This window comes from Streptomyces sp. NBC_01498 (assembly GCF_036327775.1).
In the GTDB taxonomy this organism is placed as follows: Bacteria; Actinomycetota; Actinomycetes; order Streptomycetales; family Streptomycetaceae; genus Streptomyces.
The window spans coordinates 3,047,053-3,104,723 of the sequence record NZ_CP109598.1 but is presented as its reverse complement, the minus strand read 5'-3'; the positions used below and the strand labels follow the sequence as shown (position 1 = coordinate 3,104,723).

Annotated in this window: 49 protein-coding genes and 1 riboswitch (2 of these 50 only partly in view); of the genes, 27 read left to right on the top strand and 22 right to left on the bottom strand. The window is 72.2% G+C overall.

Features of this window, described 5'->3' with window-relative positions:
* Positions 1-2,347: the 5' portion of a polysaccharide lyase family 8 super-sandwich domain-containing protein gene (locus tag OG875_RS13105; protein ID WP_330174394.1), read on the bottom strand. It extends 239 nt beyond the left edge of the window; the window shows 2,347 of its 2,586 coding nt (coding positions 1-2,347); its start codon is at positions 2,345-2,347; the stop codon falls past the left edge of the window.
* 61 nt (positions 2,348-2,408) lie between these two features.
* Here OG875_RS13105 and OG875_RS13100 point away from each other — a divergent pair, with 61 nt between their 5' ends.
* Positions 2,409-3,050, top strand: a complete 642-nt coding sequence (locus OG875_RS13100; protein ID WP_330174393.1) for a GNAT family N-acetyltransferase — start codon at positions 2,409-2,411, stop codon at positions 3,048-3,050.
* 271 nt (positions 3,051-3,321) lie between these two features.
* Here the strand turns inward: OG875_RS13100 and metE are convergent, their stop codons facing one another.
* Positions 3,322-5,727 carry a 5-methyltetrahydropteroyltriglutamate--homocysteine S-methyltransferase gene (metE, locus tag OG875_RS13095; RefSeq protein WP_330174392.1) on the bottom strand — a complete coding sequence of 802 codons (2,406 nt, stop codon included), beginning with the start codon at positions 5,725-5,727 and terminating at the stop codon, positions 3,322-3,324.
* A 172-nt stretch (positions 5,728-5,899) separates the two neighbouring features.
* Positions 5,900-6,129: riboswitch (cobalamin riboswitch) on the bottom strand.
* Between the two features lie 40 nt (positions 6,130-6,169).
* Positions 6,170-6,631: a hypothetical protein gene (locus OG875_RS13090; RefSeq protein WP_330174391.1), complete on the bottom strand. Its 462-nt coding sequence runs from the start codon at positions 6,629-6,631 to the stop codon at positions 6,170-6,172.
* A 34-nt stretch (positions 6,632-6,665) separates the two neighbouring features.
* Between OG875_RS13090 and OG875_RS13085 the strand changes: the two genes are divergently transcribed.
* Positions 6,666-8,135 carry a glycoside hydrolase family 3 protein gene (locus OG875_RS13085; RefSeq protein ID WP_330174390.1) on the top strand — a complete coding sequence of 490 codons (1,470 nt, stop codon included), beginning with the start codon at positions 6,666-6,668 and terminating at the stop codon, positions 8,133-8,135.
* 149 nt (positions 8,136-8,284) lie between these two features.
* On the opposite strand, the gene OG875_RS13080 is transcribed toward OG875_RS13085, so the two are convergent.
* Both OG875_RS13080 and OG875_RS13075 read right to left on the bottom strand, forming a co-directional pair.
* Positions 8,285-8,668, bottom strand: a complete 384-nt coding sequence (locus tag OG875_RS13080) for a VOC family protein (protein WP_330174389.1) — start codon at positions 8,666-8,668, stop codon at positions 8,285-8,287.
* Between the two features lie 323 nt (positions 8,669-8,991).
* The gene (locus OG875_RS13075; RefSeq protein ID WP_330174388.1) at positions 8,992-10,722 is read right to left on the bottom strand and encodes a bifunctional 3'-5' exonuclease/DNA polymerase; all 1,731 of its coding nucleotides are present in this window, start codon (positions 10,720-10,722) and stop codon (positions 8,992-8,994) included.
* A 213-nt stretch (positions 10,723-10,935) separates the two neighbouring features.
* Here OG875_RS13075 and OG875_RS13070 point away from each other — a divergent pair, with 213 nt between their 5' ends.
* Positions 10,936-11,850, top strand: a complete 915-nt coding sequence (locus OG875_RS13070; RefSeq protein WP_330174387.1) for an NADP-dependent oxidoreductase — start codon at positions 10,936-10,938, stop codon at positions 11,848-11,850.
* Positions 11,851-12,174: 324 nt separating this feature from the next.
* Here the strand turns inward: OG875_RS13070 and OG875_RS13065 are convergent, their stop codons facing one another.
* Positions 12,175-12,774 carry a sugar O-acetyltransferase gene (locus tag OG875_RS13065; RefSeq protein ID WP_330174386.1) on the bottom strand — a complete coding sequence of 200 codons (600 nt, stop codon included), beginning with the start codon at positions 12,772-12,774 and terminating at the stop codon, positions 12,175-12,177.
* A gap of 154 nt (positions 12,775-12,928) precedes the next feature.
* Here OG875_RS13065 and OG875_RS13060 point away from each other — a divergent pair, with 154 nt between their 5' ends.
* A complete protein-coding gene (locus tag OG875_RS13060) occupies positions 12,929-14,356 on the top strand; it encodes a DUF2786 domain-containing protein (protein ID WP_330174385.1) in 1,428 nt (475 codons plus the stop codon).
* An 87-nt stretch (positions 14,357-14,443) separates the two neighbouring features.
* Here the strand turns inward: OG875_RS13060 and OG875_RS13055 are convergent, their stop codons facing one another.
* Positions 14,444-14,956 (bottom strand): hypothetical protein, encoded by a 513-nt coding sequence (locus tag OG875_RS13055; protein WP_330174384.1) that lies wholly within the window; start codon positions 14,954-14,956, stop codon positions 14,444-14,446.
* Positions 14,957-15,220: 264 nt separating this feature from the next.
* Between OG875_RS13055 and OG875_RS13050 the strand changes: the two genes are divergently transcribed.
* Positions 15,221-15,457 carry a DUF397 domain-containing protein gene (locus tag OG875_RS13050; protein WP_330174383.1) on the top strand — a complete coding sequence of 79 codons (237 nt, stop codon included), beginning with the start codon at positions 15,221-15,223 and terminating at the stop codon, positions 15,455-15,457.
* A 79-nt stretch (positions 15,458-15,536) separates the two neighbouring features.
* Here the strand turns inward: OG875_RS13050 and OG875_RS13045 are convergent, their stop codons facing one another.
* On the bottom strand, positions 15,537-16,031 hold the full coding sequence (locus tag OG875_RS13045; protein ID WP_330174382.1) for an ATP-binding protein: 495 nt from the start codon (positions 16,029-16,031) through the stop codon (positions 15,537-15,539).
* 337 nt (positions 16,032-16,368) lie between these two features.
* Here OG875_RS13045 and OG875_RS13040 point away from each other — a divergent pair, with 337 nt between their 5' ends.
* The 5 genes from OG875_RS13040 (at position 16,369) to OG875_RS13020 (ending at position 21,993) form a co-directional block, all read left to right on the top strand.
* Positions 16,369-17,250, top strand: a complete 882-nt coding sequence (locus OG875_RS13040) for a helix-turn-helix domain-containing protein (RefSeq protein ID WP_330174381.1) — start codon at positions 16,369-16,371, stop codon at positions 17,248-17,250.
* Positions 17,251-17,462: 212 nt separating this feature from the next.
* Positions 17,463-18,920 (top strand): aldehyde dehydrogenase family protein, encoded by a 1,458-nt coding sequence (locus OG875_RS13035; protein ID WP_330174380.1) that lies wholly within the window; start codon positions 17,463-17,465, stop codon positions 18,918-18,920.
* Between the two features lie 471 nt (positions 18,921-19,391).
* The gene (locus OG875_RS13030) at positions 19,392-20,033 is read left to right on the top strand and encodes a PadR family transcriptional regulator (RefSeq protein ID WP_330174379.1); all 642 of its coding nucleotides are present in this window, start codon (positions 19,392-19,394) and stop codon (positions 20,031-20,033) included.
* 197 nt (positions 20,034-20,230) lie between these two features.
* Positions 20,231-21,208 carry an ATP-binding cassette domain-containing protein gene (locus tag OG875_RS13025; RefSeq protein WP_330177733.1) on the top strand — a complete coding sequence of 326 codons (978 nt, stop codon included), beginning with the start codon at positions 20,231-20,233 and terminating at the stop codon, positions 21,206-21,208.
* Positions 21,205-21,993 (top strand): ABC transporter permease, encoded by a 789-nt coding sequence (locus OG875_RS13020; protein WP_330174378.1) that lies wholly within the window; start codon positions 21,205-21,207, stop codon positions 21,991-21,993. The genes OG875_RS13025 and OG875_RS13020 overlap by 4 nt, the downstream gene beginning before the upstream one ends.
* 64 nt (positions 21,994-22,057) lie before the next feature.
* Here the strand turns inward: OG875_RS13020 and OG875_RS13015 are convergent, their stop codons facing one another.
* From OG875_RS13015 to OG875_RS13005, 3 genes are all read right to left on the bottom strand, one after another.
* Positions 22,058-23,518, bottom strand: a complete 1,461-nt coding sequence (locus OG875_RS13015) for a glutamate decarboxylase (protein WP_330174377.1) — start codon at positions 23,516-23,518, stop codon at positions 22,058-22,060.
* Between the two features lie 131 nt (positions 23,519-23,649).
* Positions 23,650-24,267: an NAD(P)H:quinone oxidoreductase gene (gene wrbA / locus OG875_RS13010; RefSeq protein WP_330174376.1), complete on the bottom strand. Its 618-nt coding sequence runs from the start codon at positions 24,265-24,267 to the stop codon at positions 23,650-23,652.
* Between the two features lie 331 nt (positions 24,268-24,598).
* On the bottom strand, positions 24,599-25,873 hold the full coding sequence (locus OG875_RS13005; protein WP_330177732.1) for an ion channel protein: 1,275 nt from the start codon (positions 25,871-25,873) through the stop codon (positions 24,599-24,601).
* 296 nt (positions 25,874-26,169) lie between these two features.
* Between OG875_RS13005 and OG875_RS13000 the strand changes: the two genes are divergently transcribed.
* Positions 26,170-27,141 (top strand): DedA family protein, encoded by a 972-nt coding sequence (locus OG875_RS13000; RefSeq protein ID WP_330174375.1) that lies wholly within the window; start codon positions 26,170-26,172, stop codon positions 27,139-27,141.
* A gap of 87 nt (positions 27,142-27,228) precedes the next feature.
* Here OG875_RS13000 and OG875_RS12995 read toward each other — a convergent pair whose 3' ends face one another.
* Together OG875_RS12995 and OG875_RS12990 are read right to left on the bottom strand one after the other, a co-directional pair.
* Entirely contained in the window at positions 27,229-28,896 is a 1,668-nt protein-coding gene (locus OG875_RS12995; protein ID WP_330174374.1) for a threonine/serine ThrE exporter family protein, read from the bottom strand.
* Between the two features lie 223 nt (positions 28,897-29,119).
* Entirely contained in the window at positions 29,120-29,614 is a 495-nt protein-coding gene (locus OG875_RS12990) for an inorganic diphosphatase (RefSeq protein ID WP_003968257.1), read from the bottom strand.
* Positions 29,615-29,805: 191 nt separating this feature from the next.
* Between OG875_RS12990 and dacB the strand changes: the two genes are divergently transcribed.
* The 6 genes from dacB to folE all read left to right on the top strand — a co-directional run bounded on the left by dacB (position 29,806) and on the right by folE (position 37,598).
* Positions 29,806-31,377 carry a D-alanyl-D-alanine carboxypeptidase/D-alanyl-D-alanine endopeptidase gene (dacB, locus tag OG875_RS12985; RefSeq protein WP_330174373.1) on the top strand — a complete coding sequence of 524 codons (1,572 nt, stop codon included), beginning with the start codon at positions 29,806-29,808 and terminating at the stop codon, positions 31,375-31,377.
* Between the two features lie 119 nt (positions 31,378-31,496).
* Entirely contained in the window at positions 31,497-32,627 is a 1,131-nt protein-coding gene (locus tag OG875_RS12980) for a zinc-dependent metalloprotease (protein ID WP_330174372.1), read from the top strand.
* Between the two features lie 266 nt (positions 32,628-32,893).
* The gene (tilS, locus tag OG875_RS12975; RefSeq protein WP_330174371.1) at positions 32,894-34,033 is read left to right on the top strand and encodes a tRNA lysidine(34) synthetase TilS; all 1,140 of its coding nucleotides are present in this window, start codon (positions 32,894-32,896) and stop codon (positions 34,031-34,033) included.
* A gap of 68 nt (positions 34,034-34,101) precedes the next feature.
* Positions 34,102-34,662 carry a hypoxanthine phosphoribosyltransferase gene (gene hpt, locus OG875_RS12970; RefSeq protein WP_330174370.1) on the top strand — a complete coding sequence of 187 codons (561 nt, stop codon included), beginning with the start codon at positions 34,102-34,104 and terminating at the stop codon, positions 34,660-34,662.
* Positions 34,663-34,857: 195 nt separating this feature from the next.
* The gene (gene ftsH, locus OG875_RS12965) at positions 34,858-36,882 is read left to right on the top strand and encodes an ATP-dependent zinc metalloprotease FtsH (protein ID WP_330174369.1); all 2,025 of its coding nucleotides are present in this window, start codon (positions 34,858-34,860) and stop codon (positions 36,880-36,882) included.
* 110 nt (positions 36,883-36,992) lie between these two features.
* A complete protein-coding gene (folE, locus tag OG875_RS12960) occupies positions 36,993-37,598 on the top strand; it encodes a GTP cyclohydrolase I FolE (RefSeq protein WP_330174368.1) in 606 nt (201 codons plus the stop codon).
* 146 nt (positions 37,599-37,744) lie between these two features.
* On the opposite strand, the gene OG875_RS12955 is transcribed toward folE, so the two are convergent.
* The 6 genes from OG875_RS12955 to OG875_RS12930 form a co-directional block, all read right to left on the bottom strand.
* On the bottom strand, positions 37,745-38,230 hold the full coding sequence (locus OG875_RS12955; protein ID WP_330174367.1) for a DUF3180 domain-containing protein: 486 nt from the start codon (positions 38,228-38,230) through the stop codon (positions 37,745-37,747).
* Positions 38,231-38,420: 190 nt separating this feature from the next.
* Positions 38,421-39,017 (bottom strand): 2-amino-4-hydroxy-6-hydroxymethyldihydropteridine diphosphokinase, encoded by a 597-nt coding sequence (gene folK / locus OG875_RS12950; RefSeq protein ID WP_330174366.1) that lies wholly within the window; start codon positions 39,015-39,017, stop codon positions 38,421-38,423.
* Positions 39,014-39,373, bottom strand: a complete 360-nt coding sequence (folB, locus tag OG875_RS12945) for a dihydroneopterin aldolase (RefSeq protein ID WP_330174365.1) — start codon at positions 39,371-39,373, stop codon at positions 39,014-39,016. Before folB ends, folK begins: the two co-directional genes overlap by 4 nt.
* A 221-nt stretch (positions 39,374-39,594) precedes the next feature.
* Positions 39,595-40,062, bottom strand: coding sequence for a nuclear transport factor 2 family protein (locus tag OG875_RS12940; RefSeq protein WP_443079109.1), 468 nt, complete (start codon positions 40,060-40,062; stop codon positions 39,595-39,597).
* A complete protein-coding gene (gene folP / locus OG875_RS12935; protein WP_330174364.1) occupies positions 40,059-40,925 on the bottom strand; it encodes a dihydropteroate synthase in 867 nt (288 codons plus the stop codon). Before folP ends, OG875_RS12940 begins: the two co-directional genes overlap by 4 nt.
* 169 nt (positions 40,926-41,094) lie before the next feature.
* Positions 41,095-42,267, bottom strand: coding sequence for an ABC transporter ATP-binding protein (locus OG875_RS12930; RefSeq protein ID WP_330174363.1), 1,173 nt, complete (start codon positions 42,265-42,267; stop codon positions 41,095-41,097).
* Between the two features lie 143 nt (positions 42,268-42,410).
* On the opposite strand from OG875_RS12930, the gene OG875_RS12925 reads away from it, so the two are divergent.
* The 4 genes from OG875_RS12925 (at position 42,411) to OG875_RS12910 (ending at position 46,518) form a co-directional block, all read left to right on the top strand.
* Positions 42,411-43,148 (top strand): ABC transporter permease, encoded by a 738-nt coding sequence (locus OG875_RS12925; RefSeq protein WP_330174362.1) that lies wholly within the window; start codon positions 42,411-42,413, stop codon positions 43,146-43,148.
* A gap of 3 nt (positions 43,149-43,151) precedes the next feature.
* Positions 43,152-43,919 (top strand): ABC transporter permease, encoded by a 768-nt coding sequence (locus OG875_RS12920; protein WP_330174361.1) that lies wholly within the window; start codon positions 43,152-43,154, stop codon positions 43,917-43,919.
* Between the two features lie 191 nt (positions 43,920-44,110).
* Positions 44,111-45,085 carry an ABC transporter substrate-binding protein gene (locus OG875_RS12915; protein WP_330174360.1) on the top strand — a complete coding sequence of 325 codons (975 nt, stop codon included), beginning with the start codon at positions 44,111-44,113 and terminating at the stop codon, positions 45,083-45,085.
* A 209-nt stretch (positions 45,086-45,294) separates the two neighbouring features.
* Positions 45,295-46,518 carry a hypothetical protein gene (locus OG875_RS12910; RefSeq protein WP_330174359.1) on the top strand — a complete coding sequence of 408 codons (1,224 nt, stop codon included), beginning with the start codon at positions 45,295-45,297 and terminating at the stop codon, positions 46,516-46,518.
* Between the two features lie 909 nt (positions 46,519-47,427).
* Here the strand turns inward: OG875_RS12910 and OG875_RS12905 are convergent.
* Entirely contained in the window at positions 47,428-48,579 is a 1,152-nt protein-coding gene (locus tag OG875_RS12905; RefSeq protein WP_330174358.1) for an NADH-quinone oxidoreductase subunit D, read from the bottom strand.
* A complete protein-coding gene (locus OG875_RS12900; protein WP_330177730.1) occupies positions 48,576-49,529 on the bottom strand; it encodes an SAM-dependent methyltransferase in 954 nt (317 codons plus the stop codon). The genes OG875_RS12905 and OG875_RS12900 overlap by 4 nt, the downstream gene beginning before the upstream one ends.
* A 255-nt stretch (positions 49,530-49,784) precedes the next feature.
* Here OG875_RS12900 and OG875_RS12895 point away from each other — a divergent pair, with 255 nt between their 5' ends.
* Both OG875_RS12895 and OG875_RS12890 read left to right on the top strand, forming a co-directional pair.
* Positions 49,785-50,987 carry a sensor histidine kinase gene (locus tag OG875_RS12895; RefSeq protein ID WP_330174357.1) on the top strand — a complete coding sequence of 401 codons (1,203 nt, stop codon included), beginning with the start codon at positions 49,785-49,787 and terminating at the stop codon, positions 50,985-50,987.
* 130 nt (positions 50,988-51,117) lie between these two features.
* Complete coding sequence (locus tag OG875_RS12890; RefSeq protein WP_330174356.1) at positions 51,118-51,792, top strand: response regulator transcription factor; 675 nt, start codon at positions 51,118-51,120, stop codon at positions 51,790-51,792.
* A gap of 446 nt (positions 51,793-52,238) precedes the next feature.
* On the opposite strand, the gene OG875_RS12885 is transcribed toward OG875_RS12890, so the two are convergent.
* Positions 52,239-53,516: a threonine aldolase family protein gene (locus OG875_RS12885; protein ID WP_330174355.1), complete on the bottom strand. Its 1,278-nt coding sequence runs from the start codon at positions 53,514-53,516 to the stop codon at positions 52,239-52,241.
* A gap of 154 nt (positions 53,517-53,670) precedes the next feature.
* Here OG875_RS12885 and OG875_RS12880 point away from each other — a divergent pair, with 154 nt between their 5' ends.
* The 4 genes in view from OG875_RS12880 to nadC are tightly spaced (each overlapping or abutting the next) and all read left to right on the top strand, a layout consistent with a single transcriptional unit that may run on beyond the window.
* Positions 53,671-54,609, top strand: a complete 939-nt coding sequence (locus tag OG875_RS12880) for a Rossmann-like and DUF2520 domain-containing protein (protein ID WP_330174354.1) — start codon at positions 53,671-53,673, stop codon at positions 54,607-54,609.
* The gene (panC, locus tag OG875_RS12875; protein ID WP_330174353.1) at positions 54,606-55,631 is read left to right on the top strand and encodes a pantoate--beta-alanine ligase; all 1,026 of its coding nucleotides are present in this window, start codon (positions 54,606-54,608) and stop codon (positions 55,629-55,631) included. Before OG875_RS12880 ends, panC begins: the two co-directional genes overlap by 4 nt.
* Positions 55,628-57,493, top strand: coding sequence for an L-aspartate oxidase (locus OG875_RS12870; RefSeq protein WP_330174352.1), 1,866 nt, complete (start codon positions 55,628-55,630; stop codon positions 57,491-57,493). Before panC ends, OG875_RS12870 begins: the two co-directional genes overlap by 4 nt.
* Positions 57,490-57,671, top strand: partial view of a carboxylating nicotinate-nucleotide diphosphorylase gene (nadC, locus tag OG875_RS12865; RefSeq protein WP_330174351.1) — the 5' end (the start) only. Its footprint extends 841 nt past the window's final position; 182 of the gene's 1,023 nt are visible here — the first part of the coding sequence; its start codon is at positions 57,490-57,492; the stop codon falls past the right edge of the window. The genes OG875_RS12870 and nadC overlap by 4 nt, the downstream gene beginning before the upstream one ends.

The following is a 57,671-nucleotide window of genomic DNA, read 5'->3' as shown; positions in this document are numbered from 1 at the left end:
GGGGGCCCGCGTGGTGGGTGCCGGGCGTGAAGGTGTTGGCGGCGAGGAGGGCCAGGCCGTGGTGTTCGACGGCCTGGACACGGGACGTGTTGGCCAGCACCTTCAGGGGGTGGCGAGTGCTCTGATACGCCGTCAACTGTCGCTCCGTGGAGTGCGGTACGAGCGCGTAGGCCGTCGACAGCGTTCGCGCGCCCGCCGGTTGATCGAGTGACAGGGTGAACACCCGTTTCGTGACCGGGGTGTCGGGATTCGCCGTACGGACGACGCGTCGGCTCCGGGTGACCGTGTCGAGCGTCACCGTGGGGAGGACGCCACCGTGACCCCGCCCGTCCAGGAATACGTACCCGATCGCGAGGCCCTGCCCGGCGTCCGCGTACCGCAGCCAGGACACCGGGCCCGGAGCCGTACCGTTTCTCCCGGACTCCCCGCCCGGCCAGGCGCCGCCGTTCCGCAGCCGGCCCGTGACCGTGACCGGGTCCGACGGGGCCGCGATCCGGGTGTCCAGTGTCGTCGTCACCGCCCGCCCCGCCGGGTCGCCGACCCCAGCCGCCAGCACCACGATCTCGTCGTCGCACATGAACCAGGACTTGGTGGCGGTGGCGTTCCGGTAGGCGGTGAAGTCGTCCGGCAGCTCGCCCGCCCGCTTCGCGGCGTACGCGGCGTCGTCGCCGAGCACGAGGCAGGCCGTGCCGTACGCGCCCAGACTCGCGCCCCCCGAAAGGGAGTTGGTGCCGCGCGGGAAGTAGACGTACGTGTTCTGCGACTCGGACGACGACGTGAAGCCGCGCTCCGGGTTGTCGTACCAGGCGGTGCCGTACAGCTCGGGGATCGTCCGGCGCGGCTCCACCGGCGCGGTCACCCCGGCCAGCCGGTACGGCGAGACGGTGACGTAGTGGTCGAGGCCGAAGGCGAGCGTCTGGTCCTGGCCCGCGAGGTACAGCTGGTGCGCCCCGTCGCCCTGGAACCACGGCATCAGGTTCTCGCCGCTCATGTACTCGTACTTGCTGATCCGGTCCGAGCCGCGCGACAGCGTGAACGCCCAGCCGGGCCGCCGGTGCACCGTCCGGTCCATCGCGTTGAACGCGGTGTGGCTCGCGGCCTCCCCGAGGTCCCGGGCCGGCACGGACGGGTCGGCGAGGATGTCGGCGTACCGCGCGACGCTGACCGGGGAGACGAACACGGCCGGGTCGAGTGCGGCCTTCGAGGTCTCCCGTACGTACTTCACCCACCCCGCGAGGGCCGTGGCGTCCGGCCCTGTCGCGTGTCCCGAGAGGTCGACCACGGCCTCCACGACGGCGGCGACGTCCGAGTAGCCGCTCGCCGGGCGCGACACCCCGCGCCCCTTGACGGCCTCCATCATCCAGCCCTCGAAGACGACCGGCGCGAAGCCGCCGGCCACCCAGCCCTGGACGACGGCGACCAGGCCGGCGGTGTCGGTCAGGCCGGTGCCTTCGAGGACCTTGACGGTCTGGACGGCGCGGGTGAGCAGGACCTTTCCATAAGAACCGGTGTACGCGACCGAGGCGTGCTGGATGAAGGAGCCGTCGGCGTAGAAGCCGTCCGTGACGCCGTGCCGGGGCTCGTACGGGTCGACCGTCGCGTACACGGTGAGCTGGTCGGCGACGGCCTTGGTGACGCGCGCGTCGTCGCCGGTGACCGCGCCCTGGAGGATGCGGTTGGCGGTGATGTCGGCGAGGTTGGCGCCGGTGTGGAAACGCGAGTCGAGGTCGACGTCGCCGTCCTCGCCGTTGCGCAAGTAGGCGTCCATGGAGGCGATGTAACGGCCCGTCAGATCAGGCCGCCGGGAGCCCAGTTCGTCCTTCAGCAGGACGAGGGTCCGGCTCACGCTCGTGGAGATGCCGATCTCCCAGTGGAACCAGTTGCCGTAGTAGCCCGTCGACTGGTCGCCGTAGTAGGTGTCGTGGAGCAGCGCCAGGGCGTCGACCACGCGGCGCCGGGCGTCCACGACGTCCAGGGCGCCGGGGAGGCCGGGGACGCGGGTGGCGAGGGCGATCTCGTACAGGTACTGGTACGAGGCGTTGAGGTTCGTGTCGCTCGTGCCGAGCGGGACGCCCTTGAACAGCTCGCCGGGGCCCGCGCCGTCCAGCGCGGCGAGGCGGGTGCGGGCGGTGGCGGCGAGGGCGGCGAGTTTGGCGGCGGCCTCGGGGCGGGCGTTGGACTCGGCGGTGCCAGCGAAGATCGCCAGGGTGTTGGCGAGGAGCACGGGGTGATGGGCGCGGGGGCCGATCGGGGGGCGGCCGGCGGCGCGGGCGCGCAGGGGAGCGGCCAGGGCGAGCAGCGCGGAGGCGGGGAGCGTGGTCAGCAGGGTGCGGCGCGAGAGCGGCAAGGGACTCTCCAGACTCGGTTATTGGTTCGACGTCCGGTGGCCGGTTCGGCAGGCTCTCCTCATGGAACCTCATTTCTGGCCCCTGTACGGCCTGCGGATCACCACGCCCCGCCTTGAGCTGCGGCTTCCCGATCTGACGCGGCTGTCCGAGCTGGCGGCGGTCGCCGCCGCCGGGGTGCACGACGAGGACCGGATGCCGTTCTCCGTGCCGTGGACCGACGCGAGCCCGGAGGAGCGGGGACGGGCGACGTTCCAGCATGTGCTCGGCACCGTGGCCCACTGGTCGCCCGGCGCCTGGACGCTGAGCCTGGCCGTGATCCACGAGGACCAGGTGGTCGGGCGCCAGGATCTGACCGCGACGGACTTCGCGGTGACGGGCGAGGCGCAGTCGGGCTCGTGGCTGGGGCGCGCGTACCAGGGGCGCGGCATCGGTACGGAGATGCGGGCGGCCCTGCTGCATCTGGCGTTCGAGGGGCTGGGGGCGCGCTGCCTGACATCGGGCGCGATGACCGACAACGCGGCGTCGCTGCGGGTGTCGGAGAAGCTCGGTTACCGCCCGGACGGGCTGGAGGTGGTGTCCGTACGGGGCGAGGCCCGTACGCAGCGGCGGCTGCGCCTGGAGCGCGCGGACTGGGAGGCGCACCGCACGGTGCCGGTCGAACTCCACGGGCTGGAGCCGTCGTTGGCGCTGTTCGGGGTGTGACCGTCGGGGTGCCTGGGTGCCTGGGTGCCTGGGGGCGGGGGCCTTGGTGGCGGGCGCCGGGGGCGGGTGCCGGGGGGCGGGCGCGCCCGGGTCGGGGGCGTACCCCTTGTGCGGGCGGGGAGTTGTGCGACCGGGGGTTTGTGTCCCAGGTGCGGCTGGGGAGTTGTGCGGCTGGGAGTGCCTACCCCCTGTGCGGCTGGGGAGTTGTGCGACGGGGTTCGTACCCCGGGTGCGGCCAGGGCCCCGCCCTGGCCGCACCGGGTGCTCCGTGTCAGTCCGCCGTCGGGAGCCCCGCGCGGACCTCGCGGGCCGCCGCGACCAGGTTCTCCAGCGACGTACGGACCTCCGGCCAGCCGCGCGTCTTGAGACCGCAGTCCGGGTTCACCCACAGCCGCTCGGCCGGGATCGCGTCAAGTCCCTTGCGCAGCAGGGCCGTTGCCTCCGCCGCACTCGGCACGCGCGGCGAGTGGATGTCGTACACGCCCGGTCCCGCCTCACGCGGGTAACCGTGCGCGGCGAGTTCGTCCGCGACCTGCATGTGCGAGCGGGCCGCCTCCAGGCTGATCACGTCCGCGTCGAGATCGTCGATGGCCTGGACGATGTCGCCGAACTCCGCGTAGCACATGTGCGTGTGGATCTGCGTGTCCGGCCGGACGCCGGCGGTGGTCAGCCGGAACGACTCGGTCGCCCACGCCAGATACGCGGCGCGGCCGTCCGCGCGCAGCGGGAGCGTCTCACGCAGCGCCGGTTCGTCCACCTGGATCACGGACGTACCCGCGCCCTCCAGGTCGTCCACCTCGTCGCGCAGCGCGAGCGCCACCTGGCGGGCGGTGTCGCCGAGCGGCTGGTCGTCCCGGACGAAGGACCAGGCGAGCATCGTGACGGGCCCGGTGAGCATCCCCTTGACGGGGCGGTCGGTGAGCGACTGCGCGTACGACGTCCAGCGCACCGTCATCGGCTCCGGGCGCGAGATGTCCCCGGCGAGGACCGGGGGACGTACGTAACGGGTTCCGTACGACTGCACCCAGCCGTGCCGCGTGGCGACGTACCCGTTCAGCTGCTCGGCGAAGTACTGGACCATGTCGTTGCGTTCGGGTTCGCCGTGCACCAGGACGTCGAGGCCGGCCTTCTCCTGGAACGAGACGACGTCGCGGATCTCCTCCTTGATCCGGTCCTCGTACGCGGCGGTGCCGATCCGCCCGGCGCGCAGGTCCGCGCGGGCGGTGCGCAGCTCCGTGGTCTGCGGGAAGGACCCGATGGTGGTCGTGGGCAGCGGCGGCAGCCCCAGATGCGCCCGCTGGGCGGCGGTCCGTTCCTCGTACGGCTGCGAACGGCGCGCGTCCGCGTCGGTGACGGCCGCCGCGCGGGCGCGCACGGCCGGGTCGCGGGTCAGGGGGGAGTTCGCGCGAGACGCGAGAGCGGCGCGGTTGGCGGCCAGTTCGGCGGCGATCGCGCCGGTGCCCCCGGCCAGGGCACGGGCCAGGGTGGCGACCTCGGTGCTCTTCTGGCGGGCGAAGGCGAGCCAGCGGGCGATCTCCGGGTCGATGTCCCGCTCTGCGCCCGCGTCGATGGGGACGTGCAGCAGGGAGCAGGACGGGGCGACATCGACGTGGCCGGCGAGGCCCAGCAGCGTGCCGAGGGTGGCGAGGGACTTCGTCAGGTCGTTGATCCAGATGTTGCGGCCGTCGACCACACCGGCGACCAGCCGCTTGCCGGGCACTCCGCCGACCGCCGCGAGACCGTCGAGGTTGGCGGCGGCCGGGCCGGTGAAGTCAAGAGCCAGGCCCTCGACGGGGGATTTGGCGAGCACCGGAAGGGCGTCGCCGAGGCGGTCGAAGTAGGAGGCCACCAGCAGTTTCGGCCGGTCGGTGGCGCCGCCCAGGTCGTGGTAGGCGCGGGCGGCGGCGGCCAGTTCCGCCGGGGTGCGGTCCTGCACGAGGGCGGGCTCGTCGAGCTGTACCCAGTCGGCGCCCGCCGCGCGCAGATCGGCGAGGATCTCCGCGTACACCGGGAGGAGCCGGTCGAGGAGGGTCAGCGGTTCGAAGCCCTCGGCGACGCCGGGGGCGGGCTTGGCCAGCAGCAGGTAGGTGACGGGGCCGAGCAGTACGGGCCGGGCGGTGAGGCCGAGGGCGAGGGCCTCCGTCAGCTCGGCGACCTGCCGGGTGGAGTCGGCGGTGAAGACGGTGTCGGGGCCGAGCTCGGGGACCAGGTAGTGGTAGTTCGTGTCGAACCACTTGGTCATCTCCAGCGGCGCCACGTCACGGGTGCCGCGCGCCATCGCGAAGTAGCCCTCCAGCGCGGCGTCCCGGGTGTCCTTCCCGGTGTCGTCCCCGGCGCCTTCCCGCGTGCCTTCCCGCGCATCTTCCCGCGTGCTTTTCCGCGTGTCGGCCGTGGTCGCCGCGCGGTGCCGTTCCGGGATCGCGCCGACCATCACGCTGGTGTCCAGGACGTGGTCGTAGTACGAGAAGTCGCCGGTCGGCACCTCGTGGACGCCGTCGGCGGTGAGCTGCTCCCAGTTCGCCCTGCGCAGCCCGGCGGCGGTCTCCCGCAGGGTGGCGGCGCTCATGGCGCCCTTCCAGTAGCGCTCGACGGCCTTCTTCAGTTCGCGGCCGGCACCCTGGCGGGGGTAGCCGTACACGGTGGCGCGTGCCGCCGCGGTCGTTGACTCGTCTGTCACGGAACTCTCCTTCGCGAGTGGTCCTCTGCGATCCCGGCGCGACGGGCGACGGATCGGAGACACGAAGGGGTACAGAACCGGACGGGCCCGTTCCGTACGCGTAGGTACGAACGCCCGACCGATATGTACGCCGACCCGCCCACGAGGTCACCGGGATCTCCGCGCGCGATCGGTCGCGCGCGGGCAACGGGCAGGTCTTCGGACTCGCGGGCACGTCCCGTATCGCGTGTCGCGTACGGGGCACCTACTGGCCGTCGCTTCCCAGGTCCGGCCGGACCCAGTGCTCATGACGGCGGTCGTTCCCACTCACCGCTGCGGGGCAGTCCCGGATTCCCACCGGGTTCCCTCTTACGACGTACCCGCCCGGAAGGACGGGGACGAACCAGCTGCGCCAACCAGCCTAGCGGTTGCCCGCCGGCTCCCTCGAACCGTCACGAGACATTCATGGACGGTTCAAACCGCCAGCTTCCTGGTCGAGTTCGTACAGCGCGAGAGTCCGATACCTCCTTGACACCCCTATTGGTCTAAGCCAACATCCGATTGGCCTGTACCAAGTCCCCGAGCGGTTCCCGGCCGGCCGCCGAGCGATGCGCCTTCGGAGGAACCGCATGGAGCCGAGCAGCCGCACGAGCAGCCTGACGAGCGAGGCGACGAGCAGCGTGACCAGCAGTGCGACGACGAGCAGCGCGGCGACGAGCAGCGTGACCAGCAGTGCGACGACGAGCAGCGCGGCGACGAGCAGCGCAACGACCGGCGGCGCGACGAGTAGTCGGTCGAGCGGGCCGACGGGCGGATCGGCGAGCAGCTCGACTACCGGCGGTGGGGGCGGGGGCGGCGGGGCCGGGCCCGTGGGCAATCTCGTGAGCAGTCCCGTGAGCAGTCCCGTGAGCAGTCCCGCGAGCACTCGCCATCGGCAGCTCACGCGTCTCGCGGGGGCCGTGCTCCAGCCCGGATTCGTGGGCACGACCGTGCCCGACTGGGTCCGCCGGGCCATCGCCGACGGCCTCACCTCCGTCGTCCTCTTCGGCCGGAACATCGTCGACCCCGAACAGGTCGCCCGCCTCACCGCCGAACTGCGGGCCGAGAACCGCGACCTCGTCATCGCCATCGACGAGGAAGCCGGCGACGTGACCCGGCTCGAAGCCTGGACGGGCGCCTCCCGGCCGGGCAATCTCGCCCTCGGCGCCGTGGACGACGTGGAGCTGACCGAATCCGTCGCCCGTGACATCGGGCGTGAACTCCACGCCGCCGGGATCTCCCTCAACTACGCGCCCAGCGCCGACGTCAACTCCAACCCCCTCAACCCGGTGATCGGCGCCCGTTCCTTCGGCGCCCGTACGGACGTCGTCGCCCGGCACACCGCCGCCTGGGTGCGCGGGCTCCAGTCGGCGGGCGTCGCCGCCTGCGCCAAGCACTTCCCCGGCCACGGCGACACCTCGGTCGACTCCCACCACGGGCTGCCGCGCGTCTCGGCGAGCGCGGAGGAGATCGCCGCCGTCGCGCTGCCGCCGTTCGTCGCGGCGATGGAGGCGGGCGTACGCGTGGTGATGACCGCGCACCTGCTCGCCTCCGCGTACGACCCCGAACTGCCCGCCACCCTCAGCCCCCGCATCCTCGTGGACCTGCTCCGCGGTGAGCTGGGCTTCGACGGGCTGGTGGTGACCGACGGCATCGAGATGCGCGCGGTCACCGACCGTTACGGCATCGACGGCGCCACCGTACGGGCCGTCACCGGCGGGGCGGACGCGGTGTGCGTCGGCGGCGAGCACGCGGGCGAGGCCACGTTCGACCAGCTCACCGGTGCGCTGGTGGGGGCCGTACTGGACGGGACGCTGTCCGAGGCGCGGCTCGGGGAGGCAGCGGCGCGGGTCGGCGAGTTCGCCGCCTGGTCCGGCAGCCGTACGCGCGCCGTGACCGCCGACGCGGTCGCGTCCGACATCGGGCTGGTGGCCGCCCGGCGCGCGCTGCGCGTGGTGAGCGGGCGGGCCGGGGAGACCGTGCTGCCGCTCGTCGGCGCGCCCCACGTCGTGGAGCTGTCCCCGACGATGAACCTGGCCGTGGACGGGCAGACCCCGTGGGGCGTGGCGGCCCCGCTGAGCGACCTGCTGCCCGGTACGACCTCCGTACGGCTGACGGAGGCCGATCTGGCCGACTCCGGCGATCTGCTGGACCGCAAGGTGCTCGACCCGGCGGTGGCGCGCTCGCTGGTCGTGGTGGTGCGCGACGCGGCACGGCACGGCTGGATGTCGGCGGCGATGGCGCGGCTGCTGGGGAGCCGGCCGGACGCGGTGGTGGTGGAGATGGGCGTACCGAACGGCGCTGCGCCCGGCGCCGTGCACCTGATCACCCATGGCGCGACCCGGGTCTCTGGCCTGGCGGCGGCGGAGTTCTTGACGGGGCGCGGCTGAGAGGCGCGCGGGGCGGGCGGGGCGCCGGAGACCCTGAGGTCTCCGGCGCCCCCTGCTCCGAGTTCCGACGGTGCTGACGGTGCCGACGGTGCCGAGGGGCAGTCCTGCGGTGTGCAGTCCCGCCGGTGTGAAGTCCTGCGGTGCGGGCCCTACGGTGTGTCGTACGGCTGGGTGATCACTTCCAGGTAGTGACCCGACGGATCGAGGAAGTAGACCCCTCGGCCGCCGTGGTTGTGGTTGATCTCGCCGGGGAGCTTCCGGTGCGGATCGGCGAAGAAGTCGACCCCCGCGTCCTTGATCCGCGCGAAGATCCCGTCGAAGTCCTCTTCGGGTACCAGGAACGCGTAATGCTGCGGGGTGATGGACTCGGGAGCGGCGGTCGCGAAATCGAGGGTGACGCTGTTACCGGTGTCGACCGGAACGAAGGGGCCCCATTCGGTGCCGACTTCCAGATCCAGGATGTGCGCCAGAAACTCGGCGGAGGCCCGGTTGTCCCGGGAATGAACGATGGTGTGATTCAACTCGACTGACACGGTGGAATGCCTCCAGAGGCATCTCACGGGAACCTCCACGCCTCACCCGGCCGGTGACCGACGCGCGATGCCCACCCGGGATCGTAAATCGTTCCGGGCGCGGGGACCAACCCTCAATCGGCCGACCCGCGTGGCCGGTTCACTCCTGACCGGCTCAGGTGGCCGGTTCTCGCGTGTGGGCCGTTCGTACGCTCGTACCGGGCTCGTACCGGGCTCGTACCGGGCTCGTACCGGGCGCGTGGCCGGTTCTCGCGTGTGGTCCGTTCACGCGGGTGAACGGACTCGTGACCGGTTCGTTCGTGGTCGGCGTGCGCGTGACCGGCTCACTTGGCGTCCGAGTACCGCTCCACCACCGCCACGGTGAAGGGGAACCGCACCGGGGTCTCGCCGAACGCGATCCGGCCCGCCAGCTCGCCCGCCTCTCGGATCGCCGCCGCCACGTCCGCCGCCTCCCGCTCCGGGCAGTGCACGATCACCTCGTCGTGCTGGAAGAAGACCAGCTCGGCCCGCATCCCGGCGAGCGCGCCCCGCAGCGCCGCCAGCATCAGCAGCGCCCAGTCCGCCGCGCTGCCCTGCACCACGAAGTTCCGGGTGAAGCGCCCCCGTGCGCGGGCGTTCGAGGACGCGTACCCCGGCGTGAACCCGCCCTCGCCGCTCACCTCCTCACCCGCCCACGGGTCGCCGGGCGACGGACCGGCGGCCTCCTCGGAGAGGCCCGGTCCACCCGCGTCGCCGTCGTCCTCCCGGCCGGCCACCGGCGGACTCGTCCGGCCCAGCCACGTCCGTACGAGCCGGCCCTCCTCGCCCGCCCGCGCCGCCTCGTCGACATACGCGACGGCCTGCGGGAACCGTCGTCGCAGGGCGGCCAGATTCTTCAGACCGTCGCCCGAGGTCTGGCCGTACACCGCGCCCAGCAGCGCGAGCTTGGCCTGGGCGCGGTCGCCGGAGAACGCCCGGTCCGACAGCACCTGGTACAGGTCGTCGTCGTGCCCGGCGACCTCCATCAGCCCCCGGTCGCGGGAGATCGCGGCCAGCACCCGGGGCTCCATCTGGTCGGCGTCGGCCACCACCAGCCGCCAGCCCTCGTCGGCGACCACCGCCGCCCGTATCACCCGGGGGATCTGCAAGGCGCCGCCGCCGTTGGTCGTCCAGCGGCCGGAGACCGTACCGCCGGGCAGATATTCCGGCCGGAAGCGGCCGTCCCGCACCCAGTCCTGGAGCCAGCTCCAGCCGTGCGCCGTCCAGATGCGATACAGCTTCTTGTACTCGATCAGCGGAGCCACCGCCGGATGGTCGATCTCCGCCAGCTCCCACCGCCGCGTCGACCTCACCGCGAACCCGGCCCGGCCGAACGCCTTCACCACGTCCGCCGGCAGATCCGGTCGAACCCGCCGCCCGAACGCCGCCGAGACCTGGTCGGCCAGCTCGGCCAGCCGCCGGGGCTCGCCCCCGCCCGCGTACCGCTCGCCCAGCAGCTCCTCCAGCAGAGCCCGGTGCACATCCGCCCGCCACGGCAGCCCCGCCTCGTGCATCTCGGCCGCCACCAGCATCCCCGCCGACTCCGCCGCCGTCAGCAACCGCATCCGCCCCGGATGCTCCGCCCGGTCGTGCCGGCGCTGCTGCTCCGCGTACACCTCCAGCAGCCCCTCGAACGGGATGTCCGTGCCCGCCCGCGGTTCGAAGAGCGCGGACTGCGAACCCGGCTCGGCGGCACGCTGGCGCGGATCCGCCGGTACGGGCCGCCGCCGCAGCCGCGCCCACGCGGCGGCGGCCGACCGGGGCTCCCCGAGCCGCCCCTCGTGGCCGAGCAGCAGCAGCTCCGCCGCCTCGACGTCGTAACACCGCTCCACCCGCACCCCGGCGGCCAGCAGCCGGGGCGCCTGCTCGGCGGTGGACCGCCACACCCACCGCGTGACCTCCGGCAGCCGGGCCCGGACCGCCTCGGCGAGATCGGGCTCCCGCAGCACGGGGCCGACAGGGCGCGCGTCCGCGCCCAGCGGCGCGAGCCACGCGCCGCCGCCCTCCGCCGGGGCCAGGGCCCACCGTCCGATCACGCGTCCGAGTCTCGCAGCCGGGTCTGACAACGGGCGGGAGCCGGACCGGCCCGCGCGGAACATTCGAGAGGCGGACCGGGCCGCGCACAGGGACCATTGAACGTATCCATATCTGTTCGTACGGACTGAATCGTGACGAATGACGGTCGGGACTAATGACGGAATCGTGACGGATGACGGCGGACACATCGGAATCGCTCTACGGAGGCTGATATGCAGGCGATCGTTTTCGAGGAGTACGGCGGCCCTGAGGTGCTTCAGCTCAGGGACATCGAGCAGCCGGAACCGGGGCCCGGCCAGATCCGCGCGTCCGTCCGGGCGGCGGGGGTCAATCCGGCCGATGTGAAGATCCGCAAGGGGTGGATGCAGGAGGTCATGCCGACGGAATTCCCCGCCGTCCCCGGCAGCGAGTTCTCCGGGGTCGTGCACGCCGTCGGCGACGGCGTCATCGGACTCTCCGTGGGGGACGAGGTCCTCGGCTGGTCCGTCGGCGGTGCCTACGCCCAGTACACCCTCGCCGACATCGTCGTTCCCAAGCCGGCCGGGCTGAGCTGGGACGTGGCGGCGGCACTGCCGGTCGCCGGGGAGACGGCCCGGCGGGTGCTGGACGACCTGGCCGTCGGGGCGGGCGACACGCTCCTCGTGCACGGCGCGGCCGGATCGGTCGGGTCGATGGCCGTCCAGCTCGCCGTGGCGCGCGGCGCGACGGTCATCGGCACCGCGTCCCCGGCCAACCACGACTACGTCCGGCTGCTCGGCGCCACCCCGGTGGCCTACGGGGATGGGCTGGTCGAGCGGGTGCGCGCCGTGACGCCCAAGGGCGTGGACGCCGTCTTCGACACGGCCGGCAAGGGGGCGCTGCCGGACTCGATCACCCTGCGCGGCGGCACGACGGACCGTGTCGTCACGATCGCCGACCCGACCGCCGCCGAGCACGGGGTGCCCTTCTCCGGAGGCGGTTCCACCCCAGAGGAGAAGGGGAGCGGTCTCGCCGAACAGGCCCGGCTGGCGACGGACGGCACCCTGCGGGTCCTGGTCGCGGACACCTACCCTCTCGCCGAGGCCGCCCACGCCCAGTCGGCCAGCGAGTCGGGCCACACGCGCGGCAAGCTGATCATCAAGCCCTGACCGGGACGGAGCCCGGATCCTGTCCCCAGGGCCGGACCCGGCGGTGGATCCGGCCCCTGGGCGGACCCGGCGGTGGATTCCGTCCCCGGACCCGGCGGCGGATCCGGCCCCAGCCCGCACCCGGCGGTGGATTCCGTACCCGGACCGGCGGTGGATCCTGTCCCCGGACCGGCGGTGGATTCGGCCCCAGCCCGGACCCGGCGGTGGGTTCCGTCCCCGGACCCGGCGGCGGATCCGGTCCCAGGGCGGACCCGGCGGTGGATTCCGTACCCGGACCGGACCTGCACGGAGACGGACGGAACCGGCTCTCCGCCCGCTCCGGCCCTACTCCGACTCCTGTATCGAGGGCACCACGCCCCGCTCCAGCGTGCGGATCACCCGCGCCGGGCTGCCGACCGCCAGCACTCCGGCCGGGAGGTCCTTGGTGACCACCGACCCCGCGCCGACCACCGTGTTCTCGCCGATCGTCACGCCCGGACAGACGATCACGCCACCGCCGAGCCACACGTTGTCGCCGATGGTCACGGGCAGCGCCCGCTCCCAGCCCGCCCGGCGACGCTCGGTGTCGAACTCATGGGACGGGGTGAGCAGTTGGACGTTCGGCCCTATCTGTACGTCCGCGCCGACGGTGATCGGCCCGGGGTCGAGGAAGACCGCGCCGAAGTTGATGAAGGTACGGGCGCCGATGCTGATGTAGGTGCCGAAGTCACATTGGAACGGGGGACGGATCCGTACGCCCTCGCCCACCGATCCCAGCAGCTCGCGCAGGATCCGGTCGCCTTCCTCCGCGCCGGGCATCCCGTCACCGCCCGTCCCGTTGTACGCGGCGCACAGGTCGGCCCGTCGGCGGGACTCCGCCTCCAGCTCCTCGTCGTCCGGCAGATACCAGTCGCCGGACAGCATCAGCCGCTTGTTCTCGCCCATCTCCGTGGTGTCCTCTCGTCGCGAGTTCCACCACCGTAGGCGGGTGTGCCGGAATCGTGGGGAGCCTGTGGACAACCGGCCGAGTATGCAGGTAGTGCAGTAGTTCGATATACACAGCCTGTGGACAACTCGCCACCGACGGGGCTCTGAGACCATGGACGGCGGCCCGTCCGCACGGCGGCTCGCCGTCACGGCCGCTCGTCGTCATATCGGCCGGGGCGGGACGATCGCGGGGCGGGAGGTCCGCCGGGCGATCGCCCGGCGGGACGACGACGAGGCAAGGGGAGACGGTTCCATGCCGCACGCACGGGGCGGGACAGGCGCGGGCGACCGAGCCGGCGACGGCGCGGGGGAGCGTACACCGGGACGTACGGTCGACGCCGCGTTCGCCGCCGCGCTCTACGCCGACCCGGCGGCGGACGGCGGCCGGGGCCTGGACACCGGCGCGTCCCTGCTGGCCGCCGACCCGGCGGCCGATCCCGAACTGCGCCGCCGGGGCGAGGAGTTCCTGCGCCGGGCCTGGGAACGCGGCTGGCAGCCCGCCGATGTCGTACGGCTCGTCCAGCGGGACCTCGGCGACGGCCCCGTACGCCTCGTCGCCGAGCTGATCGCGACGGAGGCGGCCCGCTACGAACGGGTGGCACCGCGCTGGGGCGCGCAGCTCGCCGAGACGGCCGAGGGCCTCGAAGCCGCGCGCAGGGGCGCCGCGCCGCCCGCCGACCGGTTCTCCGCCGCGACCACCGCGCTGGAGCTGTACCGGCTGCTCGTCCGGCTCCCGGCGATCGAGGCCGTGGGCCCGGTGCCCGGCACGCCCGTCCATCTCCCTGCCGCCGACGGCGAGCCGCGCATGCTCGCCCGGATTCGCGCCCTGCTCGCCAAGGCGGAGGGCACCGACTTCCCCGACGAGGCCGAGGCGCTGAGTGCCAAGGCCCAGGAGCTGATGGCCCGGCACAGCATCGACGAGGCCCTGCTCGCCGACCGCGCCCACCGCGCCGACGCGCCGGCCGCCTGCCGGATCGGGGTCGACGCCCCGTACGAGACGGCGAAGGCGATCCTCCTTGACTGCGTCGCCTCCGCCAACCGCTGCCGGGCGGTGTGGAACAGCGGCTTCGGCTTCTCCACCGTGGTCGGTTTCGAGCCGGATCTGGAGGTGGTGGAGCTGCTGCACACGTCGCTGCTCGTGCAGGGGACGGCGGCGATGACCCGTGCGGAGGCCGCTCAGCGGGCGTCGGGACGCAAGCGGACGAAGACGTTCCGGCAGTCGTTCCTGATGGCGTACGCCCAGCGGATCGGCGAGCGGCTCGCGACGGCCACCGAGCGGGTCACGGCGGACGCCGCGGACGCGGACGCCACCGGAGCGGCTGCCGACGCCGCCGGTACGGGCGCCGGTGGTGCCGGGCGCGCGGCGCTCGGGGACGGCCGTCTGCTGCCCGTACTCGCGGCACGGGACCTGGCGGTCAGCGACCGCGCCGAGCGGATGTTCCCCGAAACGGTGCGGACCAGGGTGCGCGGGGTGACCGACGGCGAGGGCTGGGCGCACGGCACGGCGGCGGCGGACCGGGCCCGCGTCACCTCCTCTTAAGGAGGGCGTCGCAAGGCCGTCGGCAGGGCGTCGGACTCCCGTCGTCCGGCGCCCTTCCTTGAGAGAGCGCGAAGAAAGCGGTCTCTGTCAGGGCGCCTGAATGTCCGTCGGAAGCCCGGTGGGCAGCGCGCCCGGATCCGCCTTCCTGAGGCTGTCCTTCGCCCCGCCCTCCCACGACAGCACCAGCGACTTGCCGTCGTTGGACTCGATCGACCCCATCGCGCGGTCGGTGTTCCCGTCGACGCAGGTGAGCGACAGCATCGGCTCGCCGCCCATGTCCTCCACCGAGCCCTGGCAGACGTGCTTGTCGGCGATGAGCGCGACCCGGCCCTCCTTGACGGAGAGCGTGACGGCCTTGCCGTCCGTCAGCCCCGTCCAGGAGCCTTCGAGGCCCTTGGCGTCGTCGCCGGTCGCCGGGGTGGACGCGTCGGTGCCGCCCTCCGGTCCGCCGGACGCCGATCCGCCCGGCGCGGGCGCGCCGGCGGAGCCCTTGTCCGCGGCGGGACCCGGGTCTCCGCCGTCCCCGCCGCCGCACCCGATGAGAGCGAGCGCGGCGACGAGTCCGGTCACCGCGGTGCCGGTGCGTACGAGCTTGCGCATGGTCAAGTCCCCCTTCGGTTCCACGGACCGCGCCAAGCTAGCAGGACGGCCCCGGGCCCGGTGTGGCGGCGAGTTCCGGACGAGTACGGGAACCCTGGCACCGAAAGGGCTTTCGGTGCGTCTCAGTGAATGGGTCATACGTTCGCAAGCCTGTAGTCGAGAGAACACCCCCCGTGCACGTGCATCTGCTCATGCATTGGCATGTGAACACAGCTATGATCCGAGTTAGTTGACACCTGCACCAGGCAACTCGGGGAGCGTCCTGTGCACCACGCGTACAACGGCATGGCGGCCACCGAGCTTCACGGAGTCGTCTGGAAGAAGAGCCGGCACAGCAATTCGCAGGGGTCCTGCGTGGAGTTCGCCAAACTGCCCGGCGGGGGTGTGGCGGTACGGAATTCACGCCATCCCGAAGGACCCGCCCTCGTGTACACCCGGGCCGAGATCGTGGCCATGCTGGCGGGTGTGAAGGACGGGGAGTTCGACTATCTGACGGCCTGACCGCCCGGGGGCGCCGGCCTCGCGGCGCGGGCGGACGGGGCGGACGGCGCCCGGAGCGGGCGCCGCGGCCCGTCCGCCGTCACTCGGTCGGGATCCGGAACAGCGCCCAGACCACCTTGCCGTGCAGCGAGCCGGCCAGCGGATGCCAGCCCCAGGTGTCACTGAAGGAGTCCACCAGGAACAGCCCCCGGCCGGACTCCGCCGCGAAGTCCTCCTCCGACTCGCGCGCCGTGGGGCCCGCGTAACTGGGATCGCGCACCGCGCACACCAGCCGGGTCGTCCAGCGCATCAGATGCAGCCGTACGGGCGGCTCCTGGGGTTCGCGCGGGGTGTCCGAGGGGAGCGCGTGCCGCAGCGCGTTGGTGACCAGTTCGGAGACCACCAGCGCGACGTCGTCGAACCGGTCGTCCAGCTCCCACTGGCGCAGCGTCGTCCGGGTGAACTGCCGTGCCCCGCGCACCGCTTCGTAGCGGGCGGGCAACGCACAGGACGCCGAGGTGGAGACGGCCGCGGGATCGATCGGCGGAAGCCCCTGCCTTAACGGCTCGAGCACGGTCGATCCAATCGTCCCCATGCGAGGCACTCCCCGGGATTCGCGGCCGTAGCGATACTGCGGTGGTGCACCGTCACATCACGTCAAAACACGAGCGAGCACGCAGGTGCGGCGAGCACCATGGTTCCCAATGCGCTGGGCAGATGCAAGGGCAGATGCACGTGCACGCGCCCGACTTATACCGTGATGTGGCCTTCCGGTTTATTTCTTCTCCCGACCACTTTCTGCCTCTTTCCAAAGGCTTCTCATTTCTGTAATCGAATGAGTACGGGCTGATGCGTTTGATGGCAGAATCCGGATCTCGGGGTTCGGGGGTGTCCCGAGGGTGTTTCGGGAAATATCGTGGGAGATGGACCGTATGGGGAGGGTTGGAGACGTGACCGCAGTCGAACCGGGCGGATCCGTGGTGCGGCGCATACTGCTGGGCTCACAGCTGAGGCGCCTGCGTGAGTCGCGCGGCATCACGCGTGAGGCGGCCGGTTACTCGATCCGCGCGTCCGAGTCCAAAATCAGCCGTATGGAGTTGGGGCGGGTGAGTTTCAAGTCCAGGGACATCGAGGACCTGTTGACGCTCTACGGAGTCGCCGACGAGATGGAGCGCGGCTCCCTCATCGGTCTCGCCCGTGAGGCCAACGTCGCGGGCTGGTGGCAGAGCTTCGGCGACGTGCTGCCGGGCTGGTTCCAGACGTACATCGGGCTCGAAGGCGCCGCCTCCTTGATCCGGATCTACGAAGTCCAGTTCGTGCACGGTCTGTTGCAGACCGAGGCATACGCGCACGCGGTTGTCCGGCGCGGCATGCCGAACGCGCCGCAGGCCGAGATCGACCGCCGTGTCGCGCTGCGCCAGGAGCGCCAGAAGGTGCTCGTCTCCGAACGGGCCCCGCGATTCCACGCCGTGCTGGACGAGGCCGCGCTGCGCCGCCCGTACGGCGATCGCGAGGTGATGCGCGGGCAGTTGGCCCATCTCATCGAGGTCTCCGAGCATCCGACGGTCACCCTTCAGGTGATGCCGTTCAGCTTCGGCGGGCACGCGGGTGAGAGCGGCGCGTTCACCATGCTGCGGTTCCCCGAGTCGGACCTCTCCGACCTGGTCTATCTGGAACAGCTCACCAGCGCGCTGTATCTCGACAAGCGCGAGGAAGTCACCCAGTACGAAAGGGTGATGACCCGGCTGCACGAGGACAGTCTCGGGCCGGCCGAGAGCCGCGATCTGCTCCGAGGGCTGCTCCAACTCTCCTGAAGTACATGATTGATCGTGATTGATTTTGATTGATCGTGAGTGACTGCATCGGGAGAGAGAATGGTCATGAGTGACAGCGGCCGATCGAGACGCGTCCTCTTGTATCCGGAGCGGGAATCAGACGTTCTGGAAGCTCTTCGACTCCGATGCGGCGTAAGTATGATGACGTGACATCAGTTTCCGGTTCTTGAGGTCTTGAGGTTAGGAATCGCATGTCCTTCTTCGCCGAACTCGACCAGCAGTACATCGACGGCGAGTGGCGGCCCGGCAGCGGATCGTGGGACATCATCGATTTCAACCCCTACGACGGCGAGAAGCTCGCCTCCATCGCCGTGGCGACCGCGGACGAGGTGGACCAGGCGTACCGGGCCGCCGAACGCGCGCAGGTGACGTGGGCGGAGACCAACCCGTACGTCAGGCGGCGCGTCTTCGAGCGGGCACTGCGCATCGTCGAGGACCGCGAGAAGGACATCACCGAGGCGATCATCGCCGAACTCGGCGGTACGCGCCTGAAAGCCGCGTTCGAACTGCGCCTCGCCAAAGAACTGTTGCGTGAGGCCGTACAGCTCGCGCTGCGCCCCGAGGGCCGGATCCTGCCCTCGCCCGTGGACGGCACGGAGAACCGCGTCCAGCGCGTCCCCGTCGGCGTGGTCGGCGTCATCAGCCCGTTCAACTTCCCCTTCCTGCTCTCGCTCAAGTCGGTCGCCCCGGCGCTGGCGCTCGGCAACGGCGTCGTACTGAAGCCGCACCAGTCCACCCCCATCTGCGGCGGTTCGCTGGTGGCCAAGGTGTTCGAGGACGCGGGGCTGCCCGCCGGGCTGCTGAACGTCGTCATCACCGACATCGCCGAGATCGACGACGCGCTGATCGAGCACCCGATACCCAAGGTCATCTCCTTCAGCGGCTCGGACCGGGTGGGCCGGCACGTCGCCGTCGTCTGTGCCAAGAACTTCAAGCGTTCGGTGCTCGACCTCGGCGGGAACAGCGCGCTGATCGTGCTCGCGGACGCCGATGTGGACTACGCGGTCGAGGCGGCGGTCTTCAGCAGGTACGCGTACCAGGGGCCGGTCTGCATGGCGGCCAACCGCATCCTGCTGGACCGGGCGATCGAGAAGGAGTTCACCGAGAAGTTCGTCGCCAAGGTGCGGACGCTGACCGTCGGCGACCCGGCCGACCCGGCGACGGTGATCGGCCCGCTGATCAGTTCCCAGCAGGCCGACGCGGTCGGCGCGCTGATCGAGGAGACGGTGGCGGCGGGCGCGACCGCCCTGGTGCGCGGCACGGTCGACGGCAACCTCGTCTCCCCGACGGTGCTGACGGACCTGCCCGAGGACTCGCCCGTGCTGACCCAGGAGATCCTCGGCCCGGTGGCGATCCTGCTGCCGTTCGACGGCGTGGACGAGGCGGTCAGGATCGCCAACGACACCCGGTGCGGGCTGAGCGGGGCCATCCACACCGGCGACGTGGAGCGGGGCGTCCGCGTCGCCCGGCGGATCAGGACCGGCATGATCCACATCAACGACGGCACCGGGCACCACGAGGCGATCGTGCCCTTCGGCGGCGAGAAGCACTCCGGGGCCGAGTGGGTGAACGCCGAGGCGATGGCGGACGCCTTCACCACCCAGAAGTGGATCTCGGTCCAGTACGGGCGCTCGCGCTTCCCCTTCTGACCGGCACGGCACGGCCCGGCGACCTCCGGCCCGGTGCGGCCCTGTCGCGCGTGGCCGGTACGGTGCGCCCCGGCCCCGGGGCCCTGTCGCGGCCCGGCGTGCTCCGGCCCGGTGGCCGTGTCCGACGCGTCCTCTTCAGGAGGGCGGCCCTCGTGCGCCTGGTCCGAACGACGGGCGGATGCGGCGGGCGGATGCGGCGCCCCCGGGGCGGGTTTCTCCCGTACGCCGCCTTCGGCCCCGGCCCGGAACGCGCTGTGTACTCCGTCGACGTCCCCCGTGCGACGACCGCGTAGGTATGGGGGCTCCTCCGTAGGAAGGCGATCTCGAAGCCGAGTGCCCGGTGCCCGGTGCCGGGTGCCGGGTGCCGAGCAGAATTCGACTACGGGTTGGATGGTTCGACACGGGAGGAGAGGAATCCTCTTCTCTGCCGTGGCGAGTAGCCTAGTCAAAGTTGAATAGAAGGGTGGGGCGATGTCGGCGATCCGGCTGCTGGTCCTCGGCGCGGTGCGTCAGCACGGGCGCGCGCACGGCTATCAGGTCCGCAACGACCTGGAGTTCTGGGGCGCCCACGAGTGGTCGAACGCCAAGCCCGGCTCGATCTACCACGCGCTGAAGCAGATGGCCAAGCAGGGCGAACTGCTGGCCCACGAGGTCGCGCCCAGCACGGTCGGCGGTCCGCCGCGTACGGAGTACGAGCTGACGGAGGCCGGGACCGCCGAGTACTTCCGGCTGCTGCGCGAGTCGCTGGTGGCCCACGACCAGAAGATGGACGTGCTGTCGGCGGGGATCGGCTTCATCGTGGACCTGCCGCGTGCCGAGGCGGTCGCGCTGCTGCGGGAGCGGGTGCGGGCGATCGAGGGATGGCGGGCGTCGGTGACCGAGCACTACACGCCCGAGGACGGCCCGGAGCAGCTGGGTCACATCGGCGAGATCATGAACATGTGGATCGGTCAGGCCGACTCGGGGGCGGAGTGGACGCGCGGATTCATCCGGCGCATCGAGGCCGGCGCCTATGTGTTCTCCGGCGAGGGCGACCCGTTCGTGGGTGTGCTCGCGAAGGGGGAGTCGAACCCGTATGCCACGGGTGTTCCGGCCGAGGGTGACGACGACTGACGTCGGCCGGCGCGCTCCTCCGGTTCTCGGCGGTGCGCGGGGGTCCCGGGGGATCGCGGCGGATGGCGAGGGTGAGTGGCTAATCAAGTTTGATTAATTTGCCCGCGCCAGCTATCTTTCGGCCTCGTAGTCAAGTTTGACTACGAGGTGACGGGCTGGAGGCGGAAGCAGTGACCGACACGACGGACGTGATCGTCATGGAAGGCGTACGCAAGCGGTACGGGGAGAAGGCCGCGCTCGACGGGCTGGACCTGGCGGTGGCGGGCGGCACCGTGCACGGGGTCCTCGGACCGAACGGGGCGGGCAAGACGACCGCCGTACGGGTACTGGCCACGCTCCTGCGCCACGACGAGGGGACGGCGCGGGTCGCGGGGCGCGACGTCCGTAAGGAGGCGCGCGAGGTACGGCGGCGGATCGGGCTGCTCGGCCAGCACGCGGCCGTGGACGAGGAACTGAGCGGGTGGCAGAACCTGGACATGTTCGGCCGGCTCCACCATCTGGGTGCCCGCCGGGCCGCCTCGCGCGCCGGTGAACTGCTGGAGCGCTTCGGGCTCGCCGACACCGGCCGCAAGGCGGTCAAGCGGTACAGCGGCGGGATGCGGCGCCGTCTCGACCTTGCGGCCTCGCTGATCACCGATCCGGCGGTGCTCTTCCTGGACGAGCCGACCACCGGACTCGACCCGCGCGGGCGCGCCGAGGTGTGGGCCTCCGTGCGCTCGCTGGTCGGCGGCGGTACGACCGTCCTGCTGACCACGCAGTATCTGGAGGAGGCCGACCAGTTGGCGGACCGGATCTCGGTCGTCGACGGCGGCCGGGTGATCGCCGAGGGGACGGCGGACCAGCTCAAGGCGCTGATCGGCGGTGACCGGATCGATGTCGTCGTCCGCCGCCAGGACCAACTGGCCGCCGCCGCCGAGCTGTTCGGGGACGGGGCGACGGTGGACGAGGACCGCCGGCTGATCGGTGTGCCCGCCGCCGACCGGATGGCGGCGCTCACCGGGGCCGTACAGGCGCTGGAGACGGCGGGGATCGAGGCCGAGGACATCGCGGTGCGCAGACCGACGCTGGACGAGGTCTTCCTGCGGCTGACCGGACGCCCGGCGGAGTCGCGGCAGGAGAAGGACGACCGGAAGCAGGAGCGGCCGGAGCGGCAGCAGGAGAGGGAGACGGTATGAGTACGGCGTACGCCTGGGTGCTCACCGACAGCTGGACCATGACCCGGCGGGAGCTGGCCCACTGGCGGCGGCAGCCGGTCCAGGTGGTCGTCGGGCTGGTCTTCCCGGTGATGCTGCTCCTGATGTTCGGCTATCTGATGGGCGCGGGACGGGGCGTCGAGGGCGCGTATCTCGGCCATCTCGTCCCCGGCATGCTGGCGCTGACCATGGCCTTCGGGCTGGAGGCCACGATGCTGGCCGTCACCCAGGACCTCGGCAAGGGGGTGGTGGACCGATTCCGGTCCCTGCCGATGGCGTCCTCGGCGGTGCTGGTGGGCCGCAGCGCCGCCGACATGACGCAGTCGGCGCTCAGTCTGCTCGTGATGATCGGGGTCGGCCATCTGCTCGGCTGGCGCTGGCACGGCGGAGCCGCCGCACTGCTGGGAGCGGTGGGGCTGCTGCTTCTGCTGCGCTTCGCGATGCTCTGGCTCGGCATCCATCTGGCGATGGTGGCCGGCCGGCCGGAGATGGTGCAGGCGGTGCAGATCCTGGTCTGGCCGATCGGTTTCTTCTCCAACGCCTTCGCGACGCCGGAGGCCATGCCGGGCTGGCTGGGGGCGGCGGTCGAGTGGAACCCGCTGTCGGCGACGGCGAGCGCGGTACGTGATCTGGCGGGCGTGCCGGGGCAGTTGACCGGTTCCTGGGCGGCGGAGCACGCGCATCTGCTGGCCGTGGTGTGGCCGGTGGCGCTGACCGCGCTGTTCTTCCCGCTCGCGGTGCGGCGGTTCCGGGGACTGAGCCGCTGACGGTCGTACGCGCCAAGGCCGCCGCCTCCTGCCGCCCGCCGCCCGGTCGCACCGGTCGCGACGGTCAGTGGTGGAAGGCGGTGGCGGCCGACCTGTCCCGGTCCAGCGGGTGCTGCTGGCGCCGCAGTTCCGGCAGCAGCATCCGCAGATCGGCCAGCAGCAGCGCGGCGAGGTCCGCCGAGAACCCGTTGCGGCACACCACGCGCAGCACGGACAGATCCTCCCGGTTGGCCGGGAAGGTGTACGCGGGCAGGAGCCAGCCGTGTTCGCGCAGCCGCCGGGAGACGTCGAAGACGTCGAAGTTGGTCACGTGGGGTGCGGTGGTGAAGGCGAAGACGGGCAGTTGGTCGCCGCTGGTGAGCAGCCGGAACTCGTCCATCGCGCCGATCTTCCGGGCCAGCCCCGTGGCCACGTCCCGCGCGGCCTGCTGGACGGCGCGGAAGCCGTCCCTGCCGAGCCGCAGGAACGTGTAGTACTGGGCGACCACCTGCGCGCCGGGCCGGGAGAAGTTCAGCGCGAAGGTGGGCATCTCCCCGCCCAGGTAGTTGACGCGGAAGACCAGGTCGTCCGGCAGTTCGGCGGGCGTACGCCACAGCGCCCAGCCGACGCCCGGGTAGACCAGGCCGTACTTGTGGCCGGAGGTGTTGATCGAGGAGACGCGCGGCAGCCGGAAGTCCCAGACGAGGTCCTCGTCCAGGAAGGGCGCGACCATCGCGCCGGACGCGCCGTCGACATGGACCGGGATGTCGAGACCCGAACGCGCCTGGAGGGAGTCGAGGGCGGCGCAGAGGTCCGCGACCGGTTCGTACGAGCCGTCGAAGGTCGAGCCGAGGATGGCGACGACGCCGATGGTGTTCTCGTCGCAGAGTTCGGCGGCGGCCCTCGGGTCGAGGTGGAAGCGGTCGCCCTCCATGGGAACGAGGCGTGCCTCGACCTCCCAGAAGTTGCAGAACTTCTCCCAGCAGACCTGGACGTTGACGCCCATCACGAGATTGGGCCGGGCGCTCCCCGGATAGCGGTCCTTGTTCCGCGCCGTCCAGCGGCGTTTGAGCGCGAGCCCGGCGAGCATGCACGCCTCGCTGGAGCCGGTGGTCGAACAGCCGACGGCCGTGGACGGGTCGGGTGCGTTCCAGAGATCGGCGAGCATCGTGACGCACCGCTTCTCCAGTTCGGCGGTACGCGGGTACTCGTCCTTGTCGATCATGTTCTTGTCGCGGCACTCCGCCATCAGCACCCCGGCCTGGGACTCCATCCAGGTGGTGACGAACGTCGCGAGGTTGAGCCGGGAGTTGCCGTCGAGCATCAGCTCGTCGTGGACCAGCTGGTAGGCCGTGGACGGGGGCATGGGGCCGTCCGGGAGCCGGTGCGTGGGCGGGGCGGAGGACATGCCGCTGGTCGGGTCGGCCTCGCCGAAGAAGGGGTTGAGGGAGAGCCGGCGCCGCTCGGTCTGTTCCTGCGCCGGATCGTCGGCCGGGCCTCGCACGGCGCCGCCGTCGCCGCCCTGTCCGCCGTGCTGGAGTGACATCGCTTCCCCTGTCTGCGTGGTGTCGTGGGCTCCGGGAACCGGGCTCCGGGAGCCGGGATTCTGCGGTGTCGCGCCGTCGGAACCGGTCGGAACCCTTCGGAAACCGGCGGCGTCCCCCGTCCTCCGCCGACTCAGCCGGCGAGCCCCGTCTTGATGGCCCGGGTGAACTTCACGACCCGCTCGGCCTGGACACGGGCGGCGGTCAGTGTCTGCTCGTTCACCGGCAGGTCGCCCTGGCCGGCGATGTGCGAGGTGCCGTACGGATTGCCGTCGACGAACTTCGACGCGTCCGTGTAGCCGGGCGCCACGATGATGCCGCCGAAGTGGTGGACCGAGTTGTACAGCGCCACCAGCGTCGTCTCCTGGCCGCCGTGCGGGGTCGCCGACGCGGTGAAGCCGCTGTAGACCTTGTCGGCGAGCGCGCCTTCCTGCCAGAGGCCGCCGAGCGTGTCCAGGAACTGCTTGAGCTGCGCCGCGACATTGCCGAACCGGGTGGGCGAGCCGAAGATCACGGCGTCCGCCCAGCGCACGTCGTCGGGTGTCGCCTCGGCGATGCCCGCGGTCGCCTCGATGTTGGCGACCCAGGCCGGGTTCTGCTCGATCGCCGTGCGGGGAGCCAGCTCGGCGACCCGGCGGAGCCGTACGGTCGCTCCCGCCGTCTCGGCGTCGTCGGCGAGGGCGCGGGCCATCGTGGCGAGGGTGCCGGTGGCGGAGTAGTAGATGACGGCGACGTTCACGGACGTGGACATGGTGACTACCTCGGCGGGGTCGGCGGTGCGGTGGGTGGAGCCGCGGTGGCGGACGCCGCCCCGGCGGACACGGGCCGCCGTAGCAGGGGACGTCAGGCGCGACGATACGGACAAAACGGCCCACCGGCTCGCCGGGCGTCCGTTCGGCGGCGTCCGGTCGGGGGGTCCGGCGGGTCCGCCGGTCACGCCGCCCGAGCGCCCGCCCGACACCCGTCACCGCGCCGCGCCCGCCCGCGCCGCCGCGTCCGTCCCACGCGTCCCGCGCGCCCTGCGTCGCCCGACGCGAGCGTCCCGCCACCCGCCACCCGCCACCCGGCACGCCCCCTCCCCCTCACCGCAGCGCCGTGCCCCCCGCGTCGAGCTGCATACGGGGCCGCCCGGTCACCAGCAGCCACGCGGGCAGGGTGGCCACGCACAGCAGCGGCAGCAGATTCGGGTCCGCGGCCAGCACGGCCGCCGTGAACAGGCTCAGCCAGCCCTGCCGGGTCACCGCCAGCAGCACCCCGAGCACCCCGCAGACGACCGCCACGGTCACATGCGCGCCGGGCACCAGCGCGTGGGCGCACAGCCCGAGCGCGACCCCGATGAAGACCGACGGGAAGATACGCCCGCCCCGGAAGCCGCACGCCCCCGCGACCACCAGCGCGACCGTCTTCACCACCGCCATCGCCGCGAACTGCCCCGCCGACCAGCCGTCCGGGTCGGCGGCCAGCGTCTTCACCTCGTCAAGCCCCTTGAACAGCGTGAGGTAGCCGCCGAGCGCCCCCAGCAGCCCGAGCAGCAACCCGCCCGCCGTCAGGGCGAGTACGGGATGCCCGAGGCGCCGGAAGGCGCGGTGGACGTACGGGAAGGCGTACACGGCGGCCATCCCCAGGGCCGCCGCGACCGGTGTGATGACAAGCGCGGCCAGGGCGTCGCTCCAGCGGGCGCCCGGATGGTCGGGCAGCGCGAGGTCGAAGGTCGGATGGTCGATCAGTACGGTGGTCAGCCCGCCGGCCCCGGCGGCGATCAGCGGCCCGAACAGCTTGTCCCAGAGCGAGCCCGGCCCCGGACGGGTCGCGAAGGTCTCCGTGAGGATCAGCGCGGCGGCCACGGGCGTGCCGAAGAGCGCCCCGACCGTCCCGGCGGCGGCCAGTGACACCCACAGCTCCGCCGGGGCGCCGGGCGCGGCCCGGCGGCCGAGCCAGTACGCGAGGGCGATGTTGGCCGCCGTGATCGGGTTCTCCGGCCCCAGGCTCACCCCGCCCGCCAGCGCCAGACCGGTGACGAGCAGCAGTCCGGGCACGATGCCGGGCGCCATCGGGGGGTCGACGAGCCCTGTCGTGGCGGGGTCGGGGCCGCCGTGCCCGTACACGTGCCGTACGGCGAGTCCCACCGCGAGACCGGTCGCCGTCAGCACCACGATCATCCACAGCGAGGAGTGGCGGCCGACCCCGAGCGCGTCGGGGAGCGTCCGCCAGAGCACGTGTTCCAGCAGTTCGGCCAGCTCGCTCACGCCGAGCAGGACGAGACTCGCGACCACGCCGACGAGCAGCGAGGGGAGGATCAGCGGGAGAAGCGTCCGCCCGGAAACGGACGATACGGCCGGGGCGGCCGGGCCGGACAAGGCGGCTGAGGCGTCCGGGTCGGGGGAGCCGGACGGAGCGGACGGGGTGGACGGAACGTCAGGGGCCACGCGCACACCGTAGTGGCACAAATAAGGCAAAATCCCCCATCGAACCGTGCGCTCCCGGACCGGCCGGGGCCTGACCGGAGGCGGGCGGACCGGGTGGAACCTCAAGCAGCGGTGGAGCGTTGATAGCTTTGGGCAGCCGACGACCGTCGACGGCGGCTGGACACGCCGACGTGGCGACGGCCGATTCCGACGAACGACCGACCACCGATTTCAGGAGCCCGGACCTCGTGACAACCCTTGCGCTCGGACCGAGCTGGCTCGACCCCGACTATCTGATCGGGACCTTCGGGCTGATCGGTGTCCTGGTCATCGTGTTCGCCGAATCCGGCCTGCTCATCGGCTTCTTCCTGCCGGGCGACTCGCTGCTCTTCACCACCGGCCTGCTGGTGACGGCCGGCACGCTCGACCGGCCGCTGTGGCTCGTCTGCACACTGATCGTCCTCGCGGCGATCATCGGCGACCAGGTCGGTTATCTCTTCGGCCGCAAGGTCGGACCGTCGCTCTTCAAGCGCCCCGACTCCAAGTTCTTCAAGCAGGAGAACGTCGAGAAGGCGCACGACTTCTTCGAGAAGTACGGCCCCAAGTCGCTGGTGCTGGCGCGCTTCGTGCCCATCGTGCGGACGTTCACACCGATCATCGCGGGCGTCAGCCGGATGAACTACCGCTCGTTCGTCACGTTCAACATCATCGGCGGCGTTCTCTGGGGCGCGGGCGTCACCCTGCTCGGCGCCGCGCTCGGCAAGATCGAGTTCGTGCACAAGAACATCGAGATGATCCTGATCCTGATCGTGCTGCTCTCGGTGCTGCCGATCGTGATCGAGTTCATGAGGGCGCGTTCCCACTCGAAGAAGGCCGCCGCCACGGGCGAGCCCGCCGCCCCCGCGCGGCCCGAGGGGCACCTGCCGCCCGCCGGCCCCGGGCACCCCCAGGCGCCGCGCGACTTCGAGACCCAGCAGCTGCGCGTCACCCGCGACCCGTACGGCGCGCCCCGGCCGTACGCGCCGCCGCCCGCCGACCGCGACCCGTACGGCGACACCCAGGCGCTCGGCAGTCCCCAGGCGTACGGCGCCCCGGGCGGCCGGGACCCCCACGGGGCTCCGCCCGCGTACGGCGCGCCCGGCGAGTGGGACGCCTTCGGCACATCGAACGACCCGGACGACCCGGAGGGTCCGCCGCGCGGACGCCACGCCCGCCGCTGAGGCGTACGGCCCGTCCTCTCCCGGTGCTCCGGGCGGCCGTGGCACCCACGGCTCACCGGAGCCGGGCCCGCGCCTCGCCGGACCCGGTCAGAAGCCGCGTGTCCGCTTGGCCGCGCGGCGGCTCGACCCCCGGCCCTGGCCCGGCACCTTCAGGAACAGCCGGGATATCTCGCCCCCGAAGTTCACCCCGATGGCGATCGCCAGGGCCAGCGCGGCGGCCTTCGAGAGCGACGCCAGCCCGGCGTCCACATGGTTCTGCGCCAGCCCGAGCAGACCGAAGTACGTCGCCGAACCGGGCAGCAGCGGGCCGATCGCGGCCGTGACGTACGGCAGGGCCGAGGCGAACCGGTAGCGGGACAGCAACTGCCCGAAAAGCCCCACCACACCGGCGGCCACCGCCGTCGCCGCCACCGACGAGATGCCGCCCGTGACATGCATCGCCCCGTAGACGGTCCAGGCCACGCCCCCGTTCAGCGAGACGATCAGCACGGTGGAACGTTCCTGCTGGAGCAGGACCGCGAAGGTCGCGCTCAGCACCACCGCCGCGCCGATCTGGAGCAACGGCCGTCCCTCACCGGCCTGGAGCGCCGCGTCCGGGTCGAGCTGGGCGTCCAGCTGGACCCCCAGATACAGCGCGATCAGCACACCCGTCACGATCGCGATGAAGAAGTACATGACTTCGAGGAGCCGTGCGGCGGCGGTGATGTAGTAGCCGGTCAGCCCGTCCTGCACACCCGCCACCAGGGCCCGCCCCGGCAGCAGCGCGAACAGCCCACCGGTGATCACGGCGGAAGGCCGGCCCTCCCAGTGCAGCGCCGACCCGGCCAGTGTCAGCGCCACCCCGATCAGCGCCGGGGGCATCGCGGCGGCGACGAACTGGTAGAACTCCGGCAGCCCGCGCCCCGCGCACAGCCACGCCAGCCGGTCGCCCAGCATCGCGCCGAGCGTCGCCGCGACGAACACCACCGCGTCACCGCCGACCAGCACCGACGCCGACCCGGCCAGCACCCCGCTCGCCAGGGTCAGCACCCAGCCGGGGTAGGGGTGCCGGTTCCGCCGGATCTCCGCCAGCCGCCGGTACGCCTCCTCCAGCGTGATGTCCGTGTTCTCGGTGGTGATGTCGTCGACCAGCGTGTAGACGGCCGCCAGACGCGTGTAGTCGGTGCCCCGCCTGCGTACCGTACGGCTGGCCGACACCGGGTCGTCCACCAGCGAGGGCTGGTACGAGATCGACAGCAGCGTGAAGGTGACGTTCGGCTCGCAGCGGTCGAGGCCGTACGCGCGGCTCACCGCGAACATCGCCGCCTCGACGTCCTCGGCGCCCTCGCCGCCCGCCAGCAGCAGCTCCCCGATACGCAGCGTCAGGTCGAGCACGCGTGGCACGGCGGGCCCGCCGTCGTCGTGCCGCTGCACGATCTCCGCCACCGGCCGGTCCCCGACCGGCATCCGCAGCAGCGTGCGCATCCGGTCCTGCCAGGGCGCGTCCTTCGTCAGCCGGACGACGGGCACACCCTCCGCGGGCGTGAACGCCGGGGGCGACCGCCGTGCCCGGTAGGTCTGCGGCGGGTCGAACGCCGACCGGTCGGTCTCCTGGGTGCTCTCCGCGCTCAGCCCGCGCGGGACGGCGAATTCCGAGGTGGGGCTGTCGTCCTCGCGCACGGACACCCGGTCCGTCCCGGACGGCGCGCTGAAGGCGCTGTGCGCCTCGTCGGACAAAGGCTTACGGTCCTGCGCCTCGTCCCGCTCGGCCACCACTGTGCTCGTCCTCGCTCACTGTCGTAGGTGTCCGCCCACTGTCGTACGTGCCGCTCCGGCAACGTTCGCACGGACATCCGGTTCAGTATGGCCATCCCTGCCACGGCCCCTGACGTGGGCACACGCGAGCGGCGGACGGCGCACCCTCCGGTGCCGCCGTCCGCCGCTCGTCCTTGCCGGCCGCCCCGCGGGGACGGTCGGCCGCAATCCCTGTGATCCGCGCTCAGTGCGCGCCGCCCTGCGCCTCCAGGCGCTTGTACGACGCCTCGATCTCGGCCTCCGCCTCGGCGCGGCCCACCCAGTCCGCGCCCTCGACCGACTTGCCGGGCTCCAGGTCCTTGTAGACCTCGAAGAAGTGCTGGATCTCCAGACGGTCGAACTCCGAGACGTGGTGGATGTCCCGCAGGTGCTCCACGCGCGGGTCCGAGGCGGGGACGCACAGCAGCTTGTCGTCGCCACCGGCCTCGTCCGTCATCCGGAACATGCCGATCGCGCGGCACTTGATGAGGCAGCCGGGGAACGTCGGCTCGTCCAGGATGACCAGCGCGTCCAGCGGGTCGCCGTCCTCGCCGAGCGTGTTCTCCACGAAGCCGTAGTCGGCCGGGTAGCTGGTCGAGGTGAAGAGACGACGGTCAAGGCGGATCCGGCCGGTCTCGTGGTCCACCTCGTACTTGTTTCGCGAACCCTTAGGGATCTCGATGGTGACGTCGAACTCCACGGGTGGCTCCTCCATGATCAACACAGATGTCGGTGATGCTGCTGTCGGTGGTACCTGCCGCACGTCACCGGGGCCGACCCCGGGGCCGCGCAGGATCGGCCATCGCTGGCCGGGGCACCGTGCTCGTCGGGACGCGCGGTGATTAAGTGTCCCCCACGCAGCTGTGTGATCGCGAAAGGGGCTGGTCAAGCGTGCTTGAGCCGAAAGTGTGGCAGCTCACGGCGGGTTCCGCCGTGCTCGGCCTGGTGCTGGCGGCCGGGGCGGTGGCCCTGGCCGGCCCCTGGGACTCCGGCCAGCGTAAGGCCGAGCGGGACTGGGCCGCCGCCCAGGGACGGACAGGTGGCGCACCTCACGGGGCCGGGCGCCCGCGCACCCCGGCGCCCGCGCCCAGCGCCGCCGGTGTGCTGAAGGAACTGGGCGCGCCTGCCGAGTCCCTGTCGGCGAGCGCCGGGCTCCCGGCCGACCTCCGGAAGAGCCTCGGGCCGCTGCTGGACTCCCCGGACCTGGGGCCGGCCCCGGCGGCGTCGGTGGTCGATGTCGCCACGGGCAAGCAGCTGTTCGGGGAGCGTGCCGACCGGCCGATGACCCCGGCCTCCACCATCAAGATCGCCACGGCGGTCGCCGCGCTCTCCGCGCTCGGCCCCGACCACCGCATCCCGACGACCGTGGTCACCGCCAAGGGCACCACCGACGACAAGCACAAGAGCGACAAGATCGACGGGAGCAAGACCGACGAGGGCGACGGCGGGAGCGGTGACGGGACCGCACCCAAGAACCCCACGGCCCCCAAGGGCGACAGAGGTACGGCCCCCGACCCGAAGCCGGGCGCCGAGGCCCCGACCGTGATCACCCTCGTCGGCGGCGGCGACGCCACCCTCGACCGCGACCGCCTGGGCACCCTCGCCAGGGACACCGCCCGCGCCCTGCGCGACCGGGGCGTGCACCGGGTCACCCTCCGCTTCGACGTCTCCCTCTACTCCGGGGCGCGCGAGCACCCGATCGGCCCCAACGACAACATCGCCCCCGTCACCGCCCTGATGGCCGGCCAGGGGCGCCTGGACGACTCCGCCGCCGACTCCTTCGGCGGCCCGGCACCACGCAGCGGCGACCCGGCGGGCGACGCCGCCGACGTCTTCGCCGCCCAGCTGCGCGAACGCGGCCTCACCGTCTCCAGGACCCCGGCCAAGGGCACCGCGCCGCAGAACGCCGACCGGCTGGCCGTGACGTACTCCCGTCCCGTCTCCGCCCTGGTCGAGCGGATGCTGACGAACAGCGACAACGACATCGCCGAGTCGCTGGTGCGGCAGACCGCGATCGAACGGGGCAGACCCGCGAGCTTCGCGGGCGCCCAGCAGGCCGTCCAGGCGGAGCTGACGGAGCAGAAGCTCCCCGTCGCCGGCTCGCTCCTGCGCGACGGCAGCGGACTCAACCGCCACGACCGGATCACCACCCACCTCCTCACGGCGCTGCTCGCCCGCGCGGCCCACCCGGACCGGCCCGAGCTGCGACCCGTCCTCACCGGCCTGCCGGTGGCGGGATTCAGCGGCACCCTCCAGGGCCGCTTCACCGACGCCGACGCGACCACCGGCAGCGGTCTGATCCGCGCCAAGACAGGCACCCTGACCGGCGTGAACTCACTCGCGGGCACGGTCGTCGGCCCCGGCGGACGGCTCCTCGCCTTCGCCTTCCTGGCGGAGAAGGCCCCGACCCCCGATACGGCCCAACGCGCGCTCGACCACCTCTCGGCGGAACTCGTCTCCTGACCGTCCCCCGTCCCCGCGCGGCCACGGGCCGCCGCGGCCACCGGCGGCGGGCCGCCCCGACCCGGGACGCCCCGTCCCACACCTCACCGCCTTCAGGCCCGAGCACGTACGGTTGACACATGACGAGCATCGGTGGGGCCGAGATGGTGGACTGGAATCTCGCGGTGGCGACCGCGACCCGTCTCGCGCGGCCGGGACCGGAAGTGAGCCGGGACGAGGCCCGCGAGATCGTCGCCGAGCTGCGGCGGCACGCCAAGGCGGCCGAGCAGCACGTGCGCGCCTTCACCCGGATGATCCCGGAAGGCCACGAGCCACCGGACACCCCGGTCCTGGTCGTGGACCGGGCCGGCTGGGTCAAGGCGAACGTCGCGGGCTTCCGCGAGCTGATGAAGCCACTCCTCGAAAAGATGCAGGACCGCCGGTCCAACTCGGCGGGCGGCGCCGTCCTCGGCGCCGTGGGCGGCAAGGTGACCGGCGTCGAGCTGGGCATGCTGCTGTCGTTCCTGTCCTCGCGCGTTCTCGGCCAGTACGAGACGTTCGCCCCGCCGAGCCGCGACCTCCCGTCGAGCGACGGCGGCGGTGGCCGACTGCTGCTGGTCGCGCCGAACATCGTGCACGTCGAGCGCGAACTGGAGGTCGACCCGCACGACTTCAGGCTCTGGGTCTGTCTCCACGAGGAGACCCACCGCACCCAGTTCACCGGGGTGCCGTGGCTGCGCGACCACCTGGAGGGCGAGATCCAGTCATTCCTCCAGGAGACCGACGTCGACCCCTCGACCGTGGTGGAACGCCTCCGGGAGGCGGCCCAGTCGCTCACCGGCAGCCGCCCCGAGGGCGAGGAGAGCGAGGACGGCCGGAGCCTGGTCGAGCTGGTGCAGACCCCCGGCCAGAAGGAGATCCTGGGCCGGCTGACCGCCGTCATGTCGCTGCTCGAAGGCCACGCCGACTATGTGATGGACGGGGTCGGACCGCAGGTCGTCCCCTCGGTGGCCGAGATCCGTGAGAAGTTCCAGCAGCGCCGGGCCAAGGGCGCCAGCCGCCTCGACCAGGCGCTGCGGAGGCTGCTGGGTCTGGACGCGAAGCTGCGGCAGTACCGGGACGGGGAGCGTTTCGTACGGGCCGTGGTGGACGAGGTCGGCATCGACGGCTTCAACCGCGTCTGGACATCCCCCAACACCCTTCCCACGAAGGCGGAAATCGCCAAGCCGGCGGACTGGATCGCACGGGTGCACCGCAAGGCCGACTCCTAGTCAGGGCGCGGGACCCGCGGCGGCACGGGGCCGACGAGCCTCCCAAGGAGGAGACGACGCGGCCCCGTTGCCCGGCGCCGACGTCTTCAGGTGTCCACCGGAATGGGACAGCATCACCCATCCGAGGGACCGTGGGCGGTGGGCAGGCGTGCAATGCTCGGGGAACGGCTCGGCTCTGTCACCATCGACGCACTCTGTGTGACTGAGCCCCGTCCCTACTCCGACCGAGGCACCCCCCCCCGAACACATCACGAAGGGCACCGGACATGGGTCCCCATCCTGCGGTCGCGGCGATACGCCTGGCGGTCCGCCGCGTACTCCACGACATCATCACCGAGCACACCCAACAGGCCCTCCGCGTACGTCCCGGCGTCGCGAGCCCCGACATCGAACGGCCCGACATCGAACGGCCCGACGCCGGACAGGCCGACAGCGCGCGTCCCGACCTCGCGGTCTCCGGCGCCGAGAGCTCCCGTCCCCCCATCGACGACGGCCGGCCGCTGGTGCTCGTCGCCTGCTCCGGAGGCGCCGACTCCATGGCGCTCGCCTCCGCCCTCGCCTTCGAGGCCCGCAAACTCTCCGTCCGCGCGGGCGCCGTCACCGTCGACCACGGCCTCCAGCCCGGCTCCGACCTCCGCGCCGCCGAAGTCGTCACCCGGCTCGCCGCCATGCGGCTCGACCCCGTCGAGTCCGTCGCCGTGACCGTCGGCCGTGACGGAGGGCCCGAGGCCGCCGCCCGCGACGCGCGGTACGCAGCCCTGGACGCCGCCGCCGAGCGGCACGGCGCCGCCGCCGTCCTGCTCGGCCACACCCGCGACGACCAGGCCGAGACCGTTCTGCTCGGTCTGGCGCGCGGCTCCGGCATCCGCTCGCTCTCCGGGATGGCCCCCGTCTCCGGCGCCACCGGGCGCTACCGCCGCCCCTTCCTCCAGCTCGACCGGCAGACCGCCCGCAAGGCGTGCCTCGTCCAGGCGATCCCGGTCTGGGACGACCCGCACAACGCCGACCCGGCGTACACCCGTTCGCGACTGCGCCACGAGGGGCTGCCCGCGCTGGAGAAGGCGCTCGGCAAGGGCGTGGTCGAGGCCCTGGCCCGTACGGCCCAGCTCTCCCGTGACGACGCCGACGCACTCGACGCCTGGGCCGCCGACGCCGAGTCGGCCGTACGGGACGACGCGGGGCAACTGGAATGCGCCAAGCTGTCCGCTCTGCCGCCCGCCGTCCGGCGCCGTGTGCTGCGACGGGCCGCCGTTGTCGCCGGGGCGCCCGCCGGGTCGCTCTTCGCCCGGCACATCGAGGAGGTCGACCGCCTGATCACGGGCTGGAGAGGCCAGGGAGCCATCAACCTGCCGGGCCGCGTCGAGGCCCAGCGGCAGGGTGGCAGACTGGTCATTCGGCAGGGCTGAAGCGCTGACGCACGACGGCTGTGTCTCCCGGGCGGCGAGTTCCGGCCTCCTGGCCGACAACGAAAGTGATGCGGGTGGACCACAAGGACATGGGCGCCGACCTCAAGTCGGTGCTCATCACCAAGGAAGAAATCGACGCCAAGCTGGTCGAACTGGCCGCGAAGATCGACGCGGAGTACGCGGGCAGGGACGTCCTTCTCGTCGGCGTCCTCAAGGGCGCCGTGATGGTGATGGCGGACCTGGCGCGCGCGCTGTCCACGCCCGTGACGATGGACTGGATGGCCGTGTCCTCGTACGGGGCCGGGACCCAGTCGTCCGGTGTGGTCAGGATCCTCAAGGACCTGGACACCGACATCAAGGGCAGACACGTCGTGATCGTCGAGGACATCATCGACTCGGGCCTCACGCTCTCGTGGCTGCTGTCGAATCTCGGCTCGCGCGAACCGGCCTCGCTGGAAGTCTGCACGCTGCTCCGTAAGCCGGATGCCGCAAAGGTCGCGATCGATGTGAAATGGATCGGTTTCGACATTCCGAATGAGTTCGTCGTCGGCTATGGCCTCGATTACGCGGAGAAGTACCGCAATCTTCCATTCGTCGGCACACTCGCCCCCCATGTCTACGGCGGCTGAGCCGGCGGCCCGGCCCGGCGGAACGGAACGGGAACCCGCGCCCCCCGCCCGCCGTTGGAGCAGGGGAAGACCGGTTTACCGCCAGTCCCGTGCGGTCGCGGGTGACAATGCTGGGGTACGGTCCGAAGAACAGTCTTTTCTCACAGCGGCATTTACCTACGGGCAGGAGGGACGGGGCGTTCTCGCTCCGTATGGATGGACGTGAAGCGATACTTCCGTGGGCCGGTCATGTGGATCGTGCTGGCCGTCCTCGCCGTGGTCGTGTTGATGCAGGTCGTCGGCTCGTCCGGCGGCTACAAGACGGTGGACACCGGCGAGGTCGTCCGGGCGATCGACAAGAACCAGGTCGACCAGGTCAAGCTGACCACAGGCGACGAACAGATCATCAAGATCGACCTCAAGGACGGCACCAAGGTCCAGGGCGGAGACAAGGTACAGGCCAGCTACATCGGTTCCCAGGGCTCGCGCCTGGCCGAGAAGCTACAGAGCAAATTCGAGAGCGGCGACATCAAGCAGGGCTACACGATCTCGCCCTCCAAGCAGAGCCCGTTCTTCTCCGTACTGCTCTCCCTGATCCCGTTCATCCTCATCGTCGTGGTCTTCCTCTTCCTGATGAACCAGATGCAGGGCGGCGGCTCCCGGGTCATGCAGTTCGGGAAGTCCAAGGCCAAGCTCATCACCAAGGACACCCCCAAGACGACGTTCGCCGACGTCGCGGGATCGGACGAGGCCGTCGAGGAACTCCACGAGATCAAGGAGTTCCTCCAGGAGCCCGCGAAGTTCCAGGCGGTCGGCGCCAAGATCCCGAAGGGTGTGCTGCTCTACGGCCCGCCCGGTACGGGCAAGACGCTGCTCGCCCGCGCGGTCGCCGGTGAGGCGGGCGTCCCGTTCTACTCGATCTCCGGTTCCGACTTCGTCGAGATGTTCGTCGGTGTCGGTGCCTCCCGGGTGCGTGACCTCTTCGAGCAGGCCAAGGCGAACGCCCCGGCGATCGTCTTCGTCGACGAGATCGACGCCGTCGGCCGGCACCGCGGCGCGGGCCTCGGCGGTGGCCACGACGAGCGCGAGCAGACCCTCAACCAGCTGCTGGTCGAGATGGACGGCTTCGACGTGAAGGGCGGCGTCATCCTGATCGCCGCCACGAACCGGCCCGACATCCTCGACCCGGCGCTGCTGCGCCCCGGACGCTTCGACCGCCAGATCGCGGTCGACCGCCCGGACATGCAGGGCCGGCTGGCGATCCTCAAGGTCCACCAGAAGGGCAAGCCGGTCGCCCCGGACGTGGACCTCGGTGCCGTCGCCCGTCGTACGCCCGGCTTCACCGGCGCCGACCTGGCGAACGTGCTGAACGAGGCGGCGCTCCTCACCGCGCGCAGCGACAAGAAGCTCGTGGACAACCACTCGCTGGACGAGGCCATCGACCGCGTCGTGGCGGGCCCGCAGAAGCGGACCCGGATCATGTCCGAGAAGGAGAAGAAGATCACCGCCTACCACGAGGGCGGCCACGCCCTGGTAGCGGCGGCGTCTCCGAACTCCGACCCGGTGCACAAGATCACGATCCTGTCCCGGGGCCGGGCCCTCGGCTACACGATGGTCCTGCCGGACGAGGACAAGTACTCGACCACGCGCAACGAGATGCTCGACCAGCTGGCCTACATGATGGGCGGGCGCGCGGCGGAGGAACTGGTCTTCCACGACCCGACCACCGGCGCGGCCAACGACATCGAGAAGGCGTCGGCGACGGCGCGGGCCATGGTCACGCAGTACGGCATGACCGAGCGGCTCGGCGCGATCAAGTTCGGTGGCGACAACACCGAGCCGTTCGTCGGACGTGAGGTCGGCCACCAGCGCGACTACTCGGAAGAGGTCGCCGCGCTGGTCGACGAAGAAGTCAAGAAGCTGATCGAGGCCGCGCACAACGAGGCGTGGGAGATCCTGGTCGAGAACCGAGACGTTCTCGACAACCTGGTCCTCGCGCTGCTGGAGAAGGAGACGCTCAACAAGGAGCAGATCGCCGAGATCTTCTCGACGATCGTGCGCCGCCCGGCCCGCCCGGCGTGGACCGGCTCCTCGCTGCGTACGCCGTCGACGCGTCCGCCGGTGCTCTCGCCGAAGGAGCTGGCCCTCACCAACGGTGCGGCCGGCACCAACGGCGCGCTTCCCGGCACGACGGGCGACTCGGCCACCGAGGCCGTTCCGGAGGAGCGTCCGGAGAGCTGATCCAAGCGTCTCACCAGGCCCGGAATGGATGCCGCGCCCCACAGGTCTTAGCCTGAGGGGGCGCGGCATTCCCGTTGCCGCGCGTGGAACGGCAGAGGAACGAGGCCCAGATGACCAACCCCGTGAAGCTGGACGGCGAGGGTGTGATCGGCGAGTTCGACGAGAAGCGGGCCGAGAACGCCGTACGGGAACTGCTGATCGCGGTCGGCGAGGACCCGGACCGGGAGGGGCTGCGCGAGACTCCGGGCCGGGTCGCCCGCTCGTACCGGGAGATATTCGCCGGGCTGTGGCAGCGGCCCGAGGACGTGCTGACGACGACGTTCGACATCGGCCACGACGAGATGGTCCTGGTGAAGGACATCCAGGTGCAGAGTTCCTGCGAGCACCATCTGGTGCCGTTCCACGGTTCCGCGCACGTCGGGTACATCCCCTCGGCGGACGGGAAGATCACCGGGCTGTCCAAGCTGGCGCGGCTGGTGGACGTGTACGCCCGCAGACCGCAGGTCCAGGAGCGGCTGACCACGCAGATCGCCGATTCGCTGATGAAGATCCTGGAGCCGCGCGGTGTGATCGTCGTCGTGGAGTGCGAGCACATGTGCATGTCCATGCGCGGGGTGCGCAAGCCCGGTGCCAAGACGATCACCTCGGCGGTACGGGGTCAGCTGCGCGACCCGGCGACCCGCAACGAGGCGATGACCCTGATCATGGCCCGCTGACCCGCGCTGACCCGCGCTGACCCGCGCTGACCCGCGCTGGCCCGCTGACCCGCGCTGACCCGCGCTGACCCGCTGACCCGCGCTGACCCGCGCTGACCCGCGCTGACCCACCGCCGTTGTCGAAGGACCGGACCGGGGGCCGGCCGTCAGGCGCGGGCGGTGGGGTGCCCCTCGTCGTCCGGTCCGCCGGGCAGCTTGCACACCCGCTCCAGGAAGAACGCGGCGGCTATCACGGCGATGCCCGCGACCACCGAGGCCCCCGCGTAGTACGCCTGGTCCCGCCGGGCGGGCATGTCCAGGAAGCCGAGCAGGAAGACGCCCGTCCCGCCGTACATCCCGGCGACCAGCGCCGCGACCAGCGCGCTGGCATGGCCGAAAACGACCGCGCGCGCCGCCATCAGCGGATCCACACCCTTGGCGCCCGGCCGGCGCTCGCGCTGGGCGCGCAGCCGGGACCGCAGCGAGAGCGCCGTCGCGGCGAGCACCGCGGCGATCAGCGCGAGGACGATGGGCGCGGCGAGGGGCACGGCGGGCAGCGTCCCGAGCGAGTCCCAGAGGCGGGCCCCGGCCCACGAGAGCACCCCGGCCACGGCGAAGACGCCTGCCAGAACCCTGATCCGCAACTGCGTCACCGCGAGAGCCCGCCCTTCACCCGTGCCCGGGTCCGCGGCCGTACACCCGGCGCGGCCCCGCCCGTCGGCCGGCCGATCGACATGCCGTCCGACGGATCGATGGATTGATTCGTGTTCGTGTGCGTTTTCGAGATTCGTACCGGCGGTTCAAGATTCGTGCCGGTGGTTCGTGGTTCGCAGAGACTAACGACTACTCGGGCAGGCGGAGTTCCAGGTCCGTGCGAGGTTCCACGCCCTGCCGCTCGACGGCGGCGAGCAGCTCGGCGACCGTGCCCCGGCCGGCCAGCAGCGCCTCGGGCTCCACGTCGTGCCAGGGCACCAGCACGAACGCCCGCTGATGGGCGCGCGGGTGCGGCAGGGTGAGCACCGGGTCGTCCGAGACGACGTCCGCGTACGCCACGATGTCGACGTCGATCGTGCGCGGCCCCCAGCGCTCCACCCGGACCCGGTTGAACGCCTCCTCGACCGCCTGCGCGCGCTCCAGCAGCGAGGCGGGCGGCAGTGTGGTCTTCACGACGACGATCGCGTTGAAGTACGAGGGCTGGGAGCCCGGTTCGACACCCCACGGCACCGTCTCGTACACGGGGGAGACCGCCTTGACCCGCAGACCGGGGGTGTCCTCCAGCGCGTCGACGGCGCCCTGGAGGGTCTCCAGGCGGTTCCCGAGGTTGGAACCGAGGCTGATCACCGCGTGTTTCGGGTTGGACAGGGTGATGTCCGCCGCGTCGACCTGTGCCACCACCGAGGCCGGTACCGGCTGGACGGTCGGGTCGCTCTGAGGGTTCATGCTCGGCTCCGGGTGATCGTGAGAGTCACGTCGTCGAAGGGCACCGTGATCGGCGCGTCCGGCTTGTGCACCGTCACCTCGACCTCCTCGACAGCGTCGTGCTTCAGACACTGCTCCGCGATGCGCTCGGCAAGCGTCTCGATCAGGTCGACCGGCTCACCCGTCACGACGGCCACGACCTCCTCGGCCACCACGCCGTAGTGGACGGTCCGCTCCAGGTCGTCACCGGCGGCGGCGGGGCGGGTGTCGAGACTCATCACCAGATCGACGATGAAGGTCTGCCCCTGCTCGCGCTCGTGGGGGAAGACACCATGGTGCCCACGGGCCTTGAGGCCGCGCAGCGCGAGACGGTCCACGCGAATCACTCCTGCTGTCGTCGGTCGGTCAACGGCGGAACGTGCCGCGTACGGTCGGCCCGCTCCCCCCGGTCGAATCTACTCGCGGGCACCGACAGAGCCTGTCCGTGGGGCCCGGCCGTGGCGTGTGAAGGGCCACGGCGGTTCCGGCGGCGCGCGGGACGTGCCGGTATCGGCCTGCTACCTGTGGCCTACCCACTCGGCGTCCGTCGCCCACCCGCTCAGCCGGGAGTCTCGTCGTCCTGGTCGTCGTCGGTCTCGGCCAGCACGGGGGACCCGTGGTGGGACCAGATCCGCCAGCCGTCGGGGGCGCGGCGGAACACGTTGGTGGCGACGACCAGCTGGCCGACGAGCGGGCCGAGCGCGCCGCTCTCCTCGGCCGGTCCGCCGCTGAGGATGTTCTCGGTACAGGTCACCAGGGCGGTGTCGCCCGCGACGGTCACCACCACATCCGTGAGGAAGAACTGGATGTACTCGGTGTTGGCCATGATCAGCGCATACGAGCGCAGCACCTCGCCGCGGCCCGTGAGCACCGGCCAGCCGGGGTGGACACAGCTGATACCGGGGTTGTCGCCGTCCAGCCAGAGCCCGGACAGCGCGTCTAGGTCGCCGCGCTCCATCGCCTCGTAGAGAGCCGTGTTGAGGGCGTCGACCTGTTCCTGGTCGGTGCCGCCGGGCACGCCCTTCACCGCGCGCCCTCGACGGCGCGCGCCAGCCGGACGGCGTCGGCGGTGGCGCGTACCTCGTGCACCCGTACCGCCCAGGCGCCCTCGTGCGCGGCGATCGCCGAGACGGCGGCCGTGGCGGCGTCCCGTTCGCGGGCGGGCGGCGGCGGGCCCCCGGCGGCGAGCACGCGGCCGAGGAACCGCTTGCGGGAGGCGGCGATCAGCACGGGCCTGCCCAGTGTCCGCAGCTCGGCCTGGTGGGCGAGCAGCGCGAGATCGTGGGCGGTGTCCTTGGCGAAGCCGAGGCCCGGGTCGATGATCAGACGATCGGGGGCGATGCCGCCGGCGATCACCGCGTCCATCCGGACGCGCAGTTCGGCCAGCACCTCGGCGACGACATCCGTATAGAGGGCGCGGCTGTTCATGTCCTCACTGAAGCCGCGCCAGTGCATGACGACGAAGGGCACACCGGCGGCGGCGACGGTGGGCACCATGGCGGGGTCCGCGAGACCGCCGCTGACGTCGTTGACCAGGACGGCGCCCGCCGCGACCGCCTGCTCGGCGACCGAGGCCCGCATGGTGTCCACCGAGACGGTGACGCCCTCGGACACCAGGTTCCGTACGACGGGCACGACCCGCCGCAGCTCCTCCCGTTCGTCGACCCGGGGGGCGCCCGGCCGCGTCGACTCGCCGCCGACGTCCACCAGATCGGCGCCCTCGGCGACCAGGTCGAGACCGCGCTTGACGGCGGCGGTGGTGTCGAACCAGCGACCGCCGTCGGAGAAGGAGTCGGGCGTCACGTTGACGACACCCATGACCGCGCAGCGGTCCCACTCCGGCAGGCCCTCGACCGTGCCCCTTCCGCCCCGCGGGCGCAACGTACTCATACGTCCCAGCCTAGGCCGTCCCGTCCCCGGCCCCGGCCGGAAAGCCCCGCCGCGCGCGGGCGGCGCCGCTCGTCCCTCCGTAGGGAGGACGACGGGCCGGCGGGACCGTACGGCGGGACGAAAGCGGGACCGCACGGCGAGGCGGAGGCGGGGCGAAGGCGGGACGGGGTCACGGCACGGGGATCTGGGCGACCGTCTCCAGCTCCACCTCTGTACGAGGGATGTCGTGCGCGTCCGCGTCGATGGAGCGGCGCAGCGCCTCGTGCAGCCGCGCCGGGGTCAGTACGCCGAGGAACCGCCCCGCGGACTCCTTGTCGATGACCGCGATCCAGCCCGCGTCGTGCTGGAGCATCGTGGAGAACGCCTGCTTGAGCGAGGCGCCGACGGGCAGCCACGCCTCCATACGGCGGGCGTGCTCCCGCACGGTGCCGGAGTCGCCGGTCTGCTCGGCGGAGATCCAGCCGTGCAGATTGTCCTCGGCGTCCAGGACGACCGCCCAGCGCGCGCCCTCCCGGGACAGCTTGGCCGCCGCCGACCGCAGCGGATCGTCCAGGTGCACGACGGGCGGCTGCTCCAGGTCGCCCTCCTCGATGGGAGTGACCGAGAGCCGCTTGAGGCCGCGGTCCGCACCGACGAAGTCGGCGACGTACGGCGTGGCGGGCGCGCCCAGCACGGCGGCGGGGGCGTCGAACTGCTCGATGGTGCCCTGGCCGTAGACAGCGATCCGGTCGCCGAGGCGGACGGCCTCCTCGATGTCGTGCGTTACGAAGAGCACGGTCTTGTTGACGGCGGCCTGGAGCTTGAGGAACTCGTTCTGGAGGTGTTCGCGTACGACGGGGTCCACCGCGCCGAACGGCTCGTCCATCAGCAGGACGGGCGGGTCGGCGGCCAGGGCCCGTGCCACGCCGACGCGCTGGCGCTGTCCGCCGGAGAGCTGCTCCGGGTAGCGGTCGCCGTAGACGGACGGGTCGAGGCCGACCAGGTCGAGGAGTTCGGCGGCGCGCTCGCGGCCCTTGCCGCGCTGCCAGCCGAGGAGATGGGGGACGGTGGCCGTGTTCTCCAGGATCGTCTTGTGCGGGAACAGACCGACCTGCTGGATGACATAGCCGATCCGGCGCCGGAGCTGGACGGGATCGACGGTCGATATGTCCTCCCCGTCCATGAATATCCGGCCTTCGGTCGGATCGATCAGCCGGTTGACCATCTTCATGGTGGTGGTCTTGCCGCAGCCCGAGGGTCCGACGAGCGTGACCAGCTCGCCCGCCCCGACCTCCAGGCTGAGGTCGTCGACGGCCGTGGTGCCGTCCGGGTACCGCTTGGTGACGTGCTCGAATCGGATCATGATTTCCTCATTGTGACCGGTCTTGTGTGAAGGCAATGTTGCTGGAATGTGGCGGCCTTCCGCGATTGTCAGTGGTCGGGGATAGGGTCGCCGAGACAAAGACACCAGACATACGTTCGGAGAGATAGGGGAGGTGGGGGTGGATGAGTACTCAAAGCTGTCTCGCGGCGAACGAATGGATCTGCGGCGAGTATCTGCGCTCCCGTAGCCAGGAGTTGATCGATGCGACGGTCCAGCACGTCTGGATCACGGTTGCCTCGGTTCTGATCGGCCTGCTCGTGGCCTTTCCACTTGCCCTCCTGGCCCGGGGCAAACCGGCTTTCGCCGGTCCGGTCCTCGGACTGACGACCCTGCTCTACACGATCCCGTCCCTGGCGATGTTCTCGCTGCTCCTGCCGGTGTTCGGGCTGTCGTCCGCGCTGGTCGTCACCGGACTGGTGCTCTACTCGCTGACGATTCTCGTGCGGAACATCGTCGCGGGCCTCGAATCCGTTCCGGCCGAGGCCAGGGAAGCGGCACGCGGGATGGGGTACGGCTCGGGGCGGCTGCTCTGGGAGGTCGAGCTGCCGCTCGCGCTGCCCGCGCTGATGGCGGGGCTGCGCATAGCGACGGTCTCCACGATCGCGCTGACGACCGTCGGCTCGATCGTGGGACGCGGCGGGCTCGGCAATCTCATCGAGGACGCGCTGCCCAGTCTGTTCAAGGCGCAGGTGCTCGCCGCCTCCGTGCTGTGCGTGCTGCTCGCGGTCACCGCCGACCTGCTGCTCCTCGGGCTCCAGCGGCTGCTGACTCCCTGGACCCGCATACGTACGGGGGACGGCCGCGCGCCCCGTCCGGCACGCGCCGGCCGGGCCGGCCGCCCGGTGAAGGTGGGGGGCTGACCCATGGGTGTTCTCGGTGACGCGTGGACGTGGCTGGTCACGGGATCCAACTGGTCCGGCGAGGGCGGAGCGCTGGCCCGGCTCGGCGAGCATGTGTACGTCAGCGGGATCGCGCTCGCGCTCGCCTGCGCGATAGCCCTGCCGACGGCCTTCTACCTCGGGCACATCGGCAAGGGCGGCGCGCTGGCGATCAACATCTCCAACGTGGGGCGGGCCGTTCCGGTCTTCGCCGTGCTCGCCCTCTTCATGCTCTCCCCGCTGCGGAACGCCGGTTATGTGCCGACGATCGTCGCGCTGGTCCTCTTCGCCGTGCCGCCGCTGCTGACCAACGCGTACGTGGGTATGCGGGAGGTGGACCGCGCGGTGCTCGAAGCGGCGCGCGGGATGGGGATGTCCGGGCGGCAGCTCTTCGTACGGGTCGAGCTTCCCCTGGCGTACCCGATGGTGATGACGGGGCTGCGGTCGGCGTCCGTGCAGGTGGTCGCCACGGCCACGATCGCCGCGATGGTGGGGCAGGGCGGCCTCGGCCGGATCATCACCGCCGGGTTCAACACGTACGACACCCCGCAGGTGGTGGCGGGCGCGCTCCTGGTGGCGCTGCTCGCGCTGGTCGTCGAGGGCGTGCTGGTGGGGCTCCACCGGGTGCTCGACCCGTCGCCGTCGGCCGCCGCCGTACGGGCACCGGTGCCCGGCGCGCGGGACGGCGCGGCGGGCGGGAAGCGCGGCGGCGGCGACCCGCTGCGGCACGACGGAGTGACGAAGACGGCGTGACGAAGTACGTAACACCGGCACGGCCCGCACGACCGAACGACTCCCCCACGACGGCACGACCGAACGACCGAACGATTTCCCCACGACCGCACGACCGCGGACCGCACGACTCCGACGACCGCGACTCGACTCCTGTGCGACGGCCGAATCACTCGGCCTCCGCCTCGGCTTTCTACGGATGGTGAACTTTCATGAGCAAGACCTCGCGCATGGCGGGTGCGGTACTCGGCCTCGTCGCCCTGACCGGGTCGCTCGCCGCGTGCGGCGGCGACAGCCTGGAGAGCGAAGGCGGTTCCGACAAGGGCTCGGGCGCCGAGAAGAAGGGCTCCCTCGTCGTCGGAGCGGCGGCCTTCACCGAGTCCAAGGTGCTCGCCGAGCTCTACGCGCAGATACTCGGTGACGGCGGTTACGACGCCTCCGTCACGACGGTGAAGAACCGCGAGCTGTACGAGCCGTCGCTGGAGAAGGGCGAGATCGACGTCGTCCCCGAATACGCGGCGACACTCACCGAATTCCTCAACGCCAAGGTGAACGGCGCGGACGAGGCCGTGAAGAAGCCGCTCGCCTCCAGCGACGCGGACGCCACGGTCGCGGCCCTCACGGAGCTGGCCGAACCGCTCGGACTGAAGGTCCTCCCGGCCGGCAAGGCGGTCGACCAGAACGCCTTCGCCGTGACCAAGGAATTCGCCGAGAAGAACAGCCTCAAGACCCTTTCCGATCTCGGTGAGTCGAAGCTCAAGGTGAAGATCGCCGCGGGCGACGAGTGCGAGGTACGGCCTTTCTGCGCGCCCGGTCTGAAGGAGACGTACGGAATCGACGTCACCGGAATCGACCCGCAGGGTGTGGGTACTCCGCAGGCCAAGCAGGCGGTGAAGGACGGCAAGGACCAACTGGTGCTCACCACCACCACCGACGGCACACTCGACAGTTTCGATCTGGTGGTCCTGGAGGACGACAAGAAGCTCCAGAACGCGGACAACGTGGTGCCGGTACTCAATGCCAAGGACGCGGGTGCCCCTGAGATAGCGGAGCTTCTCGGCAAGCTCACCGACACGCTCACCACCGAGGATCTCGCGGCGCTCAACCTGAAGGTCGACGCGGAGCGCGCGAAGCCCGCGGATGTCGCCAAGGAGTATCTGGAGTCGAAAGGACTGATCGGCGAGTAGTGACGCGCGCGGTACTCGCGGCGGGCGGTGACAAGTCGCTTCCGGCGGCGGTCATCAGGCCGTGAAGAGGCCGTGAAGAGGGCGTGAGCGGGCGGCGGGCGGACGTGCGGTGGCGGGACGTGGAGGAAGGGGAGTGGAGTCGGCAACGGACGGGGAAAGATTGTCCGGCCGGCCCCCATTCCGGTGCGACGCGCGGTAAATTTCGCGCCATGCCACGTGGACGCCACCGCCATTCCCCGCCCCTTCACAGGATTCTGCCGCCGTCGGCCGTGGCCGGGGCCGCCGCCCTGTGCGCCGCGGGTGCCTGGCTCTTGTCGGAACCCGTGGCGCTTCGCGGTCTGGTGGCCGCGACGGCCGCTGCCGCCGCCACCGGCGCCTTTCTCATGCGCAGTTGGGACGCGGCGGCCGGCCGCCGCGTCGCCGACTTGTTGCGCGCGCGGGAGAGCGAGGAGTGGAAGAGCGAGGAGCGAATAGCCGAACTCGAAGGGGATATCGAGGAATCGCGCGAGATGCGCACCCGGCTCGACACCAAGTTGCGGGCGAAGCGGGTGGAACTCGCGCGGCTGCGCGGTGAACACGCCGCGCTCCTGCGGCGGTACGCGACGGCGGAGACGGCGCGCGCCACCGCGCTGGAGGGCCGGCGACAACTCGCCATCGAGGCTGCCGGGGAGCCCAAGGCGCTGCTCCCGGCGCCCCATGTACCCGGCGAGTCGGCGTACTTCCGTGCCGCTCGGGCCCTGGAGGACCTGACGCGCAACGGTGCGGCGCAGCAGACGAGGCGCATCCTCGAAGACGCCCGTCGGCGCGAACTCGCCGAGCGCGCCGCCCGCGAGGCGGCAGCGGAGGAGGAGCGGGCGCGGCTGGCGGCCGAGGCCGACGCGAAGGCCCGCGCCGAGAAGGCCGCGAAGGCCGAGCGGGAGCGGGCGGACCGCAAGCGGCGCGCGGACGCGGCGGTCGCCGAGCACACGCGCCCGTCGTCCGCGCTTCCGCTGAAGGCCCGGTCCATGTCGTCCCTGCCCGCCACCCGGACCCCGGCGAGCGGGTCGGCGATCGCCCCGTACAACCGGCGGCACCGGCTTCAGCGCGGTCCGCAGGGCGGGTTCGACTTCTTCGGTACGCAGAAGGAGGACGCGGCGCCGGAGGCTTCGGGCACCGCCGCCGCGACGGAGGACCGTACCGCCGACCGGGCGGCCGTGGACACCGGCAGCCGGGGCGACGACACGCCGGTCACGGAGGCCGTACAGCCGGAGCCGGCGCGACACGAGGACCCGGCCGACGGGGCCGGCGAGGAGGCCCCGGCCATCCAGCGCCGTTCCGAGGACCGCGCGGTGGGCCAGGTCATCGACCTGACCGAGCACGACGAGACCGGATCCGACGAACCGGAATCCAAGTCGACCGGGCCGCTCCCGCTGCGGAGCGCCATCGGCGGCTGAGACCGCGCGGGACAGCGGCATCCGCCCGCCATGGACGTGCGGTCTCGCGGGCGTGCTGGGGCGGCAGGCTCGGAACCTGGAGACCGCCGCGCGTCGGCCCCGGAGACTGGTGCGTCCGCGCTGACGGGATCCGCCCGCCACGGGTGTGCGGTCTCGGCACCGAGAAGAGGGCCGCGCGTCGGGCCCGGAGACTGGTGCGTCCGCGCTGACGGGATCCGCCCGCCACGGGTGTGCGGTCTCGGCACCGAGAAGAGGGCCGCGCGTCGGCCCCGGAGACTGGTGCGTCCGCGCTGACGGGATCCGCCCGCCATGGGTGTGCGGTCTCGGGGGCGCGCGGCGGCAGGCTCGGAACCTGGAGACCGCCGCGCGTCGGGCCCGGAGACTGGTGCGTCCGCGCTGACGGGATCCGCCCGCCATGGGCGTGCGGTCTCGGCACCGAGAAGAGGGCCGCGCGTCGGGCCCGGAGACCGGTGCGCCCGTGTCGACGGAATCCGCCCGCCACGGGTGCGGGGTGGTCTCGCGGGCGTACGGCGGCAGGCCCGGCACCGAGAAGACGGCCGTGCCTCGGGCCCGGGGCCCGCGCCCGTAGGCCGTGTCTGACGAATATCGCCTGGCGCGCGACGCCCGGCACGCACGCTCTCCCCCGTAGCCCCCGAGGGGGCACGGGAGGTGCCCCCTGTGTTGTCGGAGTCGGCCACGTACGCCCAGTACGAGACCGATCCTCCGCCTTGCGATCGCACGCACCGGCGGGGACATCAGCCGCTCCGCGACGGGCGCATGCCCCGTCCTGCGGGCGGACGGCACTATGTGTCAGACACGGCCTAGGGCGGCCCAAGCCGTCCGCCCGGTGATCCTCGCGCCGTGGCGCCGGGCCCCGGCGGGCCCGGTCCGGCGGGCGGGCGGGGTGGCCTACTTGTCGATGTCGCCGACGACGAAGAAGAGCGATCCGAGGATCGCCACCATGTCCGCGACCAGCGTGCCCGGCAGGAGTTCGGTCAGGGCCTGGATGTTGTTGAACGACGCCGAGCGCAGCTTCAGCCGGTACGGCGTCTTCTCGCCCTTCGACACCAGGTAGTAGCCGTTGATGCCGAGCGGGTTCTCCGTCCAGGCGTACGTGTGACCCTCCGGCGCCTTGAGGACCTTCGGCAGCCGCTGGTTGATCGGGCCCGGTGGCAGGTCGGCGATCCGGTCCAGGCACGCGTCCGCGAGGTCGAGGGAGTTGTGCGTCTGTTCCAGCAGGCACTCGAAGCGGGCCAGACAGTCGCCCTCCTGGCGGGTGACGACGGAGAGCGTGTCCTGGAGTTCGCCGTACGCGAGATACGGCTCGTCGCGGCGCAGGTCGAAGTCGACGCCCGAGGCCCGCGCGATGGGTCCCGAAACCCCGTACGCGTGCACGGTGTTCGCCGACAGGACACCCACGCCCCGGGTCCGGCCCCGGAAGATCTCGTTGCCGAGGACCAGCCTGTCGTACACGTCCATCCGCGAACGGACCGCGGCGACCGCCTGCCTGGCCCGCCCCGGCCACCCTGCGGGCAGGTCCTCCTTGAGACCGCCGACGCGGTTGAACATGAAGTGCATCCGGCCGCCGGAGACCTCCTCCATCACGGCCTGAAGCTCCTCGCGCTCCCGGAACGCGTGGAACACCGGTGTGATCCCGCCCAGTTCGAGGGGGTAGGAGCCGAGGAACATCAGATGATTGAGCATCCGGTTCAGCTCGGCGAGCAGCGTCCGGGTCCAGACGGCGCGCGGCGGCACCTCCATACCGAGCATGCGCTCGACGGCCATCACGACGCCGAGTTCGTTGGAGAACGCCGACAGCCAGTCGTGGCGGTTGGCGAGCATCACGATCTGCCGGTAGTCGCGCGCCTCGAACAGCTTCTCGGCGCCCCGGTGCATATACCCGATGACGGGCTCGGCGTGCCGGATCACCTCGCCGTCGAGCACCAGCCGCAGTCGGAGGACACCGTGCGTGGAGGGGTGCTGGGGCCCGATGTTGAGCACCATGTCCGTGCTCTCGGCCGCGCCGCCGATGCCGACCGTCGTGCGGGTGGTCTCCGTCATGCGGTCCAGTCTCTCAGAGCCGTTCCCACGGGCCGCATCAGCCAGCCGAAGTCCCCGAGGCCCCCTCGGGCGGTGAGTTCGGCGGCCTCGCCGGCGGCGGCGAGCGCGCGTATGTAGGAGGTGGGGTCGGTGGTGGCGAGGGAGAGCGGCGGCCGGTCGCCGCTGACGCCGAGCCTGTGCAGGGCCTCACGCTGGCTCAGTACGAAGGAGGAGTGCGCGGGCCCGCCCGCCGCCGCGCACGCGTCCAGCGCCACATGCGCGGTGAGGTCGCACCGGCCGTCCGGCACCGGCCGTACCTCCCGGCCGTCCCGGAAGCCGGTCAGCGTCCCGAACAGCGGCCGGCCGGCGCGCACATGGGCGTAGTCGACGGCCACGGCCAGCCCCCGGTCCAGCGTCGCGACGGCGCCGGCCCACGCCTCGTCGCGGGGGCGGCCGATCTCGGCCCGCGCGCCCGGCTCCGCCAGCGGCCACCAGCGCTCCAGCCACAAGGCGTCCGGGCCCCCGACCGGGGCGCCGGGCCGTTCCGCGCCGTCCGGGCCGACCAGGACGTACCGTACGGTCCCGTCCGGCCCGGCCTCGGCGACGTCCACCGGCACGTTGTCCAGCCACTCGTTGGCGAACAGCAGCCCGCGCGTCCCGGCCGGCGGGCTCCCGCACCACTCGACACGCGGGTCGAGTCCGGGCGGGCGCGCGGCGCGTTCGACGGCGTACGGCCGTACGGCCAGCCCTTCCGGTACGGCCGCCAGCACTCCCGTCAGCAGTTCGCCGCGCCCCGCGCCGACGTCGACCAGGTCGATCTCGTCGGTGCCCAGCGCCTCGGCGGTCGCCACCAGCAGCCGTGCGACGGCCGACGCGAACAGCGGGGAGGCGTGGACGGAGGTACGGAAGTGCCCGGCGGGGCCCTCAGGACGCCGGTAGAAGCCCTCAGGGCCGTACAGCGCGCTCTCCATGGCCGAGGCCCAGCCACGGGGCTCCACGGGCCCCGCAGCCCCGTCCGCGCCCGGACCTCCGTGAGTCCCGTCCCGACCGCCGTGAGCCTCGTCAGGACCCCCCTGAGCCCGCTCACGAACCCCGTGGGTACCGCCGGGCTGACACGTCTCATCCGTCACGGGCCCAAGTCTCCACCTTCGGGAGTACGCCCCGGGCTACCGGATCGGCCCTCCGGTTGACCCTTCGGGCTTCGCGACTTCCCTACTCTGGGGTACGTGCAGCGTCTCTACGATTTTCTCCGCGGACACCCGACGGGCGTCGACAGCTTCTGGGCTGTGGTGCTCCTCGCGTTCTCCATGCTGTGGGTCATGGTGGGGTCGGAGATCAACACCGAGCCGAACCCCGTGGCCGTGGTCGTCGTCCTGCTGCTGTCACTGGCGGTCGCGCTCCGGCGCCGGGCCCCGGAACGGATGCTGCTGCTCGTGGTCGGGCTGGGCGTGGTCCAGCTCCTGACCGACGTACGGCCCAACCCGGGCAACTTCGCCATGCTGGCGCTCATCTACACCGTCGCCGCCCGGGGCGGCCCGCGCTGGGCCGTACAACTCGGCCTGATCGGCGGCCTGGCCGCCGCGCCCCTGGCGCACGTGCGCTGGCCCACGCCCGAGGCCAGTGCGAGCGGACAGGTCTTCCTGACGGTCGTGCTGACCGTGCCGTTCGTGCTCGCCTGGGTGCTCGGCGACTCCATCCGTACCCGCCGCGCCTACTTCGCCCAGCTGGAGGAGCGCGCGTCCCGGCTGGAGAAGGAGCGAGAGGCGCAGGCCAAGGTGGCCGTCGCCGCCGAACGGGCGCGCATCGCCCGCGAGTTGCACGATGTCGTCGCGCACAACGTGTCGGTGATGGTCGTCCAGGCCGACGGCGCCGCCTATGTCCTGGACACCGCGCCCGACCAGGCCAAACAGGCCCTGGAGACCATCTCGGCGACCGGACGGCAGGCGCTGGCGGAGATGCGCCGACTGCTCGGGGTGCTGCGGACCGGGGACGTCAAGGAGGGCGGCGAGTACGTGCCGCAGCCCGACGTCCAGCAGATAGAGCACCTGGTCGAGCAGGTGCGGTCGGCGGGGCTGGCCGTGGACTTCAAGGTCGAGGGCACCCCCCGGTCACTGCCGAGCGGGGTGGAGCTCACCGCGTACCGGATCGTGCAGGAAGCCCTGACGAACAGCCGCAAGCACGGCGGACCCGACGTGGGGGCCAGCGTGCGGCTGGTCTACTTCGACGACGGTCTCGGCCTCCTTGTGGAGGACGACGGGCGCGGCGCGGGCCACGAGCTCTACGTGGACGGCGGCGCGGACGGCCGGGGGCACGGCCTCATCGGGATGCGGGAGCGTGTCGGCATGGTCGGCGGCACACTCGACGCGGGGCCGAGGCCCGGGGGCGGCTTCCGGATCAGCGCGCTGCTGCCGCTGAAACCCGCGCACTGAACCACCCGGCGCACACCGCGCCGACCTAGCTGCCCGACCTCTCCACCGCCCGAACCCTCCCCTCCACCGCCCGACCTTCCACCGCCTGGACCTCTTCACCGCCCGGCCTCAACGGACAAGGAACCCGCCGATGTCGATCCGCGTCATGCTCGTGGACGATCAGATGCTGCTCCGCACCGGTTTTCGCATGGTGCTGGCGGCCCAGCCGGACATGGAGGTCGTCGCGGAGGCGGGCGACGGCGCGGAGGCGATCGAGAATCTGCGCTCCACCGCCGTGGACGTCGTCCTCATGGACGTACGCATGCCCCGGCTGGACGGCGTCGAGGCGACCCGCCGCATCTGCGCGGCGCCCGACGCGCCCAAGGTGCTGATACTGACGACGTTCGACCTCGACGAGTACGCCTTCTCCGGGCTCAAGGCGGGCGCCAGCGGCTTCATGCTCAAGGACGTGCCGCCGTCCGAACTGCTGACCGCGATCCGCGCCGTGCACAGCGGCGACGCGGTCGTCGCGCCGTCCACGACGCGACGGCTTCTCGACCGCTTCTCGGCCATGCTGCCGAGCGGCAAGGGGACCCCGGCCTCCGGCGCGCTGGAGCGGCTGACCAGCCGCGAGCGCGAGGTCATGCTGCTGGTCGCCCAGGGCCTGTCCAACGGCGAGATCGCCGCCCGGCTGGTGCTCTCCGAGGCGACCGTGAAGACGCACGTCGGCCGCATCCTCACCAAACTGGCGCTGCGCGACCGGGTACAGGTCGTGGTACTCGCGTACGAGTCGGGTCTGGTACGCGCCGGGGGCGGCGCCTTCTGAGACTGCTGCCGTGAACGACGGGCCCTCGATGCACCCCTTCGACTGCCCCTCGTCGGCGGGATGCCGGGACGTCGCGGCCGGCTTGCGAACCGGCCCTGCGGCCGGCCGAGTCTGCTGCCGCGCATCGACGGGTCCTCGGTGTACCCCTTCGCTTGTCCTTCGTATGCGAGGTGAGCGAGGTAGGCGCGCGATCGGGACGAGGCGGGCCGTCCACGAACCGGCCCGGCGGCTGACTGAGGCTGTTGCCGTGGATCGGCGGCCCCTTCAGCGCCGGGAGGGCCGGGACGACGCGGACCGTCCACGAACCGGCCCGGTGCCCGACGGTGCGGCCCCGTGATCCGCGACCGTTGACGGGTGAGGGCCGGACCGCGCCGTACGACGGCCGTCGCCCGACGGGCCGCCCTCCTTGGGAGGCCGCGTCGAGCAGACGCGTCAGGAGGGCCGTCTCACTCGACACCCCGGTCCCCGGGACCGGACGCGTCCCGATCCGCAGGGCCCTCGGGGGTCGCGGCATCCGTGGGCCCGTCCGCCGCCCGCACCCGGGCCATGAACTCCCGTACGGCCCGCCGGACATCGTCCGCCGTCCACTCCAGCCCTTCCGACCCCACCGTCACCTCGGTCACCGCCATGCCCGGCGGGCGGGAGCCCGCGTCGAACCAGCGGCGGAAGAGCGCCACCCCGGTCTCCTCGGCCTGCCGCACCGCCGCCTTGCTCAGCACCTCCGCGTCGTACGGGAGCCACACCCGGAACTGGTGCGTGTGGGGCCGCCGGGGATGCACCCGGAACCACGGTGCGACGGGCCCGGAGCCCGTTCCGCCACCGTCCCCCGCACCCGCACCCGTACCGGCTTCCGCGAACCCCTCCGCCAGCGCGTCCGCGACCACGCGCGCGTGGGCGACGTACGACGGCAGCCGGGGCAGCTCCCGCTCCAGCCCCAGCAGGGCCGACACCGCCGCCGGATACTGCTGGAAGACCTGCCCTCCGTACCGATGCCGCCACGCACGCGCCTCCCCGACCATCGCCGACGGCCCCGCGAGCATCGCCCCGGACAGCCCCCCCAGCGATTTGTAGAAGGACACGTACACGCTGTCCGCGAGCCCCGCGATCTCCTCCAGCGGTCTGCCGAAGTGCGTCACGCACTCCCACAGCCGCGCCCCGTCGAAGTGCACCACCGCGTCACGCTCGCGCGCCGCCGCCACCACCGCGACCAGCTCGTCCCAGGACGGCAGCACGAACCCCGCGTCGCGCAGCGGCAGTTCCAGCATCAGCGTCCCGAACGGCTCGTCCGTCGCGTGGATCTCCTCCGCCGTCGGCAGCCGGGGCGCGGAGGTCGGGTGGATCGTCCGCAGACCGCTCACGGCCGACAGGGCACCGCCCTCGTGCACCTCCGGGTGGGCCAGCGGATGCAGGGCCACGGTCGCGTTCCCGGTCCGTCCCGCCCAGCACCGCAGCGCCACCTGCTGCGCCATGGTCCCGGTCGGGAAGAACGCGGCGGCCGGGAAACCGAGCAGCGAGGCCACCCGGCTCTCCAGCTCGGCGACCACCCCGTTCCCGTAGGTGTCCGCCCAGTCGTCCGGGTCGTGGACGGACGACGCGTCCGCCGCCAGGGCCGCCAGCGCCTCCCCCACGGGGCGGTCGGCGCGGCTCCGCCACAGTGTGCGGTCGGCCGCCCGCAGGGCGGTCAGCCGCCGGTGCCGTTCTTCCTGCTCCTTCGTGTCTTCCATGGGGGGATCATCGTCCACGGCGGGCGGCCCGCCCAGCGCTTTTCCGGGGCCGGCCAGGGCCTGTGGACAACCGGGGAACACCACGAAACGCTGGCGTAGCATGGCGAGAAATCGTCCGGTACCCGTCGCGGACTGGAACGGAAGGCCCCGCCGCGTGAACGCATCAGCAGTCCCCACCGATCCCCGTGACCCGAGGGACCGGCCCGCCCGGCTCACGGTCGGCGTGGTCGGAGCCGGTCGCGTCGGACCGGCGCTGGCCGCCTCCCTCCAGCTGGCGGGCCACCGCCCGGTCGCCGCGTCGGGCGTCTCCGACGCCTCCGTAAGGAGAGCGGCGACCCTGCTGCCGGACGTGCCCCTCATGACGCCCGCCGATGTGCTCGCCCGTGCCGAACTGGTGCTGCTGACCGTCCCGGACGACGCGCTGCCCGGTCTGGTCGAGGGGCTCGCCGAGACCGGCGCCGTCCGGCCGGGGCAACTGCTGGTCCACACGTCCGGGCGGTACGGCACGAAGGTGCTGGCGCCCGCCCTGCGCGCGGGCGCGCTGCCCCTCGCGCTGCACCCCGCGATGACGTTCACCGGCACCTCCGTGGACGTCCAGCGGCTGGCCGGCTGCTCCTTCGGGGTCACCGCGCCCGACGAACTGCGGCTGGCCGCCGAGGCGTTGGTGATCGAGATGGGCGGCGAACCCGAATGGATCCAGGAGGACGCCCGCCCGCTGTACCACGCGGCCCTCGCCCTCGGCGCGAACAACCTGGTCACCCTGGTCGCCCAGTCGATGGAGATTCTCGGCAAGGCGGGCGTCACCGCCCCGGACCGGATGCTCGGCCCGCTCCTCGGCGCCGCCCTCGACAACGCACTGCGCTCCGGCGACGCCGCGCTCACCGGCCCGGTGGCGCGCGGCGACGCGGGCACGGTCGCCGCGCACGTCGCCGTGCTGCGCGAGCACGCGCCCGCCACCGTCCCCGGCTATCTGGCGATGGCCCGCACGACGGCCGACCGGGCGCTCGCCCGGGGACTGCTCAAACCGGCCCTGGCCGAGGACCTGCTGGTCGTCCTCGCCGACGCCGACCACCACGGGGGAAGCGACCGATGAGCCTCGAACCGGCCTCCACGCGCGCGGAGCTGGACGCCCTGCGGGAGCACAGCCCGCCGGGCGCCCGCACCGCCGTCGTCATGACGATGGGCGCCCTCCACGAGGGGCACGCCGCGCTCGTACGCGCGGCGCGCGCGCACGTAGGCCCCACCGGCCTCGTCGTGGCCACCGTCTTCGTGAACCCGCTCCAGTTCGGCGCCGGCGAAGACCTCGACCGCTACCCCCGGACCCTGGAGGCGGACCTGCGGATTGCCCGATCGGCGGGCGCCGACGCCGTGTTCGCGCCGTCCGTCGACGAGGTGTACCCGGGCGGCGCCCCCCAGGTACGGATCTCCGCCGGACCGAGCGGCGAGCGCCTCGAAGGCGCCGTACGCCCCGGGCACTTCGACGGCATGCTCACCGTCGTGGCGAAACTCCTCCACCTCACCCGCCCCGACGCCGCCTTCTACGGACAGAAGGACGCCCAGCAGCTCGCGCTGATCCGGCGCATGGCCCGCGACCTGAACTTCCCGGTCGAGATCGTCGGCGTGCCGACCGTCCGGGAGCCCGACGGCCTCGCCCTCTCCAGCCGCAACCGCTACCTCTCCGCCCCCGAGCGCCGGACGGCGCTCGCCCTCTCCCGGGCCCTGTTCGCCGCCCGCGACCGGCTCGGCGCCCAGCACGCGCTGCGCGCCCGCGCGGCGTCCGCACCCACCTCCAGGGCCCGTGCGGCGGCCCTCTCCGCGCTCGGCGAGGCCCGTGCCGCCGCCGACAGCCACGCCGTGGCCCACGCGGCGTCCCGTACGCCGCCGACGCGGGGGCCCGGCGCGCACGCCGTACGGTCGGCCGCCCGCGTCGTCCTCGACCAGGCGGTCCGGGACAGCGCCTCCTTCACGCTCGACTACCTCGCCCTCGTGGACCCCGCCGACTTCACCGAGGTCCCGGACGACCACACCGGTGAGGCGATCCTCGCCGTGGCCGCGCGGGTCGGCACGACACGGCTGATCGACAACATCCCCCTGACCTTCGGAGCCGCCCAGTGACCGCCGAGTCCGCACGGGAGCCGGGGACCGGTCTGCCGGCCGGCATACAGCTCAGCGCGCCCGTGCCCGGCTGGGCCCTGGACGCCGACGTCGTCGTGGTCGGCTCCGGTGTCGCCGGGCTCACCGCGGCGCTGCGCTGCACGGCGGCCGGGCTCAGCACGGTCGTCGTCACCAAGGCCCGCCTCGACGACGGGTCCACCCGCTGGGCGCAGGGCGGCATCGCGGCGGCCCTCGGCGAGGGGGACACCCCCGAGCAGCACCTGAGCGACACCCTCGTGGCGGGCGCGGGCCTCTGTGACGAGGAGGCCGTACGCACCCTGGTCACCGAGGGGCCCGACGCCGTACGAAGGCTGATCGGGACCGGCGCGCGGTTCGACACCTCGGCCGCGGGCGACCTCCAGCTGACCCGCGAGGGCGGCCACCACCGCCGCCGTATCGCGCACGCGGGGGGCGACGCGACCGGCGCGGAGATCTCCCGCGCCCTGGTCGACGCGGTCCGGGACGCCTCCCTCCGTACGATCGAGAACGCGCTGGTCCTCGACCTCCTTACGGACGAGCACGGCCGCACCTCCGGCGTCACCCTCCATGTGATGGGCGAGGGCCAGCACGACGGGGTCGGCGCCGTCCGCGCCCCCGCCGTCGTCCTGGCCACCGGCGGCATGGGCCAGGTCTTCTCCGCGACGACCAACCCCGCCGTCTCCACCGGGGACGGCGTGGCCCTCGCCCTGCGGGCCGGGGCCGAGGTCTCCGACCTCGAATTCGTCCAGTTCCACCCGACGGTGCTGTTCCTCGGCACCGGGGCGGAGGGCCAGCAGCCGCTGGTGTCGGAGGCGGTACGCGGCGAGGGCGCCCATCTCGTGGACGCCGGCGGTGTCCGCTTCATGCTCGACCAGCACGAACTCGCCGAGCTCGCGCCCCGCGACATCGTCGCCAAGGGGATCATGCGGCGGATGCGTGAACAGGGCGCCGACCACATGTACCTGGACGCCCGGCACTTCGGCGACCGGATGTGGGCCACCCGCTTTCCCACGATCCTCGCCTCCTGCCGGGCGCACGGCATCGACCCGGTGACCGAGCCGATCCCGGTGGCCCCCGCCGCGCACTACGCCTCCGGCGGTGTCGTCACCGACCTGCGCGGGCGCACGACCGTGCCGGGCCTGTACGCCTGCGGTGAGGTCGCCTGCACCGGCGTGCACGGCGCGAACCGGCTGGCGTCGAACTCGCTCCTCGAAGGGCTGGTGTTCGCCGAGCGCATCGCGGCGGACATCGCCGCCGTCGCTGCGGCGCCCCGCCCGGCCCCGGCAGCACCGCCCGCCGCCCCGGTCGCCGGACGGACCGGGTCCGCCGCCCGCCTCCCGCTGATCGCCCCCGAGGCCCGCCTCACGATCCAGCGGATCATGTCGGAGGGCGCCGGCGTCCTGCGGTCCGCGGCGAGCCTGGGCGCCGCCGCCGAGGCCCTGGAGGCCGTCTTCCAGGACGCCCCGCGCCCCACCGACCCGGCGGGCCCCGGCAAACCGGCCCAGCCCGGCGTCGAGTCGTGGGAGACCTCCAACCTCCTGTGCGTCGCCCGCGTCCTCGTGGCCGCCGCCCTGGAGCGCCGGGAGACCCGCGGCTGCCACTGGCGCGAGGACTTCCCCGAGCGGGACGACACCGACTGGCGCCGCCACCTCGTCGTACGCCTCGGCGCGGGCCGCGCGCTGGAGCTGACCCGGACCGACACCCCGGAGTTCCACGCCGCCGACCGCTCGGACCGCGCAGGCCGCTCGGAGTCGGCCGAGTCCGCCGGGCGTGCCGGGTCCGCGGACCCCGTAAGCCCCGTACAGCCCGTACATCTCTCAGTCCCCAGGGAGCCCTCACCGTGAGCACGCCCGAAGACAGTCCGCGCCCCGAGGCCGTGGACGTACCGCTCATCCAGATCGGCGCCCCGGCGTCCACCGCGGGGGGCTGCGGCGACGGCTGCGGCTGCTCCGACGACGCCGAATCCCTGGAGTGCGGTCTCGACCCCGCGCTCGCCGAGCTGCTGGCCGAGGCAGGGCTCGA

Coding starts and splice junctions, on each gene's coding strand:
- OG875_RS13100 (WP_330174393.1), top strand. CDS start 2,409: ATGGAACCTCATTTCTGGCCCCTGTACGGCCTGCGGATCACCACGCCC.
- OG875_RS13070 (WP_330174387.1), top strand. CDS start 10,936: ATGCAGGCGATCGTTTTCGAGGAGTACGGCGGCCCTGAGGTGCTTCAG.
- OG875_RS13065 (WP_330174386.1), bottom strand. CDS start 12,774: ATGGGCGAGAACAAGCGGCTGATGCTGTCCGGCGACTGGTATCTGCCG.
- OG875_RS13060 (WP_330174385.1), top strand. CDS start 12,929: ATGGACGGCGGCCCGTCCGCACGGCGGCTCGCCGTCACGGCCGCTCGT.
- OG875_RS13055 (WP_330174384.1), bottom strand. CDS start 14,956: ATGCGCAAGCTCGTACGCACCGGCACCGCGGTGACCGGACTCGTCGCC.
- OG875_RS13045 (WP_330174382.1), bottom strand. CDS start 16,031: ATGGGGACGATTGGATCGACCGTGCTCGAGCCGTTAAGGCAGGGGCTT.
- OG875_RS13040 (WP_330174381.1), top strand. CDS start 16,369: ATGGGGAGGGTTGGAGACGTGACCGCAGTCGAACCGGGCGGATCCGTG.
- OG875_RS13035 (WP_330174380.1), top strand. CDS start 17,463: ATGTCCTTCTTCGCCGAACTCGACCAGCAGTACATCGACGGCGAGTGG.
- OG875_RS13030 (WP_330174379.1), top strand. CDS start 19,392: ATGTCGGCGATCCGGCTGCTGGTCCTCGGCGCGGTGCGTCAGCACGGG.
- OG875_RS13025 (WP_330177733.1), top strand. CDS start 20,231: ATGGAAGGCGTACGCAAGCGGTACGGGGAGAAGGCCGCGCTCGACGGG.
- OG875_RS13020 (WP_330174378.1), top strand. CDS start 21,205: ATGAGTACGGCGTACGCCTGGGTGCTCACCGACAGCTGGACCATGACC.
- OG875_RS13015 (WP_330174377.1), bottom strand. CDS start 23,518: ATGTCACTCCAGCACGGCGGACAGGGCGGCGACGGCGGCGCCGTGCGA.
- wrbA (WP_330174376.1), bottom strand. CDS start 24,267: ATGTCCACGTCCGTGAACGTCGCCGTCATCTACTACTCCGCCACCGGC.
- OG875_RS12980 (WP_330174372.1), top strand. CDS start 31,497: ATGACGAGCATCGGTGGGGCCGAGATGGTGGACTGGAATCTCGCGGTG.
- tilS (WP_330174371.1), top strand. CDS start 32,894: ATGGGTCCCCATCCTGCGGTCGCGGCGATACGCCTGGCGGTCCGCCGC.
- hpt (WP_330174370.1), top strand. CDS start 34,102: ATGCGGGTGGACCACAAGGACATGGGCGCCGACCTCAAGTCGGTGCTC.
- ftsH (WP_330174369.1), top strand. CDS start 34,858: ATGGACGTGAAGCGATACTTCCGTGGGCCGGTCATGTGGATCGTGCTG.
- folE (WP_330174368.1), top strand. CDS start 36,993: ATGACCAACCCCGTGAAGCTGGACGGCGAGGGTGTGATCGGCGAGTTC.
- folK (WP_330174366.1), bottom strand. CDS start 39,017: ATGAACCCTCAGAGCGACCCGACCGTCCAGCCGGTACCGGCCTCGGTG.
- folP (WP_330174364.1), bottom strand. CDS start 40,925: ATGAGTACGTTGCGCCCGCGGGGCGGAAGGGGCACGGTCGAGGGCCTG.
- OG875_RS12930 (WP_330174363.1), bottom strand. CDS start 42,267: ATGATCCGATTCGAGCACGTCACCAAGCGGTACCCGGACGGCACCACG.
- OG875_RS12925 (WP_330174362.1), top strand. CDS start 42,411: ATGAGTACTCAAAGCTGTCTCGCGGCGAACGAATGGATCTGCGGCGAG.
- OG875_RS12920 (WP_330174361.1), top strand. CDS start 43,152: ATGGGTGTTCTCGGTGACGCGTGGACGTGGCTGGTCACGGGATCCAAC.
- OG875_RS12915 (WP_330174360.1), top strand. CDS start 44,111: ATGAGCAAGACCTCGCGCATGGCGGGTGCGGTACTCGGCCTCGTCGCC.
- OG875_RS12910 (WP_330174359.1), top strand. CDS start 45,295: ATGCCACGTGGACGCCACCGCCATTCCCCGCCCCTTCACAGGATTCTG.
- OG875_RS12905 (WP_330174358.1), bottom strand. CDS start 48,579: ATGACGGAGACCACCCGCACGACGGTCGGCATCGGCGGCGCGGCCGAG.
- OG875_RS12900 (WP_330177730.1), bottom strand. CDS start 49,529: ATGGAGAGCGCGCTGTACGGCCCTGAGGGCTTCTACCGGCGTCCTGAG.
- OG875_RS12890 (WP_330174356.1), top strand. CDS start 51,118: ATGTCGATCCGCGTCATGCTCGTGGACGATCAGATGCTGCTCCGCACC.
- OG875_RS12885 (WP_330174355.1), bottom strand. CDS start 53,516: ATGGAAGACACGAAGGAGCAGGAAGAACGGCACCGGCGGCTGACCGCC.
- panC (WP_330174353.1), top strand. CDS start 54,606: ATGAGCCTCGAACCGGCCTCCACGCGCGCGGAGCTGGACGCCCTGCGG.